The sequence below is a fragment of the Shinella zoogloeoides genome, from assembly GCF_003574625.1.
Lineage (GTDB): Bacteria > Pseudomonadota > Alphaproteobacteria > Rhizobiales > Rhizobiaceae > Shinella > Shinella zoogloeoides_A.
The window spans coordinates 220,466-276,246 of record NZ_QNUJ01000007.1; the positions used below are offsets into that span (position 1 = coordinate 220,466).

Consider the following 55,781-nt stretch of genomic DNA (forward strand, 5'->3'; position numbering starts at 1 on the left):
GATATAGGCGAAGGCCGAGCGGTAGGTATCGACCGGCAGGCGCTTCGTCTTGCCCGGCGGCACGGAGATGTCGAGATAGACGGGCTCGGCGGCGACGCCGTCGACCGGGCCGGTCTTGCCCCAGAAACTGCCGGCGATGATGCGCGCCGCCGTGCCGTCATCGTCGACGACGACGGGAATGTCGCCGGACTTGATGTCCTGGTAGCGCGGCGCGGTCATCTTCAGCGACGAGGGCAGGTTCGCCCAGAGCTGGAAACCATGCATCTTGCCGGCGAAATCGCCACGCGGCATTTCCTGGTGCAGGATGCCGCTGCCGGCGGTCATCCACTGCACGTCTCCCGCGCCCATAACGCCGTGATTGCCGAGGCTGTCGCCATGCTCGACGGAGCCGGCCAGCACATAGGTGATGGTCTCGATGCCGCGATGGGGATGCCACGGGAAGCCGCGGATGTAATCCTCGGGATCGTCGTTGCGGAAATCGTCCATCATCAGGAAGGGATCGGTCATCGACGGATCGCCGAAACCGAAGACCCGGTGCAGCTTGACGCCGGCGCCTTCCATGGCGGGGCGGGCGATGCTTTCGTGTTTTACGGGGCGTATGGACATTTCAAAGGTCCTTTCGACTGGGTTGCTTGGAGCCTTTATACGCCTCCGCCATTGTTCACGAAATCGGGCCGGATCGAAACGCAGTGTTCACAAAACCGGCTTTTCCGTAGGCCACCGGTCTCGTAATGGCACGCATGGCACATGCCATTTACTTTCGTTAACGCATTATTACCCATTTCCATCGAGAATCCGGCCTATGCCATGGTTAATGCGTCGCGGTCGGCAGCGGCTCGCGCCGGTCCTCTCAGAGCGGGAATAGCATCATGTGCCGTTGGGCAGCCTATCGCGGAGAGCCGCTTTTTCTCGAGGAACTGGTGTCCTCACCCGCCCATTCGCTGATCGAGCAATCCCACTGCGCCACCCGCGCCAAGACGGCCACCAACGGCGACGGCTTCGGCATCGCCTGGTACGGCGATCGTCCGGAGCCGGGCCGCTACCGCGATATCCTGCCCGCCTGGTCGGACTGCAACCTCAGGAGCATTGCCCGGCAGGTCCGCTCGCCGCTTTTCCTCGCCCATGTGCGCGCCGCGACTGGCGGCGGTACGCGGCGCGACAATTGCCATCCCTTCGTGCACGGCATCTGGTCCTTCATGCACAACGGCCAGATCGCCGATTTCGAGCACCTGCGCCGCCCGCTCGAGACGATGCTGGACAACGATCTCTACAACGCCCGCACCGGCTCGACGGATTCGGAGCTGCTGTTCCTGCTGGCCCTGCAATTCGGTCTGGAGCGCGATCCGCTCGGCGCCATGGCCGAGGCCATCGCCTTCGTCGAGCGCCTCGCCGCGCATCTGGAGCGCAAGGTACTGGTGCGCTTCACGGCGGCGTTTTCCGACGGCAGGCAGCTCTATGCCGTGCGCTATGCGACGGACTACGCGGCCCCCACGCTCTATGCCGCGCCGATGGGCGAGACGGGCGGCTACTGCCTCGTCTCCGAGCCGCTGAACGACGACACGGAAGCCTGGGTGGAAATCCCCGACGGCAGCGCCGTCGTGCTCGGGGAAAACGGGGTGGATGTGCGCATCTTCTCGCCCGCCGGCCGGCCGGCGAGCACGATGGACGCGGGGCTCGCCCTCGTCAGCTGAGCCGTTCGGCGATCCAGCCGGCAAGGCGCCCGGCGACCTCGTCCTTGGAAAGATCCGGCCACTCTTCGATGCCGGCGGCAGTGATCAGCTTCACGCTGTTGCGCGTGCCGCCCATGATGCCCGTCTCGGGCGAGACGTCGTTGGCGACGATGAGGTCCGCGCCCTTCTTCTGAAGCTTCACCCGGCCGTTGTCCTCGACATCCTGCGTCTCGGCGGCAAAGCCGACGACGACCTTGGGACGCTTTTCATGGTGGCCGATGGTCTTCAGGATATCCGGGTTCTCTGCCAGCATCAGCGGCGGCGGGCCTTCGCCGGGCTTTTTCTTAATCTTCTCGGTATTCGCCGTCGCCACCCGCCAGTCCGCGACGGCGGCGACCATGACGGCGATATCGGCCGGCAGCGCACCGAGAACGGCTGCGAGCATCTCCTCCGCCCGCTCGACCCGGATCACCTTCACGCCGCGCGGATCGGGCAGCGTCACCGGACCGGAAACGAGCGTCACATCCGCGCCGAGCTTCGCAAGAGCGGCGGCGATGGCGTGGCCCTGCCGGCCGGAGGAGCGGTTGGCGATGTAGCGCACCGGGTCGATCGGCTCATGCGTCGGGCCTGACGTGACGACGGCTCTGCGGCCGGCAAGCGGCTTCCTGCCGCCGTCGAGCAGGTCTTCCGCCGCGGCGACGATTTCCAGCGGCTCGGCCATGCGGCCGAGGCCCGCCTCGCCGCCCTCCGCCATCTCGCCGGCATTGGGGCCGACGAAGGCAAGCCCGTCACGGCGCAGCGTCTCGACATTGCGGCGCGTGGCGGCATGCGACCACATCTTCGGGTTCATCGCGGGCGCGACGAGGACCGGCTGGTCGGTGGCGAGCAACACGGTCGAGGCGAGGTCGTCGGCAAGGCCGTTCGCCATCTTCGCCATCAGGTCGGCGGTCGCGGGCGCGACGACGATGAGGTCGCAGTCGCGCGCAAGGCGGATATGGCCGACATCCTGCTCGTCCTCGCGGGAGAAGAGGTCGGTATAGACATGGCCGGAGGAGAGCGCGCCGACGGCGAGCGGCGTCACGAATTCGCGTGCGCCCGCTGTCATGACCGGCCGCACCTCCGCGCCGCGTTCGCGCAGGCGCCGGATGAGGTCAAGGCTCTTGTAGGCGGCGATGCCGCCGGAGATGACGAGGAGGATGCGTTTTCCTGCAAGCGACATGGCAAGTTCCGGGCTCTCATGGTGGCCGTCAAATCCTCCTATCCCTTTGAAAGCGCTTTTCCAAGCCGTTTTGGCTCAGGCCCCCTCGTCGGGAATGTTCAGCACATGGCCGCAGGCCTTGCAGTGCACGGCGTCCGCCTCATGGCGGGAAAGGCCGCATTGCGGGCAGGGGAAGGTCACCTTGTAGGGCCGGACGATCGCCTGCGCGAGCCGCACGAAGAGCGAGATGCCGATGATCATGGTGACGATGGCGGTGAGCTTGCCGAGCGTGCCGGGCAGCACGATATCGCCGAAGCCCGTGGTGGTGACGGTCGCCACCGTGAAATAGAGTGCGTCGACGAAGCCGGCGAAGCCCTCCGCGCCGTAGAAGAAATTGCTGTAGACGAAACCGGCGACGAGGAAGAGGAAGACGAGGAAATTGGCGCAGGCCTGGATGATGTCCTCCTTGTCGCCATTGCCCGTGCGGTACAGCATCAGCGTCACCAGCTTGCTCTGGCTGATCGCCCAGATGCGCAGGACGCGCAGGAACGCGAAATTGTGGAGGTGGCTCGGAACGAGCAGCGTGCCGAGGATGACGATATCCACCCAGGTCATCGGCCGCAGCAGCCAGTAGCGCAGGTTCGGCGCGATCAGCGCCCGCGCGCCAAGCTCGAAGGCGATGACCGCCGCGATGAGATAATCGACGATGACATAGGTCGAGCCGGCGCGCAGATAGGGGCCGGCGACGAAGAAGGCGAGGATGGCGATGTCGAGCAGCAGCATCGCCACCTGGAAGCGGATCGCCTCCCGGTCGCGCCCGAAATAGAGCCCGCGCAACTGCCGGCGCAGCCTTTCGATGAAGGGTTGCGGTTCGGCATCGCTCAGGGGCTCGTCTGTCATGAAGGAGAGACTAGCGCCCGGCCGGCGCCGGTCAAGCGGAGCCGGGTCAGGTCAGCTTCCAGGCGATATAGACGAGCGTGGCGGCGATCACCCAGAGCGCGAGACGGCCGGAGCGGCTGTGCCGCGCCTCGGAGCGGCCGATGGCTTCCGCCGTCTCCGCGTCGAAGCGCAGGCCCTTTTCCGCCATGGCGGTGAGGTCCTGCGAGAACTTCTCCGCCTTGGCGGCGATCTCCGGTGCGGCCTCCGCCAGCCTGAGCGCGGCATGCGCACCGTCGCGCAGGTCCGCCAGCAGGCGCTTGGGGCCGAGATTGTCGCGGATCCAGTCGCCCACGACCCCTTCGGAGGCCTTCCACATGTTGAAGCGCGGGTTCAGCGTGCGTGACACGCCTTCCACCACCACCATGGTCTTCTGCAGCATGACCAGCTCGGTGCGGGTCTCCATGTCGAAGAGTTCCGTCACCTCGAAGAGCAGCGTCAGGAGCTTGGCCATCGAGATGGTCTCGGCCGGCTGGCCGTGGATCGGCTCGCCGATGGCGCGGATCGCCTGAGCGAAGCTCGCCGTGTCGTGGTGCGAAGGCACATAGCCGGCCTCGAAATGCACGTCGGCGACGCGCTGGTAGTCGCGCGTGATGAAGCCGTAGAGGATTTCCGCGAGGAAGCGGCGCTCCTTCTTGCCGAGCCGCCCGACGATGCCCATGTCGACTGCGACGATGACGCCCTCAGGATCGACGAAGAGATTGCCCTGGTGCATGTCGGCATGGAAGAAGCCGTCGCGCAGCGTGTGGCGCAGGAAGGACTGGATCAGCGTGTCCGCCAGCCTGTCGAGGTCGTGGCCGGCGGCGCGCAGCCCCTCGACGTCGGACATCTTGATGCCGTCGATCCATTCCATGGTGACGACGTCGCGGCCGGTGCGCTCCCAGTCGACCGTCGGCACGCGGAAGCCGGGATCGTCCTTGGTGTTCTCGCCGAGTTCGGAAAGGGCGGCGGCCTCCAGCCGGAGGTCCATCTCGACCTTGGTCGTCTGCTCCAGCGTTCGCGTCACCTCGACGGGCTTGAGCCGTCGCGTGTTGGGCAGGATCTTCTCCTGCAGGCGCGAGGCCGCATACATGGCTTCGAGGTCATGGGCGAAGCGCTGGCGCACGCCGGGGCGGATGACCTTCACCGCGACCTGCCGTTCCCCGCTGCCATCGCGCACCGTCGCGGGATGGACCTGCGCGATGGAGGCGGCGGCGATGGGATCGCCGAAGCTCACATAGAGATCGCTGAGCGAGCGGCCGAGCGAGCCTTCCACCGTCGCGACGGCCGCTTCCTTCGGGAAGGTCGCCATGCGGTCCTGCAGGGCCGAAAGCTCGACGGCAATCTCCGCGCCGACGACATCGGGGCGGGTCGCGAGGAACTGGCCCATCTTCACATAGGAGGGGCCGAGGCGCTCGATGGCGCGGGCGAGGTTGTCGCCGCGCACGCCCTTGGCGGCCTTGCGCCGCTCGAAGAGGCCGGCAAAGGCATGGGCGGTGCGGGCAAGCGTCGGCATGCCCTCGGTCGGCAGCGCCGAGACCACGCCCTCGCGCACGAGGACCCAGCCCACGCGGGCAAGGCGGAAATAGGCGCCGACTACGCTCATGCGGAAAGGCCGTCCTTGGTGGGGAAGAGGGCCATGCTCAGAGCTTCCAGCCCGAATGCAGCGCCGCGATGCCGCCGGTATAGTTGGTGTAGGTAACGCGCGAGAAGCCGGCCGTGCGGATCATCGCCGCGAAGTCCTCCTGGTTGGGGAACTTGCGGATCGATTCCACGAGATACTGGTAGGGTTCGGCATCGCCCGTGATCATCTTGCCGAATTGCGGGATCGCGTTGAACGACCAGGCGTCATAGACCTTGTCGAGCAGCGGCATCTCCACCTCGGAGAATTCCAGCACGAGCAGCCGCCCGCCGCGCTTCAGCACGCGGTAGGCTTCCGAAAGCGCGACATCGATGCGCGGCACGTTGCGGATGCCGAAGGCGATCGTATAGGCGTCGAAGGTGCCGGAATCGAAGGGCAGCTCCTCGGCATTGGCCTCGACGAAGTCTAGATTGGCCGAAAGACCCTTCTTCGCCGCCCGGTCCGCGCCGACGCCGAGCATCGAGCCGTTGATGTCGAGCACGGTCGAATGGGCGAGACGGTCGGATGCTTCCACGATGCGGAAGGCGATGTCGCCGGTGCCGCCGGCAACGTCGAGCGACCTGTAGGAGGCGTCCTTGCGCGGGTTGAGGCTTGCGATCATCGCATCCTTCCAGGCCCGGTGCAGGCCGGCGGACATGACGTCGTTCATGATGTCGTAGCGCTTGGCGACCTTATGGAACACGTCGTTGACGAGCGCCTGCTTCTCGCCTTCCCGCACCTCGCGGAAGCCGTAGGAGGTTTCCATGCCGCCGTCTGCGGATGTGCGCTGTTCGGTCATCGTCGTCTCCATGGGCCGGTCTGTCGCAGCCTTAATGCTGGCAAGACCATAGCGAATTGGCTTTGGCCGCGCTATCTGAACGCTTCGCCGGGTATATAGGACATTGATGGCCGGGAGGGAAATGCCGGACCGCGGCAAATGCGCTCAAGGTTAAATCGTCTTCAAGGAGAACGGGATGCCGGAACTGCCGGAAGTGGAAACGGTCAAACGCGGCCTTGCGCCCGTCATGGAAGGATCGCGCATCCGCCGCGCCGAGCTGCGCCGCCCGGACCTGCGCTTTCCCTTCCCGCCTGCCTTTTCCGAGGCGCTGGAAGGCCGCCGCATCGTCTCGCTCGGCCGCCGTGCCAAATACCTGCTGATCGATATCGAGGGGGGCGACGTGGTGATCGCCCATCTCGGCATGTCCGGCTCGTTCCGGGTGGAGGGCGCGCCGGAGGTCGAGACGCCCGGCGACTTCCAAATTCCGCGGAGCAAGGACACGCGCCACGACCATGTCGTCTTCCATCTGGAGACGGCGGAGGGCGAGCGCCGCGTCGTCTACAACGACCCGCGCCGCTTCGGCTTCATGGATCTCGCCCGCCGCGAGGATCTGGCCGCCCACGCCTTCTTCCGCGATCTCGGCGAGGAGCCGACCGGCAACACGCTCGACGCCGACTATATCGCGGCAAAATTCCGCGGCCGCCAGGCGCCGCTGAAGGCGGCGCTGCTCGACCAGAAGAACATTGCCGGCCTCGGCAACATCTATGTCTGTGAGGCGCTGTGGCGCGCCCATCTTTCGCCCGAGCGGCTGGCCGGAACGCTGGTGACGGCGGCCGGCAAGCCGAAGAAGGAGCTGGTGGCGCTGACCGAGGCGATCCGCCAGGTCATCGCCGACGCCATCGAGGCTGGTGGCTCGACCCTGCGAGACCATATCCGCGCCGACGGCTCGCTCGGCTATTTCCAGCATTCCTTTTCCGTCTATGACCGCGAGAAGGAGCCTTGCCGCACGCCGGGCTGCACGGGCACAATCGGCCGCATCGTGCAGAGCGGCCGGTCGACCTTCCACTGCGCCGTCTGCCAGAAGTAATAGAAGAGGAGACAAACATGGCCCATGAAACCCTGCTGGTCGAGACGCGCGGCCGCGTCGGCCTCATCACGCTCAACCGGCCGCAGGCGCTGAACGCGCTGAACCGCCAGCTTCTCGACGAGTTGAGGGCCGTGCTCGCCGGCTTCGAGGCCGATGCCGGTATCGGCGCGGTCGTCCTCACCGGCTCGGAAAAGGCCTTCGCCGCCGGGGCCGACATCAAGGAGATGCAGCCCTACGGCTTCGCCGAGGCAGTGGTGGAAGACCTTGCCGCCGGCTGGGACGAGGTAGCCGCCTTCCGCAAGCCGATGATCGCGGCCGTCAGCGGCTTTGCGCTCGGCGGCGGCTGCGAGGTCGCCATGATGTGCGATTTCATCATCGCGTCCGAGACGGCGAAGTTCGGCCAGCCGGAGATCACGCTCGGCGTCATTCCCGGCATGGGCGGCACCCAGCGCCTGACGCGGGCGATCGGCAAGTCGAAGGCCATGGACCTCATCCTCACCGGCCGCATGATGGACGCGGCGGAGGCCGAGCGGTCCGGCCTCGTCGCCCGCGTGGTGGCGCCGGAGAAACTGCTGGAGGAGGCGCTGGCGGCGGCGGAGAAGATCGCCGGCTTCTCGCTCCCGTCCGCCATGATGGCCAAGGAGGCGGTGAACCGCGCCTACGAGACGGTGCTGTCGGAGGGCATGCGCGCCGAGCGCCGGCTGTTCCACGCGCTCTTCGCCACCGAGGACCAGAAGGAAGGCATGACGGCCTTCATCGAGAAGAGAAAGCCCGCCTTCCGCCATCGCTAGGCGGGCGCTGCCGCCGGGCGGCAGGCGGGAATCGGAGCGCGAAGGCGTGGCCGGCCGATCCAAAGGGTCGCGACACGCCTTCGCGCGGCGTTTCTTGCAGAATCCGCGTTGACGCCATCGCGGTTTCCGGCTATACGCCGCCCACAGTTTGGAAAGCCGCACTCCAAGGTTTTCCGATATTGCTCCCGAATTGCTTTGATGACAGGTCGCAGTGACCCGGCACGGCGAGGGTGGAGTTTGTGTCAGATTTCTGAAGAGAGGCATACATGGCCAATACTACCTCGGCTAAGAAGGCGACCCGCAAGATCGCCGCGCGCACCGCAGTCAACAAGTCGCGCCGTTCGCGCGTCCGCAACTTCATCCGCAAGGTCGAAGAGGCGATCGCCGCAGGCGATCAGGCTGTAGCAGCCGCCGCCCTCAAGGCCGCCCAGCCGGAACTGATGCGTGCCGCCACCAAGGGCGTGCTTCATTCCAACACGGCTTCCCGCAAGGTTTCGCGCCTCGCCGGCCGCGTGAAGGCGATGACGGCCTGATCGGCCCCGCCACAGAGCTATGCAATATTAGTAAAAGCCCGGTGCCTGCACCGGGCTTTTTCTTTGCTTTTCTGGCCCGGCCATGGTTAACGTGCAAGGCTCGATCGTGTCAAAAGAGTGACGAGAAAAATCCTTTAAATTCAGTTATTTGCGGGAGGTTGTCCCCCGCCGTTCGCCCTTTCGTTGCGGGAGTTTGACAGCTTCTGGAGTCAAGCGAATTTTTATTTTTTTCGTTTTCGGAGCCGCCCGAAAGCCACCCGAAAACAAAGCCATTGATTCGTAATGGATTCTCCCCCGAGAGGGCGATTCCGAGTCAAAAACGGCATCCCGAGTCAACGCCCGCCCCTTAATTTTGCGTAAAATTCGTGATTGATCTTGGTGCCTGATCCTGCCTAAATGCTTTCCACAGGGGGCGCGGACATAGCCTTAGAATGATCGCCGACAAGACTGTCTCACGAGGCAGCGGTGGTTGTTTGTCCCCTGTAACGGAGCGGCTCCGCTTCGTAAAATCATCCAATCGGCAGAGCTTGCCCCAGGTGCCCCACGGCGCGCTGGCAAAGGTCTTTGCGACTATCGGTTTTGCCGGTTGAAGGCCGCGAAAGCGGCCGGATGATTGAGGGGCATGCCCGCCGGCGCTCTACGAGGGAGTGAGCGGCGCGGCCACAGACGGGACTGCGGATCCGGCATGACGCCGGGTCGGGTGGGACCGATTTGTGTTTGGCAAACAGGGATTGCGCCGGAAGCAGGGGGCCGGTGCAATCGGGGCACCAGATCCCGGACCGGGCGATGGCTCGGCACGGCCGGGGGACGGCAAACATGAAAGGCGCCGGCAGAAATGCCGACGTGGCGAATTGAGCATGAAAGGCGGCAAGATGCAGATGAATACGGCCAGGACGGCTGGTGCATTCGCAAACGGGGAAAATGCACGACAGACGCTCCCGCAAGAAGGAGCGCAAGAGGCGGCGGGGGTTGCATCCGACATGAAGCATGATGCGCTTTTCGAACGGGTCAGTGCGCGCCTGAAGGCGCAGGTTGGACCGGACGTTTTCGCAAGCTGGTTCGGACGCCTGAAAATCCATTCCGTATCCAAGAGCGTGGTGCGTCTGTCGGTGCCGACGACGTTCCTCAAATCCTGGATCAACAACCGTTATCTCGACCTCATCACCAGCCTCTTCCAGCAGGAAGACGCGGAAATCCTCAAGGTGGAGATTCTTGTGCGGACCGCGACCCGCGGCGTGCGCATCGGCGTGGCCGACGACGCCGTTGCCGTGGCGGAGCCCGCGCCGCAGGCCCAGCCGCGCCGTTCGGCGGGTAGTCCGCAGCCGGTGGCAAGCGTCGCCGCTTCCGTCACCGCTACGGCCCAGCCGCGCGCCCAGCATTCCGGCCCGCTCTTCGGCTCGCCGCTCGACCAGCGCTACACGTTCGACGCCTTCGTTGAGGGCACCTCGAACCGCGTTGCCCTTGCCGCCGCCCGCACCATCGCGGAAGCCGGTGCCGGCGCTGTGCGCTTCAACCCGCTCTTCGTCCATTCCAGCGTCGGCCTCGGCAAGACGCATCTTCTCCAGGCGATCGCGCTCGGCGCGCTTTCCAGCGCCCGCAACCCGCGCGTCGTCTACCTGACGGCCGAATACTTCATGTGGCGTTTCGCCACCGCGATCCGCGACAACGATGCGCTTTCCCTCAAGGAGACGCTGCGCAATATCGATCTCCTGATCATCGACGACATGCAGTTCCTGCAGGGCAACTCGATCCAGAACGAGTTCTGCCACCTGCTCAACATGCTGCTCGATTCCGCCAAGCAGGTCGTGGTCGCTGCCGACCGTGCGCCCTGGGAGCTGGAATCGCTCGACCCGCGCGTGCGCTCGCGCCTGCAGGGCGGCGTCGCCATCGAGATGGAAGCGCCGGACTACGAGATGCGCCTTGAAATCCTCAAGCGCCGCCTTGCCGCCGCGCAGCAGGAAGACCAGTCACTCGATATCCCGGTCGAGATCCTCAGCCATGTCGCGCGCAACATCACGGCCAGCGGCCGCGAGCTGGAAGGCGCCTTCAACCAGCTCCTTTTCCGCCGCTCCTTCGAGCCGAACCTGACGATCGAGCGCGTCGACGAGCTGCTCGGCCACCTCGTCGCCGCCGGCGAGCCGCGCCGCGTGCGCATCGAGGACATCCAGCGCGTCGTCGCCAAGCACTACAACGTCTCGCGCCAGGAGCTGGTCTCGAACCGCCGCACGCGCGTCATCGTCAAGCCGCGCCAGATCGCCATGTATCTGTCGAAGACCCTGACGCCGCGCTCCTTCCCGGAGATCGGCCGTCGCTTCGGCGGACGCGACCACACGACCGTGCTGCATGCCGTGCGCAAGATTGAGGAACTGATCTCGGGCGATACCAAGCTCAGCCACGAGATCGAGCTTCTGAAGCGCCTGATCAACGAGTAATACGGGTCCGACCGGGCTCTGCTTAAAGAAAAGGGGCCGCAAGGCCCCTTTTCTTTGCCGCGGGATCGAAAGTCCCTCTGCGTCATGGGTTGCGTGGGCGCGCGCGGATCCTCGGAGCGAGCCAGGCGGTCGGCGTTCAAGACAGATATGGGAGAGAGCGCCGGCCCTAGCAGGCGAGATCGGCGACGACGGCGTCGAGGATCAGCATCCCGGCCGGCGTGCAGCGCAGCCGCGAATTGCCGAGCCGCTCGATGAAACCGTGGTCGATGAGGAACTGTTCGCGGTCCGGGTCGAGATCGCGGCCGGAAAGGCTCTGCCAGCGGGCGAGATCCACGCCCTCCTTCAGCCGCAGGCCCATCAGCAGGAGCTCGTCCGCCTGCGCCTCGTATTCCAGCACTTCCTGGTCGACCATGCCGTGGCCTTCGGCCTCGACGAGCGACAGCCAGCCCTCGGGCTTGCGCTCCGTCGCGGTCGCGATCTTCGCGCCGCCCGTCGTCAGCCGGCCATGGGCGCCGGGGCCGATGCCGACATAATCGCCATAGCGCCAGTAGGTGAGGTTGTGGCGGCTTTCCGAGCCGGGGCGGGCGTGATTGGAAACCTCGTAGGCCGGCATGCCCTCGCGCTCGGTGATCTCCTGCGTCGCCTCGTAGAGCACGGCGGACTGCTCTCCATCCGGCACCACCAGCTTGCCGGCCTTGTGCAGGCCGTAGAAGGGCGTGCCTTCCTCGATGGTGAGCTGGTAGAGCGAGAGATGGTCGACCGCGTAGGAGACCGCTTCCTTCAGCTCCCGGTCCCATTCCTCCACCGTCTGGTTCGGGCGGGCATAGATGAGATCGAAGGACATGCGCGGGAAGATGTCACGCGCAAGCCGTATGGCCTTCAGCGCATCGGCGACGTCATGCAGCCGGCCGAGGAATTTCAGGTCCCGGTCATTCAGCGCCTGCACGCCGAGCGAGACGCGGTTGACACCGGCGGCGCGGTAGCCGCGAAAACGTTCGGCCTCCACGCTGGAGGGGTTCGCCTCCATGGTGATCTCGATACCATCAGGCACATGCCAGTGGCGGGCGATGCCATTGAGGATCGCGTCCACCGTCTCCGGCGCCATCAGCGAGGGCGTGCCCCCACCCATGAAGATGCTGGTGATGGTGCGCGAGCCCGTCAGCCGGCGCATCGTCGCCATTTCCTTCAGGAAAGCCTGCACGAAGCGCGGCTGGTCGACCGGCTGGTGGCGCACATGGCTGTTGAAGTCGCAGTAAGGGCATTTGGCGGCACAGAACGGCCAGTGCACATAGATGCCGAAGCCGGGATCGGAGAGGTCCGTTCCCGTGCTCGGCCGGATATCGAAGGGCACCGCCGTCATGACGCGTCAGGCTTTCAGGCAGGTTTCGACAAAGATCTTGAAGGCGCGGGCGCGGTGCGAGAGCGCGGTCGCGTCACCCGGCTTCCAGCCATGCTTTTCTTCCGCGCTCATCTCGCCGAAGGTCGTCTCGTACCCTTCCGGCTGGAAGACGGGGTCATAGCCGAAACCCTTGTCGCCGCGCGGCGGCCAGACCACATGGCCTTCCACCTCGCCGCGGAAGAGTTCCGTATGGCCGTCCGGCCAGGCAAGGCACAGCACGGAGACGAAGCGCGCGGTGCGATCCTTCACGTCCGTCGCGCCCTTTTCGGAAAGGGCCTTTTCGACCTTTTCCATGGCCATGGCGAAATCGCGCGTGCCGTCTTCCTTCTCCGCCCAGTTGGCGGTGTAGACGCCCGGCGCGCCGCCCAGCGCGTCGATCACGAGGCCGGAATCATCGGAAAGGGCCGGCAGGCCCGAGGCCTTTGCCGAGGCGAGCGCCTTGATCGTCGCGTTTTCCTCGAAGGTCGTGCCGGTCTCGTCCGGTTCCTCGAACTTCAGTTCCGCGGCGGACTTGGCGGAAAAGCCGAAGGGGCCGATCAGGTCCTCGATCTCGCGGATCTTTCCGGCATTGTGGCTGGCGACGACGATCGTCTTGGTATCGAGCTTGCGCATGAGGGGTCCTAAGCGATGTTCCACAGAGCCGGCTCGGCGCATTCGAGGCTGTTGCCGGCGGGGTCGCGGAAATAGATGGAGCGGGCGCCGTTCGGCCAGCGAAAATCCGCTTCGATGGCGATTCCGGCTTCTTCCAGCTTTTTCACCCAGAAATCAAGCGCGGGGCCGGGAATGCGAAAACAGGCGTGGCCGGGGCCGCTGGTGCCATGCACCGGCACGGGAAAGGCCTGCGGCGGCGGGGGCACGGCGGTCTCCTTCGCATTGAAGATCAGGAGAACGCCCGGCCCACAGCGGAAGAAGACATGGCGGTTGCCGTGCCGGGTGATCTTCTCGAGGCCGAGAATGCCGCCATAGAAGGCCTCCGCCGCGTCGAGGTCATCCGCGTAAAGCGCGGTTTCGAGAATGCCTTCGATCGCGGCGGTCATGGTCTTGCGCCTTTTCTCAGGCGATGGCCTGCTTCTGCATGGCGACGAGGTCGGCGATGCCGTTGCGGGCAAGCGCCATCAGGCTGGAGAATTCCTCCTCCGTGAACGGCTTGCCTTCCGCGGTGCCCTGGATTTCGACGATGCCGCCCGAGCCGGTCATGACAAAGTTGGCGTCGGTCTCGGCGGCGGAGTCTTCGAGATAGTCGAGGTCGATCACCGACTGCGCGGCGAAGATGCCGCAGGAGATCGCGGCGACATGATCCTTCAGGACCTTCTCGACCTTGATCATGCTGCGTGCTTCCATCCACTTCAGGCAGTCGTGGAGGGCGATCCATGCGCCGGTGATGGAGGCGGTACGCGTGCCGCCATCCGCCTGGATGACGTCGCAGTCGACGGTGATCTGGCGCTCGCCGAGTGCTTCGAGATCGACGATGGCGCGCAGCGACCGGCCGATGAGGCGTTGGATTTCCTGCGTGCGGCCGCCCTGCTTGCCGGCGGCGGCTTCGCGCTTCATGCGGTCGCCGGTGGCGCGCGGCAGCATGCCGTATTCGGCCGTCACCCAGCCCTTGCCGCTGTTGCGCAGCCACGGCGGCGTCTTGTCTTCCAGGCTTGCGGTGACGAGCACGTGCGTATCGCCGAACTTGACGAGACAGGAGCCTTCGGCATGCTTGGAAACGTTGCGCTCGAAGGAAACCTTGCGCATCTGATCGGTTTTTCTGCCGGACGGCCGCATTGCGAACTCCTGTCTGAGATATGTGTGAGGCTGCTTTAGACCACTTCGCCGGGCGAGGGAATGCCGGAGGCCGAAGGTCAAGGAAAATCCGTTTTGCGCCGGCCGGCGAAATCACTATATTCCGGGCGGACAACAGGATTGCAGTTCAAAGATGGTTTTGAGATCTCCGGGACCTGACATTCAGGCGGCGCTCGACGAGCGTTCGGGCGAAATCTTCCGCCGCATCGTCGAGACCTATCTGGAAAGCGGCGAGCCGCTCGGCTCGCGCAACCTGTCGCGCATCCTGCCCATGTCGCTCTCGCCCGCCTCCGTGCGCAACGTGATGAGCGATCTGGAAGAACTCGGCCTCATCTATTCGCCGCATATCAGCGCGGGCCGCCTGCCGACGCAGCTCGGCCTGCGCTTCTTCGTCGATGCCTTCATGCAGGTCGGCAATATCTCCGCCGAGGACCGCGCCTCTATCGAGCGCCATGTGCGCCCGCACGGTCAGAAGCACACCGCCGTCGAGACCATGATGAACGAGGCGAGCCAGGCGCTGTCCGGCATGTCGCGCGGCGCCGGCCTCGTCATCACCACCAAGAACGACGCCGTGCTGAAGCATGTCGAGTTCATCCGGCTGGAGCCGACCAAGGCGCTCGTCGTGCTGGTGGGCGATCACGACCAGGTGGAGAACCGCATCATCGAGCTGCCGGCGGGCGTCACCAGCTCGCAACTCACCGAGGCGGCCAATTTCCTCAACGCGCATCTGTCGGGCAACACGCTGCTGGAGGCCCGCTCGCAGCTGGAGCGCCTGCGCGGCGAGATCAGCAGCGAGCTCGACAAGCTGTCGCAGGACCTCGTCGAACGCGGCCTTGCCGTCTGGTCCGGCGGCTTCGACGAGGCAAAGCCGACGCGCCTCATCGTGCGCGGCCGGGCGAACCTTCTGGAAGGCCTTGCCGGCGCCGACGACATCGACCGCCTGCGCATGCTCTTCGATGACCTTGAGCGCAAGGACAGCCTGATCGAGCTGCTGAACCTCGCTGAGACAGGGCCGGGCGTGCGCATCTTCATCGGCTCGGAGAACAAGCTCTTCTCGCTCTCCGGCTCCTCGCTCATCGTCGCGCCCTACAGGGACGGCGACGACAAGATCGTCGGCGCGGTCGGCGTCATCGGTCCGACGCGGCTCAACTATTCCCGCATCGTGCCGATGGTGGACTATACGGCGCAATTGATGTCGCGGCTTTCGCGCTGAGGCATGCCGCGCAAAGGTGCGCGGCGGCCCTGCGAGAACGGCATGCCATCCGTTGCGCCGGCTTTCCGGCCGTCAGCCCTTGATTTTTCAGGCCCGAAGCTCGATATCGAGCGCAACCCCTTAGCAATGCAATTCGGAGTACGTCATGACCGACGAGACCAAGAAACACGGACCTGACGAAGCGGTGGACAGCAACCTTGCCGCTGAAGCATCCGCAGCGGACACCGCCGTCGAGGCGGAAGTCGCGGCCGAACCCGATCCGGTCGAGGTTCTGAAGGCGGAGAATGCCGACCTTCGCGACAAGTACCTGCGCCTCGCCGCCGAGATGGACAACCTGCGCCGCCGCACCGAGCGCGACGTGAAGGACGCCAAGTCCTATTCCGTCGCGGGCTTTGCGCGCGACATGCTGGCTGTGTCCGACAACCTGCGCCGCGCGCTCGACGCCATCCCGGCCGAAGCCCTCGCGGGCGACGATGCCGGCCTCAAGGCGCTGGCGGACGGTGTCGAGATGACCGAGCGTTCCATGCTGTCGGCGCTGGAGCGCCACGGCGTGCGCAAGCTCGATCCGATCGGCGAGAAGTTCGACCCGCATTTCCATCAGGCCATGTTCGAGGTGCCGAACCCCGACGTCGCCAGCAACACGGTCGTCCAGGTCGTGCAGGACGGCTACGTCATCGGCGAGCGCGTCCTGCGTCCCGCCATGGTCGGCGTCTCCAAGGGCGGCCCGAAGGCCCCCGCCGGCGAGACGAGCACCGCGCAGGCCTGACCGGTCTTCCCGACATGTTCCGGCGCCCGCATCCGCAACGGTGCGGGCGTTTTTCCTGTGCCGTTTCCGATGCGCCCGAAACGCGAAGACCGCCGCAGGATTCTGGTCCGCAGCGGTCTTCCCAAGCAATCGAATAGGGTATTGCGCAGCCTCAGGCCGCGGATGCCTGTTCCTCGCTGAGGCAGGCATAGATGGCGCTCTCGCTGTCGGAGGCGCGCAGCTTTGCGACCATGGCCGGGTCGCGCAGCACGCGGGCGATGCGCGAAAGGGCCTTCAGGTGGTCCGCGCCGGCGCCTTCCGGCGCGAGCAGCAGGAAGACGAGGTCCACCGGCTGGTCGTCCAGTGCCTCGAAGTCCACGGGGGTTTCGAGCCTCGCGAAGAGGCCGGTGATCTGCGAAAGCTCCTTCAGCTTGCCGTGCGGAATGGCGATGCCATTGCCGACGCCGGTCGAACCGAGGCGCTCACGCTGAAGGATGACGTCGAAGATTTCGCGTTCCGGAATCCCGGTAATCTTTGCCGCTTTTGCTGCCAGCTCCTGAAGCAGCTGCTTCTTGGAATTGGCCTTCATCGCCGGAATAATCGCACTCTGCTGCAGTAGACCTGCCAATGCCATGCTCTTGTCCTCGTGCGCTGGGTGAAGGGTTTGAAGAAGCGTGGTGCCCGTCCCGGCACCACGCTCCCGTCACTCAGCCTTTGATACTGGCTGCATCGATCCAGCCAATATTTCCGTCGTTGCGTCGGTAGACGATATTGAGCTGCTCCGACCCCGCGCTGCGGAAGAGAAGAACCGGTTCGTCCGTCATGTCGAGCGCCATGACGGCGCCTGCCACGGACAGGGTCCGGAGTTTCTTCGTGCTTTCCGCGACGATGGTCGGCGCGTAGTCCTCGGGAAGCTCTTCGTCTTCGTCGGGGACCGAATCCATCACCGTGTAGGCCACCTCTGCAAAGGCGTCATGACCGTTGCCGTTATGGTGTGCCTTGAGTTTGCGCTTGTACCGGCGCAGGCGCTTTTCGATCCGCTCCGAGGCTGCCTGGAAGGCTGCCAGGGGATCGTTGGCCTCGCCATTGGCCTGCAATGCCGTACCCGTGTCCAGGTGAAGCTTGCAGTCCGCACTGTACCGCGATCCCGCCTTTTCCACGGTGACCTGGCTCGAATATCCTCCGTCGAAATATTTGGTTACGGCCTCCTCCACCTGCTCTTCAATACGCTGGCGGAAGCTGTCGCCGATTTCCATATGTTTACCGGACACACGCACACTCATGGAGGGTACCTCTCTTTCATGATTTGCGTACACCAGTCTATTCCAACCTCATCTGCGTTCCAAGCGTTTCACACACGCGCTGTTTGCTGCATCGCACGCTTGGGAAAAGCGGGGATAGTCTGGAAGTCCGGCCTGCCTTCCCTTCGGAAGTGGGGCGCGCATTAGCCCTTCCAGCCCGCGAAGTCAATCGGCCGATTCAGCCATCGTTAACTTCTCACAGGCCGGAACGCGGCTGTCCCGGGCTTTGTTTCAAGTGGCCGAGGCCTTGGCGAGCGCGCGTTTTTCGCGCCGGCGCTGCACGGAGGAGGGGATGTTCATCGCCTCGCGGTACTTCGCCACCGTACGGCGGGCAAGCTCCACGCCGCCCTTGCGCAGGACATCGACGATGTCGTCGTCGGAGAGCACCGCCTCGGGGGCTTCCTGCGCGATCATGCTGCGGATGCGGTGGCGCACGCTCTCGGCCGAATGGGAATCGCCGCCCTCGGCCGAGCCGATCGAGACGGTGAAGAAATATTTCAGCTCGAACAGGCCGCGCGGCGTCAGCATGTACTTGTTCGAGGTGACGCGGCTCACCGTCGATTCATGCATCCTGATCGCCTCGGCGATCGTTTTCAGGTTCAGCGGGCGCAGGTGGTCGACCCCGTTGACGAGGAAGGCATCCTGCTGGCGCACGATCTCGCTCGCCACCTTCAGGATGGTGCGGGCGCGCTGGTCGAGGCTGCGCGTCAGCCAATTGGCCGTCTGGAGACATTCGTTGAGAAAGCCGTAATCCGCGCTGTCGCGGCTCGTGCGGCTGGAAACGGCGGTATAGTAGTCGCGGTTGACCAGCACGCGGGGCAGGGTGTCGGCATTGAGCTCGACATGCCAGCTTCCGTCGGGCGCGGCGCGCACGACGATGTCCGGCACCACGGCCTCGGAAGCGCCCGTCTCGTAGCGCGTGCCGGGCTTCGGGTCGAGCTTGCGGATTTCCGCCAGCATGTCGAGAAGGTCCTCCTCGCCGACGCCGCAGAGTTTCTTCAGCGTCGCGAAGTCGCGCCGGGCGAGCAGTTCGAGATTGCCGACGAGCGCCGCCATGGCGGGGTCGAGCCGGTCCCTGGCCCTCAGCTGGATCGCAAGGCACTCGCTGAGCGAGCGGGCGAAGACGCCGGGCGGATCGAGCTCCTGCAGGCGGGCGAGCACGCGCTCGACTTCCGCGGCGGGCTTGCCGAGCTTCGCGGCGGTCTCCGCCGTGCTGCCCTGGAGATAGCCGGCCTCGTCGAGCTGGTCGACGAGATGCTGGGCGATCAGCCGGTCGACGGGGTCGGCAAGGGCGAAGGGAATCTGCTCGTTCAGGACGTCGCGCAGCGTCTTGCGGCTCGCCACGAAGTCGTCGAGGTCGTAGCCCTCGCCGTCCCCGCCGCCGCCCGGCATGGACTTCCACTGTCCGATCAGCTCCGGCGCGTCCGCCGCGCGGGGCCCGGCATCGTCGGGAAAGACATTGTCGAGCCCGCCGTCGAGGGTTTCGGGCGCGCTGCCGGCGGTGCCGCTGGTGGCTGTTTCGTAAAGGTCCGCCTGGCTGCCATCCCCGCCGTGCTCGGTGGGGGAGGGCTCGGCCTCGGCGGTAAAGCGCTCGTCGCGCCCACCGTCGTCGTTCGCGGCGATTTCGAGGAGCGGGTTCTTCTCGACTTCCTGCTCGATGAACTGCGTCAGTTCGCCATGCGTCATCTGCAGCAGCTGGATCGACTGCATGAGCTGCGGCGTCATGACCAGCGACTGGTTCTGGCGCAGGAAAAGGCTGGCGGCGAGGGCCATGCGGACGCTCTACTCTCCGGAAATCCGCCCGAAGCCACAGGATCGGGGCGGCAGAAACCAACTGGCCCAAAAATTGCTTTTTAAAAGCGTTTGGTCAAGCGGCGGGCGCGAACTTGATGAAGATCGCGGCAACCGGGCGCGTCCCGCCCTCAGAGGCTGAAATTGTCGCCGAGATAGAGGCGGCGCACGTCGGCATTGCTGACGATGTCGTTCGCCCGGCCGTGGGTCAGCACCTCGCCGGCATGGATGATATAGGCGCGGTCGATGAGGCCGAGCGTCTCGCGCACGTTATGGTCGGTGATCAGGACGCCGATGCCGCGCGAGGTGAGGTGACGCACCAGCGCCTGGATGTCGGCGACCGAGATCGGGTCGACGCCCGCGAAGGGTTCATCGAGCAGCATGAAGGTCGGGTCGGTGGCAAGCGCGCGGGCGATCTCGAGGCGCCGGCGCTCGCCGCCGGAAAGCGCGATGGCGGGCGACTTGCGAAGATGCGAGATCGAGAATTCGGCGAGCAGGCTGTCGAGTTTTTCCTCCCGCCGCGCCTTGTCCTTGTCGTGAACTTCCAGCACGGCGCGGATGTTCTCCTCCACCGTGAGACCGCGGAAGATCGAGGCTTCCTGCGGCAGATAGCCGACGCCGAGGCGCGCCCGGCGGTACATCGGCATGGTGGTGACGTCGTGGCCGTTGATCTCGATCGAGCCCTCGTCGACGGGCACGAGACCGGTGATCATGTAGAAACAGGTCGTCTTGCCGGCGCCGTTCGGGCCGAGCAGTCCCACGGCCTCGCCGCGCCGGACGACGAGCGACACGCCGTTGACGACGCGCCGGTCGCGATAGGTCTTCGTCAGCCCTCGCGCAATGAGGGTTCCCTCGTAGCGCGACAGGTCGGTGCTGCGGTGGGGTTCCTGCGCACCCTTCTTCGGGTGGCGCGTCAGGCGGGTGAGCAGGGAAGATGACACGGGAGAAGCGCTATATCAGTTCGTTTTCTGGCGGGATTTGGGGTCGAGCTGGATCATGACGCGGCCGCCGCAGGCATCCAGCTTCGCTTCACCGGTGCGCATGGTGACGGAGAGCTGGCAGCCGACGAAGACGTTCTCGCCTTCCGACAGCACGACCTTCTTGCCCTTGAGGACCAGCGTCTCGTTGTCGAGGTTGAACGTTCCGGTATCGGCGGTCGCTTCCTGCGTCTGCGACTTCAGGTAGACCTTGTCGAAGACATCGATCTTCTCGATGTCGGCATTGCCGCTGGCGACCGAGCCCTTGCCGCCTGACTTGTAGTGAACGACCATGCGGCCGGCCTGCAGCGTCGTCGTGCCCTGCACGACCTTCACATTGCCGGTGAATTCGGCCTTGTTCTCCTGGTCGCGGATTTCCAGCGCGTCGCTCTGGATCTGGATCGGCTGGTCGTTCGAGAGCTGCACGCCCTTCATCTTGCTCGCCGTCTGCTGGGCGCCGGCATGGCCCGCGGCCAGCGCGAAGCCCGCGGCAAGAACGAAAAGGCTGGCGGCCCGGACAGGGGCGGAGAGAGTGGCGAACATGGCGCTCTTACTTTTCTCGGTTGCGGATGGCGGCAGGGTCGACGTCGACGACGACCTTGCCCTCGAAGACGACGACACGGCCTTTATCCGTCATTCGCAGCGACTGCGCAACAATGGATGCGCCGGGCGAATGGATGGAAACGGGGTCCTTCGTTTCCATCGTTCCGCCGTTGATGTCGAGATGGGCCGAACGGAAGGCGGCGGCAAGGCCGGTATTGAGGTTGATGGTGAAGGGCCGGGTCATGTCGAGCAGGTTCTTGCCGCGGTCGTAGACACCGGTCTCGGCCGTCACTTCCGCGGTGGTCTTGTCGTTGACCGGCATCTTCGCTGTGATGTTCTCGAGCGTGATGACGTCGGGCGTCTTCATGTCCTGCAGCGCCCGCTCGGCCTTCATCGAATAGCTGATGCCGTCCTTGTTGCGGCCGGCGATCGCCGGATAGCGCATGACGATCTTGCCGTCCTCGATGGTGGCGCTCTCCACATGGAGGTCGGAGGGCAGGTAGGTGCGCACGATGGAGACGACGGCGAAGATCGCGGCGATGATCAGGGCGGCGACCGGCAGGGCGATCTTGAGGAACCGCACGCGCGCGGAATGGCGCGTCGCCAGGCGATAAGCCTCGGCGGAAATGCCCATGCCCTGTGCACCCGTCGGTGCTTCTGTCACGCTGTTCAGCATAGTGCCTGCTTGAATGGTCCGGTGTCGGCCCTCGCCGCGCATGCGGGGCCGCAACTGTAACGGGCCCCATATGGCGATTATTCCTGAACAAACAATGGATGTCCAAGAAAGTTCGGCGACGAATTGCCATTTGAGCGGGGAATGCCATATCGATAGGGCCTTCTGCAAGCCACCTTGATGCAAGGCGGCCACCAGCACCGAGGACAGGACATGGAACAATCCGCCATCGCCGACCGCCGGCAACTGCGCCGCAAGCTCACTTTCTGGCGCGTCGCGGCCGTGCTGATCGCGCTTGCCGCGATCTGGGCCGCCGTCGCCTGGCGCGCGCCCGACATCGGCTCGGGCGACCATATCGCCCGCGTCAGCATTTCCGGCATCATCCAGGACGACAAGGACCTCCTGGAGCGCCTCGACCGGATCGCGAAGAACGACCGGGCCAAGGCGCTCGTCGTGACGATCTCGTCCCCCGGCGGCACGACCTATGGCGGCGAGGTGATCTTCAAGGCGTTGCGCAAGGTGGCGGAAAAGAAGCCGGTCGTCTCGGACGTGCGCACGCTCGCCGCCTCCGCCGGCTACATGATCGCGACGGCGGGCGACACGATCGTCGCCGGCGAAAGCTCGATCACCGGCTCCATCGGCGTCCTTTTCCAGTATCCGCAGATGAAGGAGCTGATGGACAAGATCGGCGTCTCGCTGGAGGAGATCAAGTCCGCGCCGCTGAAGGCCGAGCCTTCGCCCTTCCATCCGGCCAGCGAGGACGCCAAGACGATGATCCGCGCCATGGTGATGGACAGCTACGACTGGTTCGTCGACCTCGTCGCCGAGCGCCGCAAGCTGCCGCGCACCGATGTGCTGCGCCTTGCCGACGGCAGCATCTTCACCGGCCGGCAGGCGCTCGCCGCCAAGCTGGTCGATACGCTCGGCGGGCCGGAGGCGATCCGCGCCTATCTCGACACCCGCAAGGTGGCCAAGGACCTGCCCTTCGTCGACTACGAGCCGACGAGCCGGTCGGGCATTCCCTTCATCGGCGGCAGCATCCGGGAACTGGCCCGCTCGGTGTTCGGCCTGTCGCTCGACCTTCAACCGACGATCGAAAAGCTGGCCGGCGAAAAGTTGTTTCTTGACGGTCTTGTTTCGGTTTGGCAGGTTGATCGCGATTGAAAAACAAGAATTTTTAAGGGGGATACCGTGATCAAGTCGGAACTGGTCCAGATCGTCGCAGCCCGTAATCCCCATCTCTATCACCGCGATGTCGAGAACATCGTCAACGCGGTGCTGGACGAGATCACGGATGCGCTGGCCGGCGGCAACCGCGTGGAGCTGCGCGGCTTCGGCGCCTTCTCCGTCAAGAACCGCCCCTCGCGCTCGGGCCGCAACCCGCGCACGGGCGATGCGGTCTTCGTCGAGGAGAAATGGGTCCCGTTCTTCAAGACGGGCAAGGAACTGCGCGAGCGCCTCAATCCCGGCCAGGCCGATCAGGACGATTGAAGCAATTCCGGCGGGCAGCGTGAAACGGCCTTGCGGGGATTGCCAGGGGCAGGGCGGGGCTTCCCGCCGGCGCCGCGCGCAAGAAAGGTGACGCAATGGTCAAGAGAATAGTCAACGTCCTCATCCTGATCCCGATCGCCATCGTGCTGATCGTGCTGTCGGTGGCGAACCGGCAGGCGGTGACGCTGGCGCTCAATCCGTTCCGGCCGGAGGACAGCGTGCTCTCCGTCACCGCGCCCTTCTTCGTCTATCTCTTCCTCGCGACGATCCTCGGCCTCGTGCTCGGCGCGCTCATCACCTGGTTCGCGCAGGGCAAGCATCGCAAGCGCGCCCGCATCGAGGCGAGCGAGGCGGTCAAGTGGCACACAGAGGCCGAAAGGCATCGCGGTCGCGCCGAGGCGCTGGCCTCGCAGGCCGTCGTGCCGGTTTCCGGAAAATGATCAGGCGGCTCCGCCGTTCAGCTTCGCGCCGAGATCGGAGAAGAACTGCGTCGCCAGTTTCTTCGACGTCGAATCGATGAGGCGCGAGCCGAGCTGGGCGAGCTTGCCGCCGATCTGCGCCTTCACGTCATAGGCAAGGATCGTCTCGCCGCCGTCCTCGATGAGGCGGACATCCGCGCCGCCCTGCGCAAAACCGGCGATGCCGCCCTTGCCCTCGCCGGAAATCGTGTAGCTTTCCGGCGGGTTGAGGTTGGAGAGCGTCACCTCGCCGTTGAAGGTCGCCGAGACCGGGCCGATCTTGATCTTCACGGTCGCCTCCAGCTCGGTCGGCGATTTCATGGTCAGCGACTGACAGCCCGGAATGCAGGCCTTCAGGATCTCCGGATCGTTGAGTGCAGCCCAGACGGCCTCGCGCGGGGCGGCAATGCGTTCTTCGCCGGACATGTCCATGGTCGATCCTCCTCCCGGAACGGTTCCAGATTTATCGCAATCGGAAAGCGCTTTGCCAAGTGGGGGAGGGATGGTATGGGAGCCGCTTGTTTTCCGGCTTTGCCGGCAAGGTTTCAACCGACGACGGACGATCGATCGTGAAGGACAAGCACCGCCGGCCGAAGAGCGGCCCCGCCGCGCCCGCCCGGGCGAAGGCCCATACGCGGCCGGCCGTGAAGGCTGAGGCTCCAAGGGCCGCGGCACCCAGGCCGCCGGCCCCGAGCAGGGAACCGCGCCCCGCGCCCGAGGCCCCCGCGCGCCCGCTGATGCGCCGCGAGGGCGAAAAGCCCGCCGAGCGCGTGCCGGTCATCCTCGAGACCGCCGGCTCCGACCAGTACCGCCTCATTGACAGCGGTGCCGGCGAGAAGCTGGAGCAATACGGCCCCTATCGCATCGTGCGCCCCGAGGCGCAGGCGCTCTGGCAGCGAAGCCTGCCGTCCCTCTGGGACAAGGCCGACGCCCTCTTCACCGGCGATACCGACGAAGACGGCATGGGCCGCTGGAAATTCCCCAAGGCGGCGCTCGGCGAGACCTGGCCGATGCAGCTCCTCGGCGTCGATTTCCACGGCCGCTTCACCGCCTTCCGCCATGTCGGCGTATTCCCCGAACAGCTCGCCCACTGGCGCTGGATGAAGGAGAAGGTCGGGACCGCCGGCCGGCCCGTCAAGGTGCTGAACCTCTTCGGCTATACCGGCGTCGCCTCGCTGGTCGCGGCAGCCGCCGGGGCGGAAGTCACCCATGTCGACGCCTCGAAGAAGGCCATCGGCTGGGCGCGCGAGAACCAGGCGCTCGGCCGCATGGAGAAGCTGCCGATCCGCTGGATCTGCGAGGATGCCATGAAGTTCATCCAGCGCGAGGAGCGCCGCGGCAGCAAATACGACATCATCCTCACCGACCCGCCGAAATTCGGCCGCGGGCCGAACGGCGAGGTCTGGCACCTCTTCGACCACCTGCCGCTGATGCTCGACATCTGCCGCGAGATCCTGTCGCCGAAGGCCATCGGCCTCGTGCTGACGGCCTATTCGATCCGCGCGAGCTTCTATTCCATCCACGAGCTGATGCGCGAGACCATGCGCGGGGCCGGCGGCACGGTGGAATCGGGCGAGCTCGTCATCCGCGAGAGCGGCCCGGACGGCGGCGAGGCCGGCCGCGCCCTCTCCACCTCCCTCTTCAGCCGATGGATCAGCGCATGAGCCACGACCACCACGGAACCCGCCGCGTCGGTCAGGTGAAGGAGGTCACGAGCCTTTCGAACCCGATCGTCAAGGATATCAAGGCGCTGTCCGACAAGAAGCACCGCGATGAGACGAAGAGCTTCATGGCCGAGGGCCTGAAGCTCGTCATCGACGCGCTGGAACTCGGCTTCGAGATCAGGACACTGGTCTACGCCAAGAACGTCAAGGACAAGCCGCAGGTCGTGCAGGCCGCGACGAAGACCGTGGCGCGCGGCGGGCTGGTGCTGGAGGTCAGCGAGAAGGTGCTCTCCTCGATCACAAGGCGCGACAATCCGCAGATGGTCGTCGGCATCTTCACCCAGCGCTGGACGAGCCTCCGGGACCTGAAGCCGAAGGTGGACGAGACCTATGTGGCGCTCGACCGCGTGCGCGATCCCGGCAATCTCGGCACGATCATCCGCACGGCGGACGCGGCGGGCGCGAGCGGCGTCATTCTCCTCGGCGAGACGACGGATCCCTATTCGATGGAGACCGTGCGCGCCACCATGGGCTCGGTCTTCGCGCTGCCGCTGGTCAAGGCGAGCCCCGCCGACTTCCTCGCCTGGAAGAAGGGCGCCGGCGTTTCCGTCGTCGCCACGCACCTTGCCGGCGCGGTCGACTACCGCACCATCGATTACCGGAAGAAGCCCGTCGTCCTCCTCATGGGCAACGAGCAGGCGGGCCTGCCGGACGCGCTCGCCAGCGAAGCCGATGCGCTCGCCCGCATCCCGCAGGCCGGCCTTGCCGATTCGCTGAACCTCGCCATCGCCACCGGCATCATGCTCTTCGAGGCGCGCCGCCACCTCCTGACGCTGGAAGAGCGGGCATGAACGAACGCATTCCGCTGTTCTCCCGGCCGCTGCCGGTCGTCGTCTTCATCCTGCTCGCGCTGCTGCTCGATCAGGCGGTGAAATTCGCCGTGGAGACCTGGCTTCCCTTCCAGGAGGCGGTGCATGTCGTGCCCATGCTGGCGCTCTACCGCACCTACAATTACGGCGTCGCCTTCTCCATGCTGTCGGGCATGGAGGGCTGGTTCATCGTCACGCTCCGGCTCTTCGTCGTCGCCTTCGTCGTCTGGCTCTGGCGGCAGACGCCCAAGGCGCGGGGCCTTGCCCATGCCGGCTATGCCTTCATCATCGCCGGCGCCTTCGGCAACCTCATCGACCGCGCGCTCTTCGGCTACGTGATCGACTATGTGCTCTTCTATACCGAGACCTGGTCCTTCGCCGTCTTCAACCTCGCCGACAGCTTCATCACCATCGGCGCGGGCCTCGTCATCCTTGACGAACTCCTGTCGATGCGCCGCGCGAAACGTTAAAATTCGAACGACTTGCTGAAGCCGTTCTGAACGGTCCGCATGCTATGCGGGCCTCATGAGCGAACCTGTCAAGCTACAGAACCGGCTCAAGGCCGAATTTGCCGAGGCGCCGCCCCGTGCCCCCCGCACCCGTTCCGAAAGGGCGGCGACGCCGGATGACCGCGCCGTGGAGGCGCCCGCCAGCGCGCCGGTGCCGGACAAAAATCTTCCATTCCGGGCCATTCTTTCCGGCCTCATCCTGTTCCTTTCCGGCCTGGCGCTGGCGACGGGCCTGTCGTCCGGCTTCCCTATCGCCGCCACGGCCCTTGGCCTTGCCGGTGTTGCGAGCGCCGCCTTCCTCTTCTTCACGCGCGGCGCCGCCACCGGCGTCGAGCACGCGCACGACCGCTCCTGGGAGCGCAGCGAAACCTCGCAGATCCTCTCGGCCATCCATGACGTGCTCGGCGACATCGTCGTCGTGCGCGCGCTCGACGGCCGCATCCTCAGCGCCAACGCCGTGCTCGGCGAGCTGACGGGTATCGTTGAAGTAGAGGGCAGGACATGCGAGGCGCTCGGCCTCACCTTCCGCTCGCAGGCGATCCCCCATCGCTACGACGTCGATGTGGTGGGCCCCGCCTGCCGGCGCGTCTATTCCTGGCACGACGTCACCGTGCGCGATCCCGCCTCCGGCGAACTGGTCGTCCATTCCATCGCCCGCGACGTGACGGAGGAACGCCTTGCCGAGGGCGAGCGCGAACGCGCCCGCCAGCGCGCGGAGGAGGCGAGTGCCGCCAAGTCGCGCCTGCTCGCCACCGTCAGCCACGAGATTCGCACGCCGCTCTCCGGCATTCTCGGCATGTCGCACCTCATCGGCCAGACGCGGCTGACCGCCGAGCAGAAGAACTATCTCGCCGGCATGCGCCAGTCCGGCCATGCGCTGGTGCAGCTCGTCGACGACCTCCTCGATTTCTCGACCATCGAGGCCGGCCGCTTCCAGCTCCGCCCCTCGGAAGAGCCGGTGCGCCCGATGCTGGAAAGCGTCGTGGAGATGCTCTCCCACCGGGCGCATGAAAAGGGCATCGAGATCGGCTCCTTCGTGGCGCCGGACGTGCCGGGCCTCCTGATCTACGATGCGCCGCGGCTGCGCCAGGTGCTCTACAACGTCGTCGGCAATGCCGTGAAGTTCACCCATGCCGGCGGCGTCTCGCTCGAGACCGCGCTGGACCACGGCGCCGTCGTCATCCGCGTCACCGATACCGGCCCCGGCATGAATGCGGAGGAACAGGCCCGCATCTTCGAGGAATTCGAGCAGACCGGCAGCCCGGCCCAGCGCAGCGGCGGCACCGGCCTCGGCCTTGCCATCTCCGCCCGCATTCTGAAGGAGGCCGGCGGCGCGCTGACACTCGAAAGCACGCCCGGCAAGGGCAGCACCTTCACCATCCGCATGCCCGTCGATATCCGCACGCCGAAGCCCGCGCGCGGCGCGCGCAAGGGCATCCTTGCCGGCAGCCTCGTCTTCCTGCTGGCTCCCGCCGGCCCGGCCTCGGCGGCGCTCGCCCGCACCGTGGAAGCCCTCGGCGGCGCTTGCCACCTCGCCACCTCCGCCGACGAGGCGCTCGACCTCGTGCAGCATCTTTCCGGCCGCAAGGCGAAGCTCACCGATATCATCGTCGACAACCGCCTTGCCGGCGCCTATCGCCGCGACCTAGCGGATCTCGCCTTCCTGCGCGACAGCAAAGCGCGCCGCATCTATCTCGTCAATCCGGAGGAGCGCGGCGGCCGGGCGCTCGGCAATGGCGAGGGTTTCGATTCCTGGCTCATCCGGCCGCTGCGCGAGCGCTCGCTGGTCGAGGTGCTGCGCGGCCGCATGAAGGGCGTGGAGGTTCGCGACGCGATCAACGACAACCGCCCGATCCTCAAGGACCTGCCGCAGCAGACAATGTTTCCGATCCCGGCCGAGCCCGCCGGCATCCGCATCCTCTTGGCCGAGGACGATCCGGTGAACGCCATGCTGGTGCGCTCCGTGCTGGAGCGGGCGGGCCACACGGTGCGCCATGTGCCGGATTATCCGGCGCTCGTTGCCGCGCTTGCCGGCGCGACGGCGGCGGGGGCCTTCGCGGCCGACCTCATCGTCACCGACCTCGGCATGCCGGGCGGCGATGGTAGGGAGATGATCGCGCGCATCGTCCGGCGCGACTACGGTAATGCGGCCCTGCCGGTGCTGGTCCTGACGGCCGACAGCCGCGCCGGCCTGCGCGAGGAGCTTCTGGCTGTCGGCGCCGACGCGGTGCTGGCAAAGCCTGCCGATCCCGCGCGGCTTATCGCCGAGATCGCCCGGCTTGCGCGGCGCGCCAGCGCATAGGCGCAGACGCTTTGGGGTGTTCAAGCCTGCGTTGCGTCATTATCCTGTTGCAGAATCGTGGTTAAACCCACGAAGCTTCGCTTGACAGGTACATTGCCATGACGCTCGACCTCGCACAGACCATCGCCCCGGCGGACATCGCCAAGCAGCCGGCTCCGGTCGCGGGCCGCACGGCTACCGACGTGCTCGGCCGCATCGGCAATCTCGAAACGCGCGTCGCCCGCTCCGTCTCGGAGATCGATGCGGCGCAGGCCGTGCGCTACCGCGTCTTCGCCGAGGAAATGAACGCGCAGCTTTCGCCGGATGCCGTGCGCCGCAAGCGCGATATCGACGCCTGGGACATGGTCTGCGACCATCTCCTCGTGCTCGACACCGCCATCGAGGGCGATGCCGAGGAGCAGATCGTCGGCACCTACCGCCTGCTGCGGCAGGATATTGCCACGGTCTCCGGCGGCTTCTATTCCCAGTCGGAATTCGACGTCGATACGCTGATCGCCCGGCATGCGGACAAGCGCTTCATGGAACTCGGCCGTTCCTGCGTGCTGCCGGCCTACCGCACCAAGCGCACGGTGGAACTGCTCTGGCAGGGCGCCTGGGCCTATTCGCTGAAACACGGCATCGACGTGATGTTCGGCTGCGCCTCGTTCCACGGCATCGTGCCGGAGGAGCATGCGCTGGCGCTTTCCTTCCTGCATCACAATGTGCTGGCGAAGGACGAGTGGCACGTCTCGGCCCGCCCGGAGCTTTTCCGCACCATGGACCTGATGCCGCCCGAGGGCGTCGATGCGCGCAAGGCGCTTTCCGCCATGCCGCCGCTGATCAAGGGCTATCTGCGCCTCGGCGCGGCCATCGGCGAGGGCGCCGTCGTCGACCACGGCTTCAACACGACGGACGTGCTGATCGTCCTGCCGATCGGCAAGATCTCCGGCCGCTACCTCAATTATTACGGTGCGGACGCCGGGCGTTTCGCGAGCTAGGAAAAAGTCCGGAATTGTTTGCCGCCCGCCCCGTGACCTCCGGGACGGGCGGTTTTTATGCGTCAGGTGCCGGAATTATAGGCCGCCAGCGTCGCCATGTTGACGATGTCGCTGTCCTTGGCGCCCATGGTGACGATCTGCACCGACTTGTCGAGGCCGACGAGCAGCGGGCCGATGACGGTCGAGCCGCCGAGTTCCTGCAGCATCTTGGTCGAGATCGACGCCGAGTGGAACGCCGGCATGACCAGCACGTTGCCGGGGGCTGAGAGGCGGCAGAACGGATATTGCTCCATCATGCGCGGGTTGAGCGCCACGTCCGCGGCCATCTCGCCGTCATATTCGAAATCGACGCGGCGGCGGTCGAGGATCTTCACCGCCTCGCGCACCCGCTCGGAGCGTTCGCCCGACGGATGGCCGAAGGTCGAATAGGCGAGCATGGCGACGCGCGGCTCGTAGCCGAGGCGGCGGGCGAGGCCGGCCGCTTCCTCCGCGATATCCGCGAGTTCCTCCGAGGAGGGCATGTCGTGCACAGCCGTATCGGCGACCAGCACGGCACGGCCGCGGCAGAGCGCCAGCGAGGCGCCGATGACCCGGTGGCCCGGCTTGGCGTCGATGCAGCGGCGCACATCCTCCAGCGCGGTGGAATAGTTGCGGGTCAGGCCCGTCACCATCGCATCGGCATCGCCGAGCGCCACCATGCAGGCCGCGAAGTGGTTGCGGTCGTTGTGGATCAGGCGCTGGGCATCGCGGAAGAGATAGCCCTTCCGCTGCAGGCGGGCATAGAGATAGTCGATATAGACATTGTTGCGCGTCGAGATGCGGGCATTCACCAGCTCGATGCCGGGGCGGTCAAGGTCGATGCCGGCCCGTTCCGCCGTTTCGCGGATATGCTCCTCGCGGCCGAGCAGGATGGCGGTGCCGAGCTGCTGGTTGGCGTAGGAGACGGCCGCGCGCATCATCTGCTCCTCCTCGCCCTCGGCGAAGACGACGCGCTTCGGCTGGCGCCGGACGCGGGCATAGATCTGCTGGAGCGTCGAGGCGATCGGGTCGCGGCGCGCGCGAAGATCGCGGGCATAGGCGTCGAGGTCGGGAATGTCCTTGCGCGCGACGCCCGTCTCCATCGCTGCCTTGGCGACGGCGACGGGGATTGCCGAGATGAGGCGCGGATCGAAGGGCACGGGGATGATGTATTGCGGCCCGAAGCGCGGGCGCACGCCCTGATAGGCGGCGGCGACGTCGTCCGGCACGTCTTCCTTGGCAAGATGCGCCAGCGCCTCGGCAGCGGCGATCTTCATCGCGTCGTTGATGGTGGAGGCGCGCACGTCGAGTGCGCCGCGGAAGATATAGGGGAAGCCGAGGACATTGTTGACCTGGTTCGGATAGTCCGAACGGCCAGTCGCCACGATGGCGTCGTCACGGATGCGGGCGACTTCCTCCGGTGTGATCTCCGGATCGGGATTGGCCATGGCGAAGATGATCGGCTTCGGCGCCATGGAGCGGATCATCTCCTCCGAAAGTGCGCCCTTGGCCGAAAGGCCGAAGACGACGTCGGCGCCATTCATGGCCTCGGCCAGCGTGCGGCGATCCGTCTTGACGGCATGCGCCGACTTCCATTGGTTCATGCCGTCTTCGCGGCCCTGGTAGATGACGCCCTTGGTGTCGCAGAGGATGACGTTCTCGGGCGCAAAGCCCATCGCCTTGATCAGCTCGATGCAGGCGATGGCCGCCGCGCCCGCGCCGTTGCAGACGAGCTTGGTCGTCTTGAAGTCGCGGCCGGTCAGCGCCAGCGCGTTGATGAGGCCGGCGGCGGCGATGATGGCGGTGCCGTGCTGGTCGTCGTGGAAGACCGGAATGTCCATCAGCTCGCGCAGGCGCTGCTCGATGATGAAGCAGTCCGGCGCCTTGATGTCTTCCAGGTTGATGCCGCCGAAGGAGGGGCCGAGATAGCGCACGCAGTTGATGAACTCGTCGACATTCTCGGTGTCGACCTCGAGGTCGATGGAATCGACGTCGGCGAAGCGCTTGAAGAGGACGGACTTGCCTTCCATCACCGGCTTGGAGGCGAGCGCGCCGAGATTGCCGAGGCCGAGGATGGCGGTGCCGTTGGAGATGACGGCGACCATGTTGCCGCGCGTCGTGTAGTCATAGGCAAGGCCGGGATCCTCGGCGATGGCCTTCACGGGCACCGCGACGCCCGGCGAATAGGCGAGCGAGAGGTCGCGCTGCGTCGCCATCGGCTTGGTCGGCGTGATCTCGAGCTTGCCGGGACGGCCGTTCGCGTGGAAATCCAGCGCCTCCTGGTCCGTGACGGTTGCCCTCTGGCGATCTGATTTGTCGGTACCCGGCATGCTCCCCCCTTCACACTCCTGTGGGCGATAGGCCCGTAGCTGCTGACAGCTGTTGTTTTCTATATCGCTGCGCGGCTAGGGTGGCACCTCTTTTTTGGGAAGAACAGACCCTTCATTTTAGAAGAAACAGAATCTCCGTGAACGATCAGATCGTGCGACCGAACGATATCCTGTCGACGGCCGAGCTCGCCAGCGACGAAAGCCGCGCATCGGCAACGCCGATGATGGAGCAGTATATCGAGATCAAGGCTGCCAATCCGGACAGCATGCTGTTCTACCGCATGGGCGACTTCTACGAGCTGTTCTTCCAGGACGCGGTGGACGCCTCCCGCGCGCTGGGCATCACGCTCACCAAGCGCGGCCAGCATATGGGCCTCGATATCCCGATGTGCGGCGTGCCGGTCCATGCGGCGGACGATTATCTCCAGAAGCTCATCGCCGTCGGTTTCCGCGTCGCCGTCTGCGAGCAGGTCGAGGACCCGGCGGAGGCCAGGAAGCGCGGCTCGAAATCCGTCGTTCGCCGCGATGTCGTGCGCCTCGTCACGCCCGGCACGCTGACCGAGGAAAAGCTCCTCTCGCCGTCCGACGCCAACTACCTGATGGCCGTCGCGCGTATCCGCGGCGGCGGCGAGCCCGCCATGGCGCTCGCCTGGATCGACATCTCCACCGGCATCTTTCGCCTGTCCGAGACGGCGCAGGGCCAGCTTCTCGCCGATATCCTGCGCATCGACCCGCGCGAATTGATCGTGCCGGACACGTTGTTCCACGACCCGGAATTCCGCCCCGTTCTGGACGTCGTCGGGCGCGTCGCCGTCCCGCAGCCCGCCGTGCTCTTCGACAGCGCGACGGCCGAGGGCCGCATCGCCCGCTATTTCGGCGTCTCGACGCTCGACGGCTTCGGCACGTTCTCGCGCGCCGAGCTGGCGGCCGCCTCGGCGGCGATCTCCTACGTGGAAAAGACGCAGATCGCCGAGCGCCCGCCGCTCGGAAGGCCGGAGCGCGAAAGCTCGGCCTCGACGCTCTTCATCGACCCGGCGACGCGCGGCAATCTCGAACTGGTGCGCACCCAGTCCGGCGACCGTGCCGGCACGCTGCTGAAAGCCATCGACCGCACCGTCACCAGCGGCGGCGCGCGCCTTCTCGCCGAACGGCTGATGTCGCCGCTGACCGATCCCGAGGCGATCAACATCCGCCTCGATTCCATTTCGACGCTCGCCGACCGCCCCTCCTTCTGCGAGGACCTGCGCCGGACGCTGAAGCAATTGCCCGACATGCCGCGCGCCCTGTCGCGCATCGCGCTCGGCCGCGGCGGCCCGCGCGATCTCGGCGCGATCCTCCAGGGTCTTTCCGTGTCCGCCGACATCGCGCGGCTGATGGCGGCGGAAGAGCTGGAAGGCGAGCTTGCCGACGCCCGCACCGCCATAGCCGAACTGCCTGTCGACCTGTCGCACCGTCTCGCCGTGATGCTGGCCGACGAGCTGCCGCTCCTCAAGCGCGACGGCGGCTTCATCCGCGAGGCGGCGGATGGCGAACTGGACGAGATGCGCGCGTTGCGCGACCAGTCCCGCCGGGTCATTGCCGGCCTGCAATTGCAATATGCCGAGGAGACGGGCGTCAAGTCGCTGAAGATCAAGCACAACAACGTGCTCGGCTATTTCATCGAGGTCTCCGCCGGCAATGCCTCGGCGCTGACGGACGGCGACGAGGCCAAGGCCCGCTTCATCCACCGCCAGACCATGGCCGGCGCCATGCGCTTCACGACCACGGTGCTCTCCGAGCTCGAAACCAAGATCGCCAATGCCGCCGACCGGGCGCTCGCCATCGAGCTTGCCGCCTTCGACGGGCTGGTCGAGGCGGTCGTCGCGGAAGCCGAGGCCATCAAGGCGGCGGCGCGGGCGCTTGGCGTGGTCGACGTCTCCGTCGGCCTTGCGGCGCTTGCCGAGGAACAGGCCTATTGCCGGCCGGTGGTCGACAATTCCACCATGTTCGCCATCGTCGGCGGCCGTCATCCGGTGGTGGAGCAGGCGCTGCGCCGCCAGCAGGCCGCCGCCTTCGTCGCCAATTCCTGCGACCTTTCGCCGACGGACGGCAAGGGCCACGGCGCGATCTGGCTGCTGACCGGCCCCAACATGGGCGGTAAGTCGACCTTCCTCCGCCAGAACGCCCTCATCGCCATCCTCGCGCAGATGGGCGCCTACGTTCCGGCCGAAAGCGCCCATATCGGCGTGGTCGACCGGCTCTTCTCGCGCGTCGGCGCCTCGGACGATCTGGCGCGCGGCCGCTCCACCTTCATGGTCGAGATGGTCGAGACGGCGGCGATCCTCAACCAGGCGACCGAGCGCTCGCTGGTCATCCTCGACGAGATCGGTCGCGGCACGGCGACCTTCGACGGCCTTTCCATCGCCTGGGCCGCCGTCGAGCACCTGCACGAGGCGAACCGCTGCCGCGGTCTCTTCGCCACCCATTTCCACGAGCTGACCGTGCTTTCGGAAAAGCTCGCCCGCCTTTCCAATGCCACGATGCGCGTCAAGGAATGGGACGGCGACGTCATCTTCCTGCACGAGGTCGGCCCCGGCGCGGCGGACCGCTCCTACGGCATCCAGGTGGCGCGCCTTGCCGGCCTGCCGCCCTCGGTGGTGGCGCGGGCGCGGGACGTGCTCGCCAAGCTGGAGGATGCCGACCGCAAGAACCCGGCAAGCCAGCTCATCGACGACCTGCCGTTGTTCCAGGTCGCGGTGCGCCGCGAGGAGGAGAAGCGCAGCGGCCCGTCGAAGGTGGAAGAGCTGGTCAAGGGCCTCAACCCGGATGACATGACGCCGCGCGAAGCGCTCGATGCGCTCTACGTGCTGAAGAAAGAACTTGGCAAAGCCTAGCGGCTCGGATCATTGTCCTTGCATGCTGAAAGGGTCTATAGGCATGCGAATCGAACGGGCGATGGACGATAAGCGGGACCCGGGCCGGCATCCGATGGAAAAGAAGCTTCTGGCACCGGCCGAATCCGGCCTCCTCGACGTTCCGGCGCTGCGCGCCCGCTGCGAGTTCATCGCCAGCACCAACGCCGATTACCGCGACCGCATGCGTGGCGCGCTTCTGGCCGAGTTCAAGAAGGCCAATGCGGCGGGCCGCGAGCGGGCGCGCGAACTGCTTTTCGAGGACGGCAGCGGCCTGCAATGCGCCGCGCGCATCTCCTGGCTGCAGGACCAGCTCATCGCGGTGCTGCACGATTTCGCGCTCAACCATGTCTTCAGCGCGGGGCAGGCCCCGCCCGCCGCGCGCATCACGGTCACGGCTGTCGGCGGCTACGGGCGCGGCACGCTGGCGCCGGGCTCGGACATCGACCTGCTCTTCCTGCTGCCGGCAAGGCCGGCCGCCTGGAGCGAGCCGGCCATCGAGTTCATGCTCTATATCCTGTGGGATCTCGGCTTCAAGGTCGGTCACGCCACGCGCAATCTGGAGGAGTGCATCCAGCTCTCCAAGGGCGACATGACCATCCGCACGGCGATCCTCGAGGCACGCTATATCTGCGGCTCGGCGGCGCTGTTCGAGGAGATGGCGGTGCGCTTCGACCGCGAGATCGTGCGCGGCACCGGCCCGGAATTCATCGCGGCGAAGCTCGCCGAGCGCGACGAGCGCCACCGCAAGGCCGGCGACACGCGCTATCTCGTCGAGCCCAACGTCAAGGAAGGCAAGGGCGGGCTTCGCGACCTGCACACGCTGTTCTGGATCGCCAAATATTTCTACCACATCAAGGACCCCGCCGAGCTGGTGAAGCTCGGCGTCCTCTCGCGGCAGGAATACAAGCTTTTCCGCAAGGCGGACGATTTCCTCTGGGCGGTGCGCTGCCACATGCATTTCCTGACGGGCAAGGCGGAGGAGCGGCTGTCCTTCGACATCCAGCGCGAGATCGCCGAATGCCTCGGCTACCAGCCGCATCCCGGCCTTTCCGCCGTCGAGCGCTTCATGAAGCACTATTTCCTCGTGGCCAAGGACGTGGGCGACCTGACCCGCATCTTCTGCGCCACGCTGGAGGACCAGCAGGCCAAGGAAGCGCCCGGCATCACCGCCGCCATCAGCCGCTTCACGCGGCGCGCGCGCAAGATCGCCGGCACGCTGGATTTCCTGGAGGATCGCGGACGCATCACCATCGCCGATCCGGACGTCTTCAAGCGCGATCCGGTCAACCTCATCCGCCTGTTTCATATCGCCGACATCAACGGGCTGGAGTTCCATCCCGACGCGCTGAAAGAGGTCACGCGCTCGCTGAAGCTCATCAACGCCGCGCTGCGCGAGGACGAGGAGGCGAACCGCCTCTTCCTCTCCATCCTCACCTCGCCGCGCGACCCCGCCCTCATCCTGCGCCGCATGAACGAGGCGGGCGTGCTCGGCCGCTTCATTCCGGATTTCGGCAAGATTGTCGCGATGATGCAGTTCAACATGTATCATCACTACACGGTCGACGAGCACCTGATCCGCTCCGTCGGCGTGCTGGCGGATATCGACCAGGGCCGCGAGAAGGAGGCCCATCCCCTCAGCTACCAGGTGATGCCGAGCATCGAGGACCGCATCCCGCTCTATGTCGCGGTGCTGCTGCACGATATCGCCAAGGGCCGCCCGGAGGACCATTCCTCGGCGGGCGCGAAGGTCGCGCGAAAACTCTGCCCGCGCTTCGGGCTCTCGCCCAAGCAGACGGAGCTGGTCGTCTGGCTGATCGAGGAGCACCTGACCATGTCCATGGTCGCGCAGACCCGCGACCTCAACGACCGCAAGACCATCGTCGACTTCGCCGACAAGGTGCAGTCGATGGAGCGGCTGAAGATGCTGCTGGTGCTGACGGTCTGCGATATCCGCGCGGTCGGCCCGGGCGTCTGGAACGGCTGGAAGGGCCAGCTCCTGCGCACACTCTACTACGAGACCGAATTGCTCATCTCCGGCGGCTTTTCCGAGCTGTCGCGCAAGGAGCGGGCGCAGGCCGCCCGCGAAATGCTGTCGGAGGCGCTGCCGGCCGACTGGAGCCAGAAGGACCGCAACACCTATGCGCGCCTCCATTACGAGCCCTACCTGCTGACCGTCTCGCTGGAGGACCAGGTGCGCCATGCCGCTTTCATCCGCGAGGCGGACAGGGCAAGGCAGACGCTCGCCACCACGGTGCGCACCCATTCCTTCCACGCCATCACCGAGATCACGGTGCTCTCGCCCGACCATCCGCGCCTGCTGACGGTCATCGCCGGGGCCTGCGCGGCGGCGGGGGCGAACATCGTCGATGCGCAGATCTTCACGACTTCCGACGGGCGGGCGCTGGATACGATCCTCGTCAACCGCGAGTTCCCCGACGATGCGGACGAGATGCGCCGCGCCGGCACGATCGGCCGGATGATCGAGGACGTGCTGTCCGGCCGCAAGCGCCTGCCGGAGGTGATCGCGACGCGCGCCAGGGGCCGCAGGCGCAGCCGCACCTTCACGGTCTCGCCGGCCGTCACCATCTCGAACACGCTGTCGAACAAGTTCACCGTCATCGAGATCGAGTGCCTCGACCGTCCCGGGCTTCTCTCCGAGGTGACGGCCGTGCTTTCCGACCTCTCGCTCGACATTGCCTCGGCGCATATCACCACCTTCGGCGAGAAGGTCATCGATACCTTCTACGTCACCGACCTTGTCGGCCAGAAGGTCACCAACGAAAACCGGCAGGCCAATATCGTCGCACGGCTGAAGGCCGTGATGGCCGACGAGGCGGATGAACTGCGCGATCGCATGCCGCCCGGCATGATCGCGCCCGTTGCCGCCATGGCGAAAAGGATCAGGGCAGAACAATGAGTCTTGTCAGGAAATTCGCGACCGTGGGCGGCGCGACGCTCGGCAGCCGCGTGCTCGGCTTCGCGCGTGAAACGCTGATGGCCGCGGCGCTTGGCACCGGGCCGATGGCCGACGCCTTCTACGCCGCCTTCCGCTTCCCCAACCTCTTCCGCCGGCTCTTCGCCGAGGGCGCCTTCAACGCCGCCTTCGTCCCGCTCTTCGCCAAGGAGATCGAGGAAGGCGGCATAGACGGGGCCAAGCGCTTCTCCGAAGAGGTCTTCGGCGTACTCTTCACCGTGCTCCTGATGCTGACGATCGCGATGGAGCTGATGATGCCGCTCATCGTCTCCTGGATCATCGCGCCGGGCTTCGTGGGCGATGCGGAAAAATTCGATGTGACGGTGAAGCTCGCCATCGTCATGTTCCCCTATCTCATGTGCATGTCGCTGACGGCGATGCTGTCGGGCATGCTGAACTCGCTGCACCACTATTTCGCCGCCGCCGTCGCCCCCGTCTTCCTCAATTTCGTGCTGATCGGCGCGCTCGCCTACGGGCTCTGGCAGGGCGCCTCGCCGCTCGATACGGCCTGGTATCTCTCCTGGGGCGTGCTCGCCGCCGGCCTCCTGCAGATGGCCGTGCTCTATGCGGGCGTGCGTCATGCCGGCATGCGCATCGGCTTCCGCCGCCCGCGCATGACGCCGAACGTCAAGCGGCTTTTGTGGCTGGCTCTTCCGGCCGCCGTGACGGGCGGTATCACCCAGATCAATCAGCTCATCGGCCAGATGATCGCCTCCACCAAGGACGGCGCCATCGCCGCCCTGCAATATGCCGACCGCGTCTACCAGCTTCCGCTCGGCGTCGTCGGCATCGCCGTCGGCGTGGTGCTGCTGCCGGAGCTGGCGCGGGCGCTGAAGGGCGGCCACGAACGCGAGGCGGGCAACCTGCAGAACCGCTCGATGGAATTCGTGCTGTTCCTGACGCTGCCGGCCGCCGGCGCCCTCTGGGTGATGTCCGACGAGATCGTCCGCGTCCTCTACGAGCGCGGCGCCTTCAGCCCTCAGACCACGTCCGTCGTGGCGGGCACGCTCGCCATCTACGGTCTCGGCCTGCCCGGCTTCGTGATGATCAAGGCGCTCAATCCCGGCTTCTTCGCCCGCGAGGATACAAAGACGCCGATGCGCATCACCCTCTTCTCGGTGGTCGTCAACTGCGTGCTGGCCGTCTCGCTCTTCCCGCTCTTCTACGAGCGCGGCATTGCCACCGCCGAGGCCGTCTCCGGCTGGCTGACGGCGCTGATGCTCTTCGTCACGCTGGTGCGCCGCGGCCACTGGCCGCTGGAAAAGGCGCTCGCCTGGCGCGTCGCGCGGCTGCTGGTCGCGACCGTCGTCATGGCGGCCACGATCGAATATGCCTCCGGCTATCTCGCCGACCGCCTCTCCTCCACTGCGCGGCTCTACGAGCAGGTCTCGGCGCTCGGCATGCTCATCGCGCTTGCCATGGTCGTCTATTTCTCCGTCGCCTTCCTCATCGGCGGTGCCGACCTTGGCATGATCCGCCGCAATCTCAAGCGCGGTGGCAAGGCCGAAGCGGCACCGTCGGAATAGGTCCGGCGGGCAGGCGCCCGCCGCGTCAGCGGGCGGCGAAGCGCGCCCGCTTCGTCAGGCGTGCGAGCCCGCCGCAATGGCTCCAGCTCCGCCTCGGCCCCACATCGACATGCACGATGCCGTTGCAATAGGTACCGACACCGCCGATGGCCGGCGCAGAGCGCGCCGCCGCGAGGATCCTCTGCACGGCAACGCCCGGAACGCGAATATCGGCGGCAAGGCATTTGCGGTGATAGGAGCCGCGCCGCCCGTTCGAGCGGTGGCCGGAGGTGACGAGCGGCCGCCGGCCGACCTGCCGCGCGATATGGGCGAGCACCGCCCGCAATCGGCCCGGAAAGCATCGGTGCCGCACGCGCGGCGTCTGGATGGAATAGATCTTCGCCACGCTCGCCTTTTCGGTGCGGGAGGCATGCCTGTGGCTGCGGCCCGCGCTGGTCTCGGTCGCCAGGAGTGATGTCAGCGCGACGACGCAGGCAAGCAGGATGGAACCGTTCTTTCGCACGGGTCATCTCCGTTCTGTGCCCCTTCGTCACAAAACAGCCGATCGGGACCGGCCTTCCCCCAAATCCCCGCCGGGAAGGGACGACCGGAAAATGTCTTTTATAAGGACTCCCTCATGCGCGAGGCGCCCACTTGATCGGGGCTTCGGCGCCGTGCATAAGCGCGACGTATTTTTTACGCAGTTCCGGCTGAAAAATTCCCCGGAATTGCTCGTGTAACAGGGACCAGGCCCTCCACCCGCCTGAAGGAAACACCGTCATGAGCGCATTCAAGCCTCTCGTCTTCTCCGGCGTCCAGCCGACCGGCAATCTCCACCTCGGCAATTATCTCGGCGCGATCCGCAAATTCGTCGCCCTGCAGGAGGACAACGACTGCATCTATTGCGTCGTCGACCTGCATGCGCTCACCGCGCAGCTCGTGCATGAGGACATGCGGAACCAGATCCGTTCGATCGCCGCTGCCTTCATCGCCTCCGGCATCGACCCGAAGAAGCACATCGTCTTCAACCAGTCCGCCGTGCCGCAGCATTCGGAACTCGCCTGGATCTTCAACTGCGTGGCGCGCATCGGCTGGATGGAGCGCATGACGCAGTTCAAGGACAAGGCTGGCGGCAAGAATGCCGAGCAGGTCTCGCTCGGCCTCCTCGCCTATCCGAGCCTGATGGCCGCCGACATCCTCGTCTACCGCGCGACCCACGTACCGGTCGGCGACGACCAGAAGCAGCACCTCGAGCTGACGCGCGACATCGCGCAGAAGTTCAACATCGATTTCGGCAGCCATATCCGCAAGGCCGGCACGGGCGTCGACATCGTCGTCGGCGAGGAGCCGGTGCATGCCTATTTCCCGATGGTCGAGCCGCTGATCGGCGGCCCGGCGCCCCGCGTCATGAGCCTTCGCGACGGCACGAAGAAGATGTCGAAGTCGGATGCCTCGGACCTGTCGCGCATCAACCTGCTCGACGACGCCGACACCATCTCCAAGAAAATCCGCAAGGCCAAGACTGATCCGGATGCCTTGCCGAGCGAAGCCGAAGGCCTGAAGGGCCGCCCCGAGGCGGAAAACCTCGTCGGCATCTATGCGGCGCTCTCCGACAAGTCCAAGGCCGATATCCTGGCCGAGTTCGGCGGCCAGCAGTTCTCGGTCTTCAAGCCGGCGCTGGTCGACCTTGCCGTCAACGTGCTCTCGCCGATCACCGACGAGATGCGCCGCCTGATGGACGACACCAGCCATATCGACGCGATCCTCCGGGACGGCGGCGAAAGGGCGCGGGCAAGGGCGGAAAAAACCATGAAGGAAGTTCGCGACATCATCGGCTTTGTGCAGTAAGGTCGCCGCGAAAAGACCGCATATCAGGAGCGCGCATGGTTTCTCGACGACTTTCCCGCCTTGAAGGTCACCGCCGCAAGTTCCTCGCGGTCATCGACGATACGCCGGAATGCCAGCGTGCCGTCCATTTCGCGGGAATGCGTGCGAAGAACTCCAATGGCGGCGTCGTCCTGCTCTACGTGATCGCCAATGCCGATTTCCAGCAATGGCTCGGCGTCGAGGAGATCATGCGGGCGGAAGCCCGCGAGGAGGCGGAGGCCGTACTCGCCAAGGCGGCGCAGGCGCTGCGCCAGGCGATCGGCATCGAGCCGGAGACGGTGATCCGCGAGGGCGTGGCCAGCGAAGAGATCAACGGCCTCATCGAGGAGGACCGCGACATCGCGATCCTCGTCCTGGCCGCCGGCTCCGCCAAGGAAGGGCCGGGGCCGCTGGTCTCCTCGCTGGCGAGCCGGGCGCAGGCCTTCCCGATCCCGGTGACGGTCATTCCGGACCAGCTCACCGACGAAGAGCTGGACGCGATGAGCTGACCTTCGCCTTGAAGAGTGGCGACTTGAAGAGCGGCGCTGAAGCGCCTATCTTCTTTTGAATTGTTCTAAATGTACGGGGCCGACCCAAGCGCCCGGCCGCACGGAGAGAAAGATGTTCATCCAGACCGAAGCGACGCCGAACCCGTCGACCCTGAAGTTCCTGCCGGGCAAGGTGGTGCTGGAGAACGGCACGGCCGAATTCCGTGACGAGACCGAGGCGCGCGCCGCCTCGCCGCTCGCCGCCCGCCTCTTCGGCATTCCGGGCGTCACCGGCGTCTTCCTCGGCTACGACTTCATCACCGTCACCAAGGACGATGCCGACTGGCAGCACATGAAGCCGGCCATTCTCGGCAACATCATGGAGCACTTCATGTCCGGCCAGCCGGTGCTCGCCGGCGGCGCGCTCGGCGGCAGCGACGACATGGAAGGCGAATTCTTCGACGAGGGCGACGAGACCATCGTCGCCACCATCAAGGAGCTGCTCGACACGCGCGTGCGCCCCGCCGTGGCGCAGGACGGCGGCGACATCACCTTCAAGGGCTTCCGCGACGGCGTCGTCTATCTCAACATGAAGGGTGCCTGCTCGGGCTGCCCCTCCTCGACGGCGACGCTCAAGCACGGCGTCCAGAACCTTCTCCGCCATTTCGTACCGGAAGTGCAGGAAGTTGAAGCCGTCATGTAAGGCCCGCCGCGGGACGCCGGAGTGCCCCGCATGATCGTTCTGGCCATCGATACGGCGGGCGTCGGCTGCTACGCGGCGCTCTACGATTCCGATCAGGATGCAATCCTCGGTGCCGCCGGCGCCGAGATCGGCCGCGGCCATGCCGAGCGGCTGATGGAATTCGTCGACGCGGCGCTCGATGCGGCCGGCATGGACCTTGCGGCCGTCGGCCGCATCGCCGTCACCGTCGGCCCCGGCTCCTTCACCGGCATCCGCGTCGGCGTCGCCACTGCCCGCGGCCTTGCGCTCGCCCTCGGCGTCCCGGCCGTCGGCGTCTCCACCCTTTCGGCGCTCGCCGCCGAGCACGGCGCCGGCGCGCCGCTTCTGGTGGCGATGGATGCCAAGCGCGATGAGGTCTACTGGCAGCGTTTCGCCGCAGACGGCGCGGAGGCGTCGCCGCCGGCGCTCGCCACGCTTTCCGAGGCGCGCGATATCGCCGCCGGGCACGAGGGCGCGCTCGCGGGCTCCGCCGCCGCCCTCCTGCGCGACGATGCGGCGCCCGCGCCCGATGGCGTTTCGATCGTCACCGTCGCCCGCCTTGGCGCCCGGCTCGATCCCTTGCAGCACCAGCCGAAGCCGCTCTATCTGCGCGGTCCCGATGCTAAGCCGCAGGCGGGTTTCGCGATCCGGAGAGCCTGAATGTCCCTCGGCGACTACTTCACCCGCAAGCCCGTCTTCGAGATATTCCCGCTCGAAACGGACGATGCCGGCATTGCCGCGGCCCTGCACCGAACCCGCTTTCCCCAGCCTTGGAACGACGGCGAATTCCATTCGCTGCTCTCGCAGGATCCCGTCTTCGGCTTCCTCGCCCTGAAGGAGGGCGCGCTCGGCCGGACCGCTGGCGGCTTCGTTCTGGCGCGCGCGGCGGCGGGCGAGGCGGAGATCCTCACCATCGGCGTCGACGAACGATTCGGCCGCGCCGGCCTCGGCTGGCGGCTGATGCTGGCGGCGCTGCGCGAGGCGAAGATGCGCGGCGCGGAGGCCATCTTCCTCGAGGTCGACGAGGGCAATGCTGCGGCCCGCGGGCTCTATGCCAAGCTCGGCTTTTCCAAGGTCGGCGAGCGCAAGGCCTACTACGCCGCCGCCGATGGCAGCCGGTCCACGGCGCTTGTCATGCGGCGCGATCTTCGCTAGTCCCCTTGCGGGGGGCATAACGAGAAGGGCTGGTCGCATGGCGGACGCGGAAAAATCGCTGGAAGAGCTTTGTGTCGAGCGTGGCATGCGCATGACCGAGCAACGCCGCGTCATCGCGCGCGTGCTGGAAGCCTCCGACGATCACCCGGATGTCGAGGAACTCTACCGCCGTTCCTCCGCCGTCGATGCGCGCATCTCCATCTCCACGGTCTACCGCACGGTCAAGCTCTTCGAGGATGCCGGCATCATCGAGCGCCACGATTTCCGCGACGGCCGCTCGCGCTACGAGACCGTGCCGGACGAGCACCACGACCACCTGATCGACCTGAAGAGCGGCGAGGTCATCGAATTCCATTCGCCCGAGATCGAGGCGCTGCAGGAGCGCATCGCCCGCGAGCACGGCTTCCGGCTCGTCGACCACCGGCTGGAGCTCTACGGCGTTCCGCTCAAGGAGGGCGAGTGAGGCGGACGAGGTCGCAGCACCCCCCTCTGCCCTGCCGGGCATCTCCCCCACAAGGAGGGAGATCGGCAAGACGCGCAAGCCTTGCTCAATCAGTAACGCTGAAGATGGACGAGACAGCGCCCCATCGAATCTCCCCCCTTGTGGGGGAGATGCCCGGCGGGGCAGAGGGGGATAGCTGCGGAACGCGAGCGGAAGCCTTCCCCCATCCCCCGGTGACCCCGTGATCACCTGGCTGCGCATCGCCCTCGGCCTCGTCATCCTCGCCACGGTCACCCTCGTCCTGCTGCCGGCCCAGCTTGTCGGCCTGCGCTTCAATCTGAAGATCCGCCGCTACCTGCCGCGCCTCTGGCACCGCGTCGCCTGCCGCGTGCTCGGCCTCAAGGTGCGCGTGCACGGCGCGCTGGAGAAAAACCGCCCCCTCCTGATCGCCGCCAACCATGCCTCCTGGAAGGACATCATGGTGCTCGGGTCCGTCGCCGACGTCGTCTATATCGCCAAGTCCGAAGTGCGGGCCTGGCCGGTCTTCGGCATTCTCGCCCGCTTGCAGGCGACGATCTTCGTCGAGCGTGAGCAGCGCCAGAAGACCGGCGACCAGGTGGACGAAATCGCACGGCGGCTGGCGGACGGCGAGATCGTCGTGCTCTTTCCGGAGGGCACCACCTCGGACGGCAACCAGCTCCTGGAGATCAAGTCCTCGCTCTTCGGCGCCGCCGCCTCCGCCGTGCCGCATGCGCCGCAGGGCGTCGTCCATATCCAGCCGGTCTCCATCGCCTATACGGGCCTCCACGGCATGGCGATGGGCCGCTACCACCGCCCCATCGCCGCCTGGCCCGGCGATATCGAACTCCTGCCGCATCTCCTCGGCATTGCGCGGGAAGGGGCGGTCGATGTCGACGTCGATTTCGGCGAGCGCGTCGACTACACGCGGGCAAGCAACCGCAAGGACGTGAGCCGCACGGTCGGCGCGCGCATCCGCGCCATGCTCGGCGCTCGGCTGCGCGGCCGGTAGAGGCGAGATGCGGCGGGGCTTCAATTTCCGGCCTTTTTCCACTATGGAACGGCCATGAGCGAACAGTCCGTCATCCCTTCCCCGGCCGATGCCAAGCCGAACACCCGCAAGGTCTTCGTCAAGACCTACGGCTGTCAGATGAACGTCTATGACAGCGAGCGCATGACGGACGCGCTGTCGAAGGACGGCTATCAGGCGACGGATGTCCTGGAAGAGGCCGATCTCGTTCTCCTCAACACCTGTCATATCCGCGAGAAGGCCGCCGAAAAGGTCTATTCCGAGCTCGGCCGCCTGCGCGAAATGAAGAAGGCCCGCGCCAAAGACGGCCGCGAGATGGTGATCGGCGTCACCGGCTGCGTCGCCCAGGCCGAAGGCAAGGAAATCCTGCGCCGCGCCCCCGCCGTCGATCTCGTCGTCGGCCCGCAGACCTATCACCGCCTGCCGGAAGCGCTGCGCCGCGCCAAGGGCGGCGAGCACGTGGTCGAGACGGATTATGCGTTGGAAGACAAGTTCGAGCACCTGCCCGCGCCGGAAAAGGCAAAGACCCGCGCGCGCGGCGTCACCGCCTTCCTCACCGTGCAGGAAGGCTGCGACAAGTTCTGTACCTTCTGCGTGGTGCCCTATACCCGCGGCTCGGAAGTCTCCCGCCCCGTCGTCCAGATTGTCGCCGAGGCCGAGCGCCTCGCCGAGGCGGGCGTGCGCGAAATCACCCTGCTCGGCCAGAACGTCAACGCCTGGCACGGCCTCGGCCCCGATGGCCGCGAATGGGGCCTTGGCGATCTTCTCTATCGCCTTGCCGAAATCGAAGGCCTCGCGCGCCTGCGCTACACGACCAGCCACCCGCGCGACATGGACGACCGCCTCATCGAGGCGCATCGCGACCTGCCCAAGCTGATGCCCTACCTGCACCTGCCGGTGCAGGCCGGCTCCGACCGCATCCTGAAGGCCATGAACCGCCGCCATACGGCAGCCGAATACATCGCCCTCATCGAGCGCATCCGCGCCGTCCAGCCGGAGCTCGCCATATCCGGCGATTTCATCGTCGGCTTCCCCGGCGAGACCGATCAGGACTTCGAAGATACGATGCGCCTCGTCGAGACGGTCGGTTATGCACAGGCATTTTCGTTCAAGTATTCCACCCGCCCGGGCACGCCCGGCGCGGAGATGGACGGCCATGTCGAAGAGGCCGTGAAGGCCGAACGCCTTGAAAGATTGCAGGCTTTGCTCTTTCGCCAGCAGGGCGAGTTCGCCCTTGGCTGCGTCGGCAAGGAGATCGACCTGCTTCTGGAGAAGCCCGGACGCAAGCCCGGCCAGCTCGTCGGCCGCTCGCCCTGGCTGCAGCCTGTGAATATTGATGCAAAAGGTTCGGAAATCGGTGACATTATCCGGGTACGAATCACCGATGCCGGGCCCAACAGCCTCTTCGCGCAAGCGATCGGTTGACGGGCGGATTTCAAGGAGCTTGACCGCTTGAACGGACACGAACTGACGACGTCATCGCCGCGCCAGTCGAAAAGCCAGACCGACGCCAATCAATTCGTGCTCACTTTCGAGAACAATCGATACGCAAGCGAGCTTTTCGGCCAGTTCGACCAGAACCTGAAGCTTCTGGAACAGCGCCTCAACATCGATGCGCGAGCGCGGGGCAATTCCGTTTCCATCTCCGGCGAAGTCATGGCCACCAACCAGGCCCGCCGTGCGCTGGATTATCTTTACGACCGGCTCCAGAAGGGCGGCTCGATCGAGCTTTCCGACGTCGAGGGCGCCATCCGCATGGCGATCGCGGCGGACGACCAGTTGTCCCTGCCGACGATGGAGCGTAAAGCCAAGCTCACCATGTCGCAGATTTCCACCCGCAAGAAGACCATCGCCGCCCGCACGCCGACGCAGGATACCTATATCCGCGCGCTGGAGCGGTCCGAGCTCGTCTTCGGCGTCGGCCCGGCCGGCACGGGCAAGACCTATCTCGCCGTCGCCTATGCCGCCCAGCTTCTGGAGCGCGGCGCGGTGGACCGCATCATCCTCTCCCGCCCGGCCGTCGAAGCCGGCGAGCGCCTCGGCTTCCTGCCCGGCGACATGAAGGAGAAGGTCGATCCCTATCTCCGCCCGCTCTATGATGCGCTCTACGACATGATGCCGGGCGACAAGGTCGAACGCGCCATCACGGCCGGCGTCATCGAGATCGCGCCGCTCGCCTTCATGCGCGGCCGCACGCTCGCCAACGCCGCCGTCATCCTCGACGAGGCGCAGAACACGACCTCGATGCAGATGAAGATGTTCCTGACGCGTCTCGGCGAGAACGGCCGCATGATCGTCACGGGCGATCCGAGCCAGGTCGACCTGCCGCGCGGCGTGAAGTCCGGCCTCGTGGAAGCCCTGCAGATCCTCAAGGGCGTCGAGGGCGTCTCGGTCGTCCGCTTCAAGGATGTCGACGTCGTGCGCCATCCGATGGTCGCCCGCATCGTCCGCGCCTATGAAGCGCAGACGGCCGTGCAGGACGAAAGCGAGCTGCCGGACCGCTGAGGTCCGGATACCTGATGAGCGAACTCGATATCCAGATTTCCATTGAGGAGGGCGCATGGCCCTCCGAGGAACGCCTTTTCGAAATGAGCGGGCGCGTGCTCGGCGCGGCGGCGGATTACCTGCGAAAGCAGGAAAAGCAGCCCTTCCCGAAGACCGGCGCGCCGGAAGTCTCCCTCGTCTTCACGAATGACGAGAGCATCCGCGCCATCAATGCGGAATGGCGCAGCCAGGACAAGCCCACCAACGTTCTGTCCTTCCCCGCATTCCCGGTGACGCCCGGAAAAATGCCGGGTCCGATGCTCGGAGACATCATCTTCGCCGAGGAGACATTGACCCGCGAGGCGGCCGATCTCGGCAAGTCCTTCGATGATCATCTCACGCATCTCATGGTGCATGGATTTCTGCATCTCTTCGGTTATGATCATATGGAAGACGAAGAGGCTGAAAAAATGGAGGGGCTTGAGACTCGCATTCTTGCCGAGCTTGGCCTATCTGACCCCTACGGGGATGGCCCCGAAGAATAGTTTGGACCAATGAGCGACTTTAGAAATCAGCCGGCAGCGGCGGAAAAGAACGAGGCGGACGCCTCAAGTCAGGACGAGGCGGGCAGTAGTAGCAGCGCGCCGAAGCAGGAAAGCGGGGGCCGGTCATCCTTCTGGTCCCGTGCGACACGGCTTTGGCGCATGACGGGCGCCTCCACGCTGCGCAAGGACCTCGCAGAGGCCCTGATGACGGAAGACACCGGCGGCGAGCCGGCCTTCCTGCCCGAGGAACGGGCGATGCTGCACAATATTCTCCGCTTCCGCGAGGTGCGCGTCGAGGATGTCATGGTCCCGCGCGCCGATATCGAGGCCGTCGACCAGGACATCACCATTGCCGAACTGATGGTGATCTTCGAGGATTCCGGCCGCTCGCGCATGCCGGTCTATAACGAGAGCCTCGACGATCCGCGCGGCATGGTCCACATCCGCGACCTGCTCGCCTATGTCACCAAGCAGGCCCGCAACAAGCGCCGCACGGGCGCGAAGAACGGCAGCGCCGCAGCCGCTACCGGCGAAAAGCCGGCACGAACGCCAAAGGCAGAATTCGACCTCGGCCGCGTCGATCTTTCCAAGACCGTTGCCGAAGCCGGCATCATCCGTCAGGTCCTCTTCGTTCCGCCGTCGATGCTGGCCGCCGACCTCATGGCGCGCATGCAGGCTGACCGCACCCAGATGGCCCTCGTCATCGACGAATATGGCGGCACGGACGGCCTCGCTTCGCTGGAAGACATCGTCGAGATGGTTGTCGGCGACATCGAGGATGAGCACGACGACGACGAGGCGATGATCCAGCGCGTCAGCGACGACGTCTTCATCGCCGATGCCCGCGTCGAGCTTGAGGAACTGGCCGAAGCCATCGGCTCCGATTTCGATATCCGCGAACAGCTTGAAGATGCCGATACGCTCGGCGGCCTGATCTTTGCCTCGCTCGGCCGTATCCCGGTGCGCGGCGAGGTCGTGCAGGCCGTGCCCGGCTTCGAATTCCACGTCCTCGACGCCGATCCACGTCGCGTCAAGCGCGTGCGCGTCACCCGCAAGCGCGCCGGCTCCGTCCGCCGCCGCGAGCGCCGGCCCGGCGAGAGCCTTCCCGCCGACCGCGCCAACCCGGCCGAGCAGCGCAGCGACGAGGCCGGGGCGGAGTAAGGCTCCCTTCTTTACGGAACAGGGCATTGCTTTGCCCCTCACCCTAACCCTCTCCCCGCAAGCGGGGAGAGGGGACGTGCCCCACGAATGGTTGCTGATTGGGGAAAACGGCGCGGCATATCTCCTTCGCCCCGCTTGCGGGGAGAAGGTGGCCGGCAGGCCGGATGAGGGGCAAAGCATCCCCACTACCCTCCAGAAAGCGCCATCCCGACATCCCCCCTCATGACACAGGACAAGACGCTGCTTTTTTGGAACACTGGCGCGGCTGATTCGGGGACATGTGAAGGGGACGGCATGGAGCGGCTGGCGGGCAAGGTCATGCTCCTGTCTGGGACGAGACGGGCGCTGACGGCATTTCTTGCGGGGGTCGCCGGCGTGCTGGCGCTGCCGCCCTTCGGCTTCTTCGCGGCGCTCTTCGTGTCCTTCACCCTGCTCACCTGGCTGCTCGACGGGGCGAGCGGTGCCCCGGAAGCCGGCTTCCTCCGGCGCTTGGCGCCCGCCTTCCGCATCGGTTGGTTCTTCGGCTTCGGCTATTTCGTCGGCGGGCTCTGGTGGCTGGGCAATGCGCTGCTGGTCGAGGCGGATGCTTTCGCCTGGGCGCTGCCGCTCGCCGTCTTCGGCCTGCCGGCCTTCCTCGCCATCTATTACGGCATCGCCGCCGCGCTCGCCCGGCTCCTCTGGTCGGACGGCATGGGCCGCATCGCCGCGCTCGCCTTCGCCTTCGGGGTGGGGGAATGGCTGCGCGGCACGCTCTTCACCGGCTTTCCCTGGAACGCCGTCGGCTACGGTATCATGCCCGTGCCGCTCCTCATGCAGTCGTCCGGCATCGTCGGCATCGCCGCGATGAACGCGCTCGCCGTCTTCGTCTTCGCCGCGCCCGCCCTTCTCGGCACGCGGCGGGGCAGGGGGATCGGCCTTTCGCTCGCCGCGCTGCTCTTCGCCGCCCATGTCGGCTACGGCTACTATGCGCTGAACCTCCTGCCGGCGCCGGACGACGACAGCACCGTCGTCCGCCTCGTTCAGCCGGTGATCGACCAGGCGATGAAGCTCGACGACACAGCAAGGGCCGAGATATTCGAGCGGCATCTGGCGCTGAGCGCCGCAAAGCCCGAGGGCGGCGGCAAGCGGCCGGACATCATCGTCTGGCCGGAAACCTCCATCCCCTTCATCCTGACGGACAATCCCGATGCCCTCGTGCGCATCGCCGCCGTTCTCGACGACGACCAGGTGCTGATCGCCGGCGCGGTGCGCACCGAAAGTGCGGGCTCCGGCAAGGCGCCGCGCTACTACAATTCCATCTACGCCATCGACGGCAAGGGCCAGATCATCGGCGCGGCCGACAAGGTGCATCTCGTGCCCTTCGGCGAATACATGCCCTTCGCCGAGGTCTTCGAGAGCTTCGGCGTTAGCGCCGTCGCCATGCCGGGCGGCTTTTCCGCCGCGCGCGAGCACCAGCTCCTGACGGTCCGCGGCAAGGGGCTCTATCCGCTGGTCTGCTACGAGGCGATCTTCCCCTCCGAGATCAACGGCGCGGGGAAGACGGCCGCCGCGCTGCTGAACGTCACCAACGACGCCTGGTTCGGCAATACGCCCGGTCCCTACCAGCACTTCCTGCAGGCGCGACTGCGCGCGGTCGAGCGCGGCATGCCGCTGATTCGCGCTGCCAACAACGGCATTTCGGCCGTGGTGGATGCCAAGGGGCAGGTCGTTTCCGGCCTTGCCTACGATGTCCCCGGTTTTGTGGATGCAACCCTTCCGGGTAAATTCGCGCCGACGGAACGGGCAACACGGCAGAACCGGGCGTTTCTGATTGCCCTGTCCATTCTCCTCGGGACGGCGCTTATTTCTCGCATGGGTTTTAGAAATCGGATGAATTGACCCAAAACCCCTAAAATAGCATAGTGCACGCCGCCGGCCGTTCTCCTGTATTGTAGCGACCTTCAGAGTCTGCGCATACAACGTGACGTTAAGTTTTCGTTAAGGCTGCCGGTGGGTAGGGGCCATTCCGCGTTAGGACGAAAGTGATGATGGAAAACAAGAAGAAGCCGAATCCGATCGATATACATGTCGGCAGCCGGATCCGGCTTCGCAGGACCATGCTCGGCATGAGCCAGGAGAAGCTGGGCGAAAGCCTCGGCATCACCTTCCAGCAGATTCAGAAATACGAGAAGGGCACGAACCGCGTCGGCGCCAGCCGCCTGCAGAACATTTCGAGCATTCTCAACGTGCCGGTCTCCTTCTTCTTCGAGGATGCCCCGGGCGAGCAGGCGGATGCCCAGGCCGGCTTCGCCGAAGCCTCCAGCTCCAACTATGTCGTCGACTTCCTCTCCTCCTCCGAAGGCCTGCAGCTCAACCGCGCCTTCGTGAAGATCGGCGATCCCAAGGTGCGCCGCAAGCTGGTCGATCTGGTGAAGGCACTGGCCGCCGAGGCCGAGGTCGAGTGACCGGTCCCTGCCGGAACGCATGAAGGAACGGCCCTGCGGGGCCGTTTTTCATGCCTGCCGGCCGCTTCTGCGAGGCGGATGCGGCAAATCACCCGGGAATTTGGGACATAAAGATATACTTATGTCCTTGTCTTTGCCGCGCGAACTGAATAACTACGGTCGTAGTCCATTTCTTTGAGGGGAATTCCCGCATGCGCAGCAGTTACCTCTTCACCAGCGAGTCCGTCGCCGAAGGCCATCCGGACAAGGTGTGCGACCGTATCTCCGACGAAATCGTCGATCTGGTCTACCGTGAAGCCGTGAAGTCGAAGATCGATCCCTGGTCGGTCCGCATCGCCTGCGAGACGCTTGCAACGACCAATCGCGTCGTCATCGCCGGTGAGGTCCGCCTGCCGCCGAGCCTTCTCAAGAAGGACAAGAACGGCGCCGACGTCATCAATCCGTCCAAGTTCAAGTCCGCCGCCCGCAAGGCGATCCGCGATATCGGCTACGAGCAGGACGGCTTCAACTGGAAGACCGCGAAGATCGACGTGCTGCTGCACTCCCAGTCCGCCGACATCGCCCAGGGCGTCGACAACGCCGCCGACAAGCAGGGCGACGAGGGCGCGGGCGACCAGGGCATCATGTTCGGCTATGCCTGCCGCGAAACCCCGGAACTGATGCCGGCCCCGATCTACTATTCGCACCGCATCCTCCAGCTTCTCGCCGCCGCCCGCAAGACGGGCGAGGGCGATGCCGGCAAGCTCGGCCCGGACGCCAAGAGCCAGGTGACCGTGCGCTATGTCGACGGCAAGCCGGCCGACGTCACCTCCATCGTGCTGTCCACGCAGCATCTCGATGCGAGCTGGGATTCCAAGAAGGTGCGCCAGGTCGTCGAGCCCTATATCCGCGAGGCGCTGGCCGACCTGAAGATCGCCGACGATTGCTCCTGGTACATCAACCCGACGGGCAAGTTCGTCATCGGCGGCCCGGACGGTGACGCCGGCCTCACCGGCCGCAAGATCATCGTCGACACCTATGGCGGCGCGGCCCCGCATGGCGGCGGCGCCTTCTCCGGCAAGGACACGACCAAGGTCGACCGTTCGGCCGCCTATGCCGCGCGCTACCTCGCCAAGAACGTCGTTGCCGCCGGCCTTGCCGACCGCTGCACGATCCAGCTCTCCTACGCCATCGGCGTTGCCCAGCCGCTGTCGATCTATGTCGACCTGCACGGCACCGGCAAGGTGAGCGAGGATGCGGTGGAAGCGGCCATCCGCAAGGTCATGGACCTGTCGCCGTCGGGCATCCGCCGCCATCTCGACCTCAACAAGCCGATCTATGCCAAGACCTCCGCCTATGGCCATTTCGGCCGCAAGGCCGGCCGTGACGGCTCGTTCTCCTGGGAGCGCCTCGACCTCGTCAAGGCCCTCAAGGACGCCATAAAGAACTGAGGCCGACATGACCGATGCAGAGCGCCGCAGCCGCGCGACCGAAGCCTTCTTCGGTCGCCGCAAGGGAAAGCCGCTGCGCGAGCGGCAGGCGCAGCATCTCGAGACGCTGCTACCGGTGCTGAAGGTCGACCTGTCGGCCCCGGCTCCGGCGGATCTCGCAACGCTCTATGATTTCACGCCGGCCCGCACCCGCCTCGAGATCGGTTTCGGCGGCGGCGAGCACCTGATCCATCGCGCGGTGGAAAGCCCGGACACCGCCTTCATCGGCGTCGAGCCCTTCGTCAATTCCATGGCGAAGCTGATCGGCAGCGTGGAGGAGAAGGGCGCGAGGAATATCCGCCTTTACGACGACGACGCGACGGAGCTTCTGGACTGGCTGCCGGCGGCCTCGCTCGACCAGATCGACCTGCTCTATCCCGATCCCTGGCCCAAGCGGAAGCACTGGAAGAGGCGCTTCGTGTCGAAGGTCAATCTGGATCGCTTCGCCCGCGTGCTGAAGCCGGGCGGCATCTTCTGCTTCGCGTCCGACATCGACACTTATGTCAACTGGACGCTGATGCATTGCGGGGCGCATCCCGCCTTCGTCTGGACCGCGGAAAACGCGGCCGATTGGCTGACGCCCTATGCCGGCTGGCCGGGCACGCGCTACGAGGCCAAGGCCAGGCGCGAGGGCCGCAAGTCGGCCTATCTCACCTTCCGCCGTCTCTGACGGAAAGCGTTTTTCAGGGCATTATCGTCAGTGCAGGCTGACCGTGCGCAGATCGTCCTCGGCGGCCTTGTAGAAGGTGCTGGAACGGTTGTCGGTGAGCAGGATCGGCGTGCCGTCCGCGCCGAACAGCGCCCACAGGTCGAGGCTCGGGTCGATTTCGGGCGCTTCCGGGAAGACGCGGGAGACTTCCTCGGCCTTCATCTTGCGGATGTAGCCGACTTCGCCGGCGCCCAGATGCGCAAGGTCCGCCTTCGATACGGTTGTGGGGGTAACGGTTTTCAGGCCCATTTTTGCCTCCATGGCAATGCCGGACTTGCCGGCCACCGGACGCTGATGGCCACCATGGCCCATCGGTCGTTCGGCGATCAGGTTATGCGCGAAACGGTCCGGCGGGTGTTCCCGCAGGAACGGCTCACGTTCTAGTCTGGTACGGAAATGTTAATTTTCTTTACCATACGTACGGGCTCCGGCCGGACGAGATCCACCGAGAGCAAGCCGTTCTTCAGTTCGGCGCCCGAAACATGCATGCCGTCGGCAAGCACGAAGGTGCGCTGGAACTGGCGGGCGGCGATGCCGCGGTAAAGATAGTCCCTTTCGCCGGGGTCGGTCTGCCGGCCGCGGATGACGAGCTGGTTTTCCTCCGTCGTCACGTCCAGCTCCTCCTCGGAGAAGCCGGCCACGGCAAGCGTGATGCGCAGGCGCTCCGGGGCGCCCGTCTCGCCGTCCGGCCGAAGCCGCTCGATATTGTACGGCGGATAGCCATCGTTGCCCTTGGCGATGCGCTCGAGGGTCTTTTCCATGGCGTCGAAGCCCAGCAGCAGCGGGCTCGTGAAAGGGGTCATGCGTGTCATCGTCCAGTCCTTGGCTTCAAGCGACTTTGGCGAGGCCCGGCTGCGGCGCCCCGACGGCTGCAATATGGTGATTGCGCGATGCCGGCGCAAGACGCTTGCGAAAGGCGGCCCGGCAAATATAGTCGCCGCTTCCCCGCCGGTCCGGCGCAATCAGAAAACAGGAATGAAGCGGCATGTCCGAGCCAAGGAAAATCATCATCGACACCGATCCCGGCCAGGACGACGCCGCCGCCATCATGCTGGCGCTCGGCAGCCCGGAACTGGAAATCCTCGGCATCACCACGGTCGCCGGCAACGTGTCGCTGTCGCGCACCTCCACCAATGCCCGCATCATCCTGGAATTCTGCTCCCGGCCGGACGTCAGGGTCTTCGCCGGCGCCGACAGGCCGATCGCCCGTCCGCTGGTGACGGCCGAGCATGTCCACGGCAAGACCGGCCTCGACGGCCCGGAGCTGCACGAGCCGAAGATGCCGCTCGAAGCGCAGCACGCCGTCGACTTCATCGTCGAGACGCTGAAGCGCGAGCCGGTCGGCACCGTCACGCTCTGCACGCTCGGCCCGCTGACGAACATCGCGCTCGCGCTGGAAAAGGCGCCCGAGATCGCCGGCCGCGTGCGCGAGCTGGTCATGATGGGCGGCGGCTTCTTCGAGGGCGGCAACATCACGCCGGCCGCCGAATTCAACATCTATGTCGACCCGGAGGCGGCCGCCGCCGTCTTCAGGTCCGGCATCCCGATCGTCATGATGCCGCTCGACGTCACCCACAAGGTGCTGACGCTGAAGAGCCGCGTCGAGACGCTGCGCGCGATCGGCAACCGCCCGGCGCTCGCCCTCGTCCAGATGCTGGAATTCTTCGAGCGCTTCGACATCGAGAAATACGGTTCCGACGGCGGCCCGCTGCACGATCCGACCGTCATCGCCTATCTGCTGAAGCCGGAGCTTTTCGGCGGGCGCGACTGCAATGTCGAGGTCGAGACGGCTTCGCCGCTCAC

At 65.9% G+C, this 55,781-nt stretch carries 54 protein-coding genes (2 of these 54 running past the window's edge); 34 read left to right on the forward strand and 20 right to left on the reverse strand.

Annotated elements, in window-relative coordinates; all coding sequences use genetic code 11:
• Positions 1 to 606, reverse strand: the 5' portion of a protein-coding gene (locus DSD28_RS15895; RefSeq protein ID WP_119257394.1) for a pirin family protein. Its footprint begins 306 nt before the window's first position; only the first 606 of its 912 coding nucleotides appear in the window; its start codon is at positions 604 to 606; its stop codon lies beyond the left edge, outside the window.
• A gap of 263 nt (positions 607 to 869) precedes the next feature.
• On the opposite strand from DSD28_RS15895, the gene DSD28_RS15900 reads away from it, so the two are divergent.
• Positions 870 to 1,691, forward strand: coding sequence for a class II glutamine amidotransferase (locus DSD28_RS15900; RefSeq protein ID WP_119257395.1), 822 nt, complete (start codon positions 870 to 872; stop codon positions 1,689 to 1,691).
• On the opposite strand, the gene coaBC is transcribed toward DSD28_RS15900, so the two are convergent.
• The 4 genes from coaBC to ubiE all read right to left on the reverse strand — a co-directional run bounded on the left by coaBC (position 1,684) and on the right by ubiE (position 6,203).
• Entirely contained in the window at positions 1,684 to 2,889 is a 1,206-nt protein-coding gene (gene coaBC, locus DSD28_RS15905) for a bifunctional phosphopantothenoylcysteine decarboxylase/phosphopantothenate--cysteine ligase CoaBC (RefSeq protein ID WP_119257396.1), read from the reverse strand. The genes DSD28_RS15900 and coaBC overlap by 8 nt on opposite strands.
• A gap of 75 nt (positions 2,890 to 2,964) precedes the next feature.
• Positions 2,965 to 3,768, reverse strand: coding sequence for an ion channel (locus DSD28_RS15910; protein ID WP_119257397.1), 804 nt, complete (start codon positions 3,766 to 3,768; stop codon positions 2,965 to 2,967).
• A gap of 46 nt (positions 3,769 to 3,814) precedes the next feature.
• Complete coding sequence (gene ubiB, locus DSD28_RS15915; RefSeq protein ID WP_119257398.1) at positions 3,815 to 5,389, reverse strand: 2-polyprenylphenol 6-hydroxylase; 1,575 nt, start codon at positions 5,387 to 5,389, stop codon at positions 3,815 to 3,817.
• Positions 5,390 to 5,426: 37 nt separating this feature from the next.
• Complete coding sequence (gene ubiE / locus DSD28_RS15920) at positions 5,427 to 6,203, reverse strand: bifunctional demethylmenaquinone methyltransferase/2-methoxy-6-polyprenyl-1,4-benzoquinol methylase UbiE (RefSeq protein WP_119257399.1); 777 nt, start codon at positions 6,201 to 6,203, stop codon at positions 5,427 to 5,429.
• Between the two features lie 175 nt (positions 6,204 to 6,378).
• Between ubiE and mutM the strand changes: the two genes are divergently transcribed.
• The 4 genes from mutM (at position 6,379) to dnaA (ending at position 11,025) form a co-directional block, all read left to right on the forward strand.
• Entirely contained in the window at positions 6,379 to 7,269 is an 891-nt protein-coding gene (gene mutM, locus DSD28_RS15925; protein WP_119257400.1) for a bifunctional DNA-formamidopyrimidine glycosylase/DNA-(apurinic or apyrimidinic site) lyase, read from the forward strand.
• A gap of 17 nt (positions 7,270 to 7,286) precedes the next feature.
• Positions 7,287 to 8,060, forward strand: a complete 774-nt coding sequence (locus DSD28_RS15930) for an enoyl-CoA hydratase (protein WP_119257401.1) — start codon at positions 7,287 to 7,289, stop codon at positions 8,058 to 8,060.
• 266 nt (positions 8,061 to 8,326) lie between these two features.
• The gene (rpsT, locus tag DSD28_RS15935; protein ID WP_119257402.1) at positions 8,327 to 8,593 is read left to right on the forward strand and encodes a 30S ribosomal protein S20; all 267 of its coding nucleotides are present in this window, start codon (positions 8,327 to 8,329) and stop codon (positions 8,591 to 8,593) included.
• Between the two features lie 980 nt (positions 8,594 to 9,573).
• Positions 9,574 to 11,025, forward strand: a complete 1,452-nt coding sequence (gene dnaA / locus DSD28_RS15940; RefSeq protein WP_318910693.1) for a chromosomal replication initiator protein DnaA — start codon at positions 9,574 to 9,576, stop codon at positions 11,023 to 11,025.
• A 166-nt stretch (positions 11,026 to 11,191) separates the two neighbouring features.
• Here dnaA and hemW read toward each other — a convergent pair whose 3' ends face one another.
• From hemW to rph, 4 genes are read right to left on the reverse strand one after another with little or no spacing between them, the layout of a single operon-like run.
• Entirely contained in the window at positions 11,192 to 12,385 is a 1,194-nt protein-coding gene (hemW, locus tag DSD28_RS15945; protein ID WP_119257403.1) for a radical SAM family heme chaperone HemW, read from the reverse strand.
• Between the two features lie 6 nt (positions 12,386 to 12,391).
• Positions 12,392 to 13,036: an RdgB/HAM1 family non-canonical purine NTP pyrophosphatase gene (rdgB, locus tag DSD28_RS15950; RefSeq protein WP_119257404.1), complete on the reverse strand. Its 645-nt coding sequence runs from the start codon at positions 13,034 to 13,036 to the stop codon at positions 12,392 to 12,394.
• A gap of 8 nt (positions 13,037 to 13,044) precedes the next feature.
• The gene (locus DSD28_RS15955; protein WP_119257405.1) at positions 13,045 to 13,461 is read right to left on the reverse strand and encodes a VOC family protein; all 417 of its coding nucleotides are present in this window, start codon (positions 13,459 to 13,461) and stop codon (positions 13,045 to 13,047) included.
• Between the two features lie 16 nt (positions 13,462 to 13,477).
• Positions 13,478 to 14,194 (reverse strand): ribonuclease PH, encoded by a 717-nt coding sequence (rph, locus tag DSD28_RS15960; protein ID WP_119257406.1) that lies wholly within the window; start codon positions 14,192 to 14,194, stop codon positions 13,478 to 13,480.
• 151 nt (positions 14,195 to 14,345) lie between these two features.
• Here rph and hrcA point away from each other — a divergent pair, with 151 nt between their 5' ends.
• The gene (gene hrcA / locus DSD28_RS15965) at positions 14,346 to 15,425 is read left to right on the forward strand and encodes a heat-inducible transcriptional repressor HrcA (RefSeq protein ID WP_119257407.1); all 1,080 of its coding nucleotides are present in this window, start codon (positions 14,346 to 14,348) and stop codon (positions 15,423 to 15,425) included.
• Between the two features lie 145 nt (positions 15,426 to 15,570).
• Entirely contained in the window at positions 15,571 to 16,191 is a 621-nt protein-coding gene (grpE, locus tag DSD28_RS15970; protein ID WP_119257408.1) for a nucleotide exchange factor GrpE, read from the forward strand.
• Positions 16,192 to 16,342: 151 nt separating this feature from the next.
• On the opposite strand, the gene ptsN is transcribed toward grpE, so the two are convergent.
• The 6 genes from ptsN to lptC all read right to left on the reverse strand — a co-directional run bounded on the left by ptsN (position 16,343) and on the right by lptC (position 21,458).
• Positions 16,343 to 16,804 carry a PTS IIA-like nitrogen regulatory protein PtsN gene (ptsN, locus tag DSD28_RS15975; protein ID WP_119257409.1) on the reverse strand — a complete coding sequence of 154 codons (462 nt, stop codon included), beginning with the start codon at positions 16,802 to 16,804 and terminating at the stop codon, positions 16,343 to 16,345.
• A 73-nt stretch (positions 16,805 to 16,877) separates the two neighbouring features.
• Positions 16,878 to 17,453: a ribosome hibernation-promoting factor, HPF/YfiA family gene (hpf, locus tag DSD28_RS15980; RefSeq protein WP_119257410.1), complete on the reverse strand. Its 576-nt coding sequence runs from the start codon at positions 17,451 to 17,453 to the stop codon at positions 16,878 to 16,880.
• Positions 17,454 to 17,702: 249 nt separating this feature from the next.
• The gene (rpoN, locus tag DSD28_RS15985) at positions 17,703 to 19,244 is read right to left on the reverse strand and encodes an RNA polymerase factor sigma-54 (RefSeq protein WP_119257411.1); all 1,542 of its coding nucleotides are present in this window, start codon (positions 19,242 to 19,244) and stop codon (positions 17,703 to 17,705) included.
• Positions 19,245 to 19,393: 149 nt separating this feature from the next.
• Complete coding sequence (lptB, locus tag DSD28_RS15990; protein ID WP_413251159.1) at positions 19,394 to 20,191, reverse strand: LPS export ABC transporter ATP-binding protein; 798 nt, start codon at positions 20,189 to 20,191, stop codon at positions 19,394 to 19,396.
• A 27-nt stretch (positions 20,192 to 20,218) separates the two neighbouring features.
• A complete protein-coding gene (locus DSD28_RS15995; RefSeq protein WP_119257412.1) occupies positions 20,219 to 20,782 on the reverse strand; it encodes an LptA/OstA family protein in 564 nt (187 codons plus the stop codon).
• A 7-nt stretch (positions 20,783 to 20,789) separates the two neighbouring features.
• Entirely contained in the window at positions 20,790 to 21,458 is a 669-nt protein-coding gene (gene lptC / locus DSD28_RS16000; RefSeq protein WP_119257413.1) for an LPS export ABC transporter periplasmic protein LptC, read from the reverse strand.
• A 210-nt stretch (positions 21,459 to 21,668) separates the two neighbouring features.
• On the opposite strand from lptC, the gene sppA reads away from it, so the two are divergent.
• The 3 genes from sppA (at position 21,669) to DSD28_RS16015 (ending at position 23,386) form a co-directional block, all read left to right on the forward strand.
• Positions 21,669 to 22,619, forward strand: a complete 951-nt coding sequence (gene sppA, locus DSD28_RS16005; protein WP_119257414.1) for a signal peptide peptidase SppA — start codon at positions 21,669 to 21,671, stop codon at positions 22,617 to 22,619.
• 9 nt (positions 22,620 to 22,628) lie between these two features.
• Positions 22,629 to 22,946, forward strand: a complete 318-nt coding sequence (locus tag DSD28_RS16010; RefSeq protein WP_162911428.1) for an integration host factor subunit beta — start codon at positions 22,629 to 22,631, stop codon at positions 22,944 to 22,946.
• A gap of 95 nt (positions 22,947 to 23,041) precedes the next feature.
• Entirely contained in the window at positions 23,042 to 23,386 is a 345-nt protein-coding gene (locus DSD28_RS16015; RefSeq protein WP_119257415.1) for a DUF1049 domain-containing protein, read from the forward strand.
• Here DSD28_RS16015 and DSD28_RS16020 read toward each other — a convergent pair whose 3' ends face one another.
• Positions 23,387 to 23,836: an SRPBCC family protein gene (locus DSD28_RS16020; protein WP_119257416.1), complete on the reverse strand. Its 450-nt coding sequence runs from the start codon at positions 23,834 to 23,836 to the stop codon at positions 23,387 to 23,389.
• A 137-nt stretch (positions 23,837 to 23,973) separates the two neighbouring features.
• Here DSD28_RS16020 and DSD28_RS16025 point away from each other — a divergent pair, with 137 nt between their 5' ends.
• From DSD28_RS16025 to DSD28_RS16045, 5 genes are all read left to right on the forward strand, one after another.
• Positions 23,974 to 25,068, forward strand: a complete 1,095-nt coding sequence (locus DSD28_RS16025; protein ID WP_348627925.1) for a class I SAM-dependent methyltransferase — start codon at positions 23,974 to 23,976, stop codon at positions 25,066 to 25,068.
• Positions 25,065 to 25,919 carry a TrmH family RNA methyltransferase gene (locus DSD28_RS16030; RefSeq protein WP_119257417.1) on the forward strand — a complete coding sequence of 285 codons (855 nt, stop codon included), beginning with the start codon at positions 25,065 to 25,067 and terminating at the stop codon, positions 25,917 to 25,919. The genes DSD28_RS16025 and DSD28_RS16030 overlap by 4 nt, the downstream gene beginning before the upstream one ends.
• A complete protein-coding gene (gene lspA / locus DSD28_RS16035) occupies positions 25,916 to 26,407 on the forward strand; it encodes a signal peptidase II (RefSeq protein ID WP_119257418.1) in 492 nt (163 codons plus the stop codon). Before DSD28_RS16030 ends, lspA begins: the two co-directional genes overlap by 4 nt.
• A gap of 55 nt (positions 26,408 to 26,462) precedes the next feature.
• Entirely contained in the window at positions 26,463 to 28,748 is a 2,286-nt protein-coding gene (locus DSD28_RS16040) for a hybrid sensor histidine kinase/response regulator (protein WP_119257419.1), read from the forward strand.
• A 98-nt stretch (positions 28,749 to 28,846) separates the two neighbouring features.
• A complete protein-coding gene (locus DSD28_RS16045) occupies positions 28,847 to 29,725 on the forward strand; it encodes a GNAT family N-acetyltransferase (protein ID WP_119257420.1) in 879 nt (292 codons plus the stop codon).
• Positions 29,726 to 29,787: 62 nt separating this feature from the next.
• Here the strand turns inward: DSD28_RS16045 and DSD28_RS16050 are convergent, their stop codons facing one another.
• Positions 29,788 to 32,073, reverse strand: a complete 2,286-nt coding sequence (locus DSD28_RS16050; protein WP_119257421.1) for an NADP-dependent malic enzyme — start codon at positions 32,071 to 32,073, stop codon at positions 29,788 to 29,790.
• 137 nt (positions 32,074 to 32,210) lie between these two features.
• Between DSD28_RS16050 and mutS the strand changes: the two genes are divergently transcribed.
• The 3 genes from mutS to murJ all read left to right on the forward strand — a co-directional run bounded on the left by mutS (position 32,211) and on the right by murJ (position 39,467).
• Positions 32,211 to 34,946, forward strand: a complete 2,736-nt coding sequence (gene mutS, locus DSD28_RS16055) for a DNA mismatch repair protein MutS (RefSeq protein ID WP_245424855.1) — start codon at positions 32,211 to 32,213, stop codon at positions 34,944 to 34,946.
• 94 nt (positions 34,947 to 35,040) lie between these two features.
• Complete coding sequence (locus tag DSD28_RS16060) at positions 35,041 to 37,884, forward strand: [protein-PII] uridylyltransferase (RefSeq protein WP_119257503.1); 2,844 nt, start codon at positions 35,041 to 35,043, stop codon at positions 37,882 to 37,884.
• Entirely contained in the window at positions 37,881 to 39,467 is a 1,587-nt protein-coding gene (murJ, locus tag DSD28_RS16065) for a murein biosynthesis integral membrane protein MurJ (protein ID WP_119257422.1), read from the forward strand. Before DSD28_RS16060 ends, murJ begins: the two co-directional genes overlap by 4 nt.
• Positions 39,468 to 39,492: 25 nt before the next feature.
• Here murJ and DSD28_RS16070 read toward each other — a convergent pair whose 3' ends face one another.
• A complete protein-coding gene (locus DSD28_RS16070; protein ID WP_119257423.1) occupies positions 39,493 to 39,969 on the reverse strand; it encodes a YcbK family protein in 477 nt (158 codons plus the stop codon).
• Positions 39,970 to 40,226: 257 nt separating this feature from the next.
• On the opposite strand from DSD28_RS16070, the gene trpS reads away from it, so the two are divergent.
• The 15 genes from trpS to trmB all read left to right on the forward strand — a co-directional run bounded on the left by trpS (position 40,227) and on the right by trmB (position 53,939).
• Positions 40,227 to 41,294, forward strand: coding sequence for a tryptophan--tRNA ligase (gene trpS, locus DSD28_RS16075; RefSeq protein ID WP_119257424.1), 1,068 nt, complete (start codon positions 40,227 to 40,229; stop codon positions 41,292 to 41,294).
• A gap of 35 nt (positions 41,295 to 41,329) precedes the next feature.
• Entirely contained in the window at positions 41,330 to 41,821 is a 492-nt protein-coding gene (locus DSD28_RS16080; protein WP_119257425.1) for a universal stress protein, read from the forward strand.
• Positions 41,822 to 41,933: 112 nt separating this feature from the next.
• Entirely contained in the window at positions 41,934 to 42,503 is a 570-nt protein-coding gene (locus DSD28_RS16085; protein WP_119257426.1) for a NifU family protein, read from the forward strand.
• A gap of 30 nt (positions 42,504 to 42,533) precedes the next feature.
• Positions 42,534 to 43,181, forward strand: coding sequence for a tRNA (adenosine(37)-N6)-threonylcarbamoyltransferase complex dimerization subunit type 1 TsaB (gene tsaB / locus DSD28_RS16090; protein ID WP_119257427.1), 648 nt, complete (start codon positions 42,534 to 42,536; stop codon positions 43,179 to 43,181).
• Positions 43,182 to 43,676: a GNAT family N-acetyltransferase gene (locus DSD28_RS16095; RefSeq protein ID WP_119257428.1), complete on the forward strand. Its 495-nt coding sequence runs from the start codon at positions 43,182 to 43,184 to the stop codon at positions 43,674 to 43,676.
• 37 nt (positions 43,677 to 43,713) lie between these two features.
• The gene (locus DSD28_RS16100) at positions 43,714 to 44,139 is read left to right on the forward strand and encodes a Fur family transcriptional regulator (RefSeq protein ID WP_119257429.1); all 426 of its coding nucleotides are present in this window, start codon (positions 43,714 to 43,716) and stop codon (positions 44,137 to 44,139) included.
• Positions 44,140 to 44,359: 220 nt separating this feature from the next.
• Positions 44,360 to 45,148, forward strand: coding sequence for a lysophospholipid acyltransferase family protein (locus tag DSD28_RS16110; RefSeq protein ID WP_119257430.1), 789 nt, complete (start codon positions 44,360 to 44,362; stop codon positions 45,146 to 45,148).
• A 54-nt stretch (positions 45,149 to 45,202) separates the two neighbouring features.
• Complete coding sequence (miaB, locus tag DSD28_RS16115; protein ID WP_119257431.1) at positions 45,203 to 46,591, forward strand: tRNA (N6-isopentenyl adenosine(37)-C2)-methylthiotransferase MiaB; 1,389 nt, start codon at positions 45,203 to 45,205, stop codon at positions 46,589 to 46,591.
• Positions 46,592 to 46,618: 27 nt separating this feature from the next.
• A complete protein-coding gene (locus DSD28_RS16120) occupies positions 46,619 to 47,671 on the forward strand; it encodes a PhoH family protein (protein WP_119257432.1) in 1,053 nt (350 codons plus the stop codon).
• A 14-nt stretch (positions 47,672 to 47,685) separates the two neighbouring features.
• A complete protein-coding gene (ybeY, locus tag DSD28_RS16125) occupies positions 47,686 to 48,195 on the forward strand; it encodes an rRNA maturation RNase YbeY (protein WP_119257433.1) in 510 nt (169 codons plus the stop codon).
• A 9-nt stretch (positions 48,196 to 48,204) separates the two neighbouring features.
• Positions 48,205 to 49,356 (forward strand): hemolysin family protein, encoded by a 1,152-nt coding sequence (locus DSD28_RS16130; RefSeq protein ID WP_119257434.1) that lies wholly within the window; start codon positions 48,205 to 48,207, stop codon positions 49,354 to 49,356.
• Positions 49,357 to 49,650: 294 nt separating this feature from the next.
• On the forward strand, positions 49,651 to 51,234 hold the full coding sequence (gene lnt / locus DSD28_RS16140) for an apolipoprotein N-acyltransferase (RefSeq protein ID WP_119257435.1): 1,584 nt from the start codon (positions 49,651 to 49,653) through the stop codon (positions 51,232 to 51,234).
• Between the two features lie 146 nt (positions 51,235 to 51,380).
• On the forward strand, positions 51,381 to 51,800 hold the full coding sequence (locus DSD28_RS16145; protein ID WP_119257436.1) for a helix-turn-helix domain-containing protein: 420 nt from the start codon (positions 51,381 to 51,383) through the stop codon (positions 51,798 to 51,800).
• A gap of 191 nt (positions 51,801 to 51,991) precedes the next feature.
• On the forward strand, positions 51,992 to 53,230 hold the full coding sequence (metK, locus tag DSD28_RS16150) for a methionine adenosyltransferase (protein WP_119257437.1): 1,239 nt from the start codon (positions 51,992 to 51,994) through the stop codon (positions 53,228 to 53,230).
• A 7-nt stretch (positions 53,231 to 53,237) separates the two neighbouring features.
• Positions 53,238 to 53,939, forward strand: coding sequence for a tRNA (guanosine(46)-N7)-methyltransferase TrmB (trmB, locus tag DSD28_RS16155; protein WP_119257438.1), 702 nt, complete (start codon positions 53,238 to 53,240; stop codon positions 53,937 to 53,939).
• A gap of 27 nt (positions 53,940 to 53,966) precedes the next feature.
• On the opposite strand, the gene DSD28_RS16160 is transcribed toward trmB, so the two are convergent.
• A complete protein-coding gene (locus DSD28_RS16160) occupies positions 53,967 to 54,227 on the reverse strand; it encodes a DUF1150 family protein (protein ID WP_119257505.1) in 261 nt (86 codons plus the stop codon).
• Between the two features lie 131 nt (positions 54,228 to 54,358).
• The gene (locus tag DSD28_RS16165; RefSeq protein ID WP_119257439.1) at positions 54,359 to 54,790 is read right to left on the reverse strand and encodes an Hsp20 family protein; all 432 of its coding nucleotides are present in this window, start codon (positions 54,788 to 54,790) and stop codon (positions 54,359 to 54,361) included.
• A 173-nt stretch (positions 54,791 to 54,963) separates the two neighbouring features.
• On the opposite strand from DSD28_RS16165, the gene DSD28_RS16170 reads away from it, so the two are divergent.
• Positions 54,964 to 55,781, forward strand: the 5' portion of a protein-coding gene (locus DSD28_RS16170; RefSeq protein WP_119257440.1) for a nucleoside hydrolase. Its footprint extends 124 nt past the window's final position; 818 of the gene's 942 nt are visible here — the first part of the coding sequence; its start codon is at positions 54,964 to 54,966; the stop codon falls past the right edge of the window.

Coding starts and splice junctions, on each gene's coding strand:
- DSD28_RS15900 (WP_119257395.1), top strand. CDS start 870: ATGTGCCGTTGGGCAGCCTATCGCGGAGAGCCGCTTTTTCTCGAGGAA.
- coaBC (WP_119257396.1), bottom strand. CDS start 2,889: ATGTCGCTTGCAGGAAAACGCATCCTCCTCGTCATCTCCGGCGGCATC.
- DSD28_RS15910 (WP_119257397.1), bottom strand. CDS start 3,768: ATGACAGACGAGCCCCTGAGCGATGCCGAACCGCAACCCTTCATCGAA.
- ubiB (WP_119257398.1), bottom strand. CDS start 5,389: ATGAGCGTAGTCGGCGCCTATTTCCGCCTTGCCCGCGTGGGCTGGGTC.
- ubiE (WP_119257399.1), bottom strand. CDS start 6,203: ATGACCGAACAGCGCACATCCGCAGACGGCGGCATGGAAACCTCCTAC.
- mutM (WP_119257400.1), top strand. CDS start 6,379: ATGCCGGAACTGCCGGAAGTGGAAACGGTCAAACGCGGCCTTGCGCCC.
- DSD28_RS15930 (WP_119257401.1), top strand. CDS start 7,287: ATGGCCCATGAAACCCTGCTGGTCGAGACGCGCGGCCGCGTCGGCCTC.
- rpsT (WP_119257402.1), top strand. CDS start 8,327: ATGGCCAATACTACCTCGGCTAAGAAGGCGACCCGCAAGATCGCCGCG.
- dnaA (WP_318910693.1), top strand. CDS start 9,574: ATGAAGCATGATGCGCTTTTCGAACGGGTCAGTGCGCGCCTGAAGGCG.
- hemW (WP_119257403.1), bottom strand. CDS start 12,385: ATGACGGCGGTGCCCTTCGATATCCGGCCGAGCACGGGAACGGACCTC.
- rdgB (WP_119257404.1), bottom strand. CDS start 13,036: ATGCGCAAGCTCGATACCAAGACGATCGTCGTCGCCAGCCACAATGCC.
- DSD28_RS15955 (WP_119257405.1), bottom strand. CDS start 13,461: ATGACCGCCGCGATCGAAGGCATTCTCGAAACCGCGCTTTACGCGGAT.
- rph (WP_119257406.1), bottom strand. CDS start 14,194: ATGCGGCCGTCCGGCAGAAAAACCGATCAGATGCGCAAGGTTTCCTTC.
- hrcA (WP_119257407.1), top strand. CDS start 14,346: ATGGTTTTGAGATCTCCGGGACCTGACATTCAGGCGGCGCTCGACGAG.
- grpE (WP_119257408.1), top strand. CDS start 15,571: ATGACCGACGAGACCAAGAAACACGGACCTGACGAAGCGGTGGACAGC.
- ptsN (WP_119257409.1), bottom strand. CDS start 16,804: ATGGCATTGGCAGGTCTACTGCAGCAGAGTGCGATTATTCCGGCGATG.
- hpf (WP_119257410.1), bottom strand. CDS start 17,453: ATGAGTGTGCGTGTGTCCGGTAAACATATGGAAATCGGCGACAGCTTC.
- rpoN (WP_119257411.1), bottom strand. CDS start 19,244: ATGGCCCTCGCCGCCAGCCTTTTCCTGCGCCAGAACCAGTCGCTGGTC.
- DSD28_RS15995 (WP_119257412.1), bottom strand. CDS start 20,782: ATGTTCGCCACTCTCTCCGCCCCTGTCCGGGCCGCCAGCCTTTTCGTT.
- lptC (WP_119257413.1), bottom strand. CDS start 21,458: ATGCTGAACAGCGTGACAGAAGCACCGACGGGTGCACAGGGCATGGGC.
- sppA (WP_119257414.1), top strand. CDS start 21,669: ATGGAACAATCCGCCATCGCCGACCGCCGGCAACTGCGCCGCAAGCTC.
- DSD28_RS16015 (WP_119257415.1), top strand. CDS start 23,042: ATGGTCAAGAGAATAGTCAACGTCCTCATCCTGATCCCGATCGCCATC.
- DSD28_RS16020 (WP_119257416.1), bottom strand. CDS start 23,836: ATGGACATGTCCGGCGAAGAACGCATTGCCGCCCCGCGCGAGGCCGTC.
- DSD28_RS16030 (WP_119257417.1), top strand. CDS start 25,065: ATGAGCCACGACCACCACGGAACCCGCCGCGTCGGTCAGGTGAAGGAG.
- lspA (WP_119257418.1), top strand. CDS start 25,916: ATGAACGAACGCATTCCGCTGTTCTCCCGGCCGCTGCCGGTCGTCGTC.
- DSD28_RS16040 (WP_119257419.1), top strand. CDS start 26,463: ATGAGCGAACCTGTCAAGCTACAGAACCGGCTCAAGGCCGAATTTGCC.
- DSD28_RS16045 (WP_119257420.1), top strand. CDS start 28,847: ATGACGCTCGACCTCGCACAGACCATCGCCCCGGCGGACATCGCCAAG.
- DSD28_RS16050 (WP_119257421.1), bottom strand. CDS start 32,073: ATGCCGGGTACCGACAAATCAGATCGCCAGAGGGCAACCGTCACGGAC.
- DSD28_RS16060 (WP_119257503.1), top strand. CDS start 35,041: ATGGAAAAGAAGCTTCTGGCACCGGCCGAATCCGGCCTCCTCGACGTT.
- murJ (WP_119257422.1), top strand. CDS start 37,881: ATGAGTCTTGTCAGGAAATTCGCGACCGTGGGCGGCGCGACGCTCGGC.
- trpS (WP_119257424.1), top strand. CDS start 40,227: ATGAGCGCATTCAAGCCTCTCGTCTTCTCCGGCGTCCAGCCGACCGGC.
- DSD28_RS16080 (WP_119257425.1), top strand. CDS start 41,330: ATGGTTTCTCGACGACTTTCCCGCCTTGAAGGTCACCGCCGCAAGTTC.
- DSD28_RS16085 (WP_119257426.1), top strand. CDS start 41,934: ATGTTCATCCAGACCGAAGCGACGCCGAACCCGTCGACCCTGAAGTTC.
- tsaB (WP_119257427.1), top strand. CDS start 42,534: ATGATCGTTCTGGCCATCGATACGGCGGGCGTCGGCTGCTACGCGGCG.
- DSD28_RS16095 (WP_119257428.1), top strand. CDS start 43,182: ATGTCCCTCGGCGACTACTTCACCCGCAAGCCCGTCTTCGAGATATTC.
- DSD28_RS16100 (WP_119257429.1), top strand. CDS start 43,714: ATGGCGGACGCGGAAAAATCGCTGGAAGAGCTTTGTGTCGAGCGTGGC.
- miaB (WP_119257431.1), top strand. CDS start 45,203: ATGAGCGAACAGTCCGTCATCCCTTCCCCGGCCGATGCCAAGCCGAAC.
- ybeY (WP_119257433.1), top strand. CDS start 47,686: ATGAGCGAACTCGATATCCAGATTTCCATTGAGGAGGGCGCATGGCCC.
- DSD28_RS16130 (WP_119257434.1), top strand. CDS start 48,205: ATGAGCGACTTTAGAAATCAGCCGGCAGCGGCGGAAAAGAACGAGGCG.
- lnt (WP_119257435.1), top strand. CDS start 49,651: ATGGAGCGGCTGGCGGGCAAGGTCATGCTCCTGTCTGGGACGAGACGG.
- DSD28_RS16145 (WP_119257436.1), top strand. CDS start 51,381: ATGATGGAAAACAAGAAGAAGCCGAATCCGATCGATATACATGTCGGC.
- metK (WP_119257437.1), top strand. CDS start 51,992: ATGCGCAGCAGTTACCTCTTCACCAGCGAGTCCGTCGCCGAAGGCCAT.
- trmB (WP_119257438.1), top strand. CDS start 53,238: ATGACCGATGCAGAGCGCCGCAGCCGCGCGACCGAAGCCTTCTTCGGT.
- DSD28_RS16160 (WP_119257505.1), bottom strand. CDS start 54,227: ATGGGCCTGAAAACCGTTACCCCCACAACCGTATCGAAGGCGGACCTT.
- DSD28_RS16165 (WP_119257439.1), bottom strand. CDS start 54,790: ATGACACGCATGACCCCTTTCACGAGCCCGCTGCTGCTGGGCTTCGAC.